General features: G+C 67.4%; 45 protein-coding genes and 1 pseudogene (1 of these 46 running past the window's edge). 28 read left to right on the top strand and 18 right to left on the bottom strand.

The features are described from left to right. The 6 genes from KNN16_RS14390 to KNN16_RS14365 form a co-directional block, all read left to right on the top strand. Positions 1–151, top strand: the 3' end of a protein-coding gene (locus KNN16_RS14390) for a putative cobaltochelatase (protein ID WP_299283429.1). It extends 1,892 nt beyond the left edge of the window; 151 of the gene's 2,043 nt are visible here — the last part of the coding sequence; its start codon lies beyond the left edge, outside the window; the stop codon is at positions 149–151. Between the two features lie 59 nt (positions 152–210). Then, entirely contained in the window at positions 211–579 is a 369-nt protein-coding gene (locus KNN16_RS14385) for a YfhO family protein (RefSeq protein WP_303897775.1), read from the top strand. Positions 580–592: 13 nt separating this feature from the next. Beyond that, positions 593–2,848 (top strand): hypothetical protein, encoded by a 2,256-nt coding sequence (locus KNN16_RS14380; protein WP_303897774.1) that lies wholly within the window; start codon positions 593–595, stop codon positions 2,846–2,848. 34 nt (positions 2,849–2,882) lie between these two features. Beyond that, on the top strand, positions 2,883–5,090 hold the full coding sequence (locus KNN16_RS14375) for a glycosyltransferase family 39 protein (protein WP_303897773.1): 2,208 nt from the start codon (positions 2,883–2,885) through the stop codon (positions 5,088–5,090). Between the two features lie 237 nt (positions 5,091–5,327). Beyond that, complete coding sequence (metG, locus tag KNN16_RS14370; RefSeq protein ID WP_299283423.1) at positions 5,328–7,100, top strand: methionine--tRNA ligase; 1,773 nt, start codon at positions 5,328–5,330, stop codon at positions 7,098–7,100. A gap of 65 nt (positions 7,101–7,165) precedes the next feature. Then, entirely contained in the window at positions 7,166–7,666 is a 501-nt protein-coding gene (locus KNN16_RS14365) for a phosphoribosyltransferase (protein ID WP_088569787.1), read from the top strand. On the opposite strand, the gene KNN16_RS14360 is transcribed toward KNN16_RS14365, so the two are convergent. The 7 genes from KNN16_RS14360 to KNN16_RS14330 all read right to left on the bottom strand — a co-directional run bounded on the left by KNN16_RS14360 (position 7,663) and on the right by KNN16_RS14330 (position 10,881). Beyond that, a complete protein-coding gene (locus tag KNN16_RS14360; protein WP_273090779.1) occupies positions 7,663–8,478 on the bottom strand; it encodes an RNA methyltransferase in 816 nt (271 codons plus the stop codon). The two genes, KNN16_RS14365 and KNN16_RS14360, sit on opposite strands and share 4 nt — an antisense overlap. A gap of 88 nt (positions 8,479–8,566) precedes the next feature. Then, on the bottom strand, positions 8,567–8,929 hold the full coding sequence (gene rplT, locus KNN16_RS14355; protein ID WP_299283415.1) for a 50S ribosomal protein L20: 363 nt from the start codon (positions 8,927–8,929) through the stop codon (positions 8,567–8,569). A 44-nt stretch (positions 8,930–8,973) separates the two neighbouring features. Beyond that, the gene (locus KNN16_RS14350; protein WP_299283413.1) at positions 8,974–9,186 is read right to left on the bottom strand and encodes a 50S ribosomal protein L35; all 213 of its coding nucleotides are present in this window, start codon (positions 9,184–9,186) and stop codon (positions 8,974–8,976) included. Then, positions 9,164–9,799 (bottom strand): translation initiation factor IF-3, encoded by a 636-nt coding sequence (gene infC, locus KNN16_RS14345; protein ID WP_314185206.1) that lies wholly within the window; start codon positions 9,797–9,799, stop codon positions 9,164–9,166. The genes KNN16_RS14350 and infC overlap by 23 nt, the downstream gene beginning before the upstream one ends. 38 nt (positions 9,800–9,837) lie before the next feature. Further along, positions 9,838–10,062: a DUF2007 domain-containing protein gene (locus KNN16_RS14340; protein WP_303897770.1), complete on the bottom strand. Its 225-nt coding sequence runs from the start codon at positions 10,060–10,062 to the stop codon at positions 9,838–9,840. A 10-nt stretch (positions 10,063–10,072) separates the two neighbouring features. Further along, entirely contained in the window at positions 10,073–10,453 is a 381-nt protein-coding gene (locus KNN16_RS14335; protein ID WP_299283409.1) for a YtxH domain-containing protein, read from the bottom strand. A 38-nt stretch (positions 10,454–10,491) separates the two neighbouring features. Next, positions 10,492–10,881: a hypothetical protein gene (locus KNN16_RS14330; protein ID WP_303897768.1), complete on the bottom strand. Its 390-nt coding sequence runs from the start codon at positions 10,879–10,881 to the stop codon at positions 10,492–10,494. A 606-nt stretch (positions 10,882–11,487) separates the two neighbouring features. Here KNN16_RS14330 and rpoC point away from each other — a divergent pair. The 6 genes and pseudogenes from rpoC to KNN16_RS14305 all read left to right on the top strand — a co-directional run bounded on the left by rpoC (position 11,488) and on the right by KNN16_RS14305 (position 25,668). Continuing rightward, complete coding sequence (rpoC, locus tag KNN16_RS14325; protein ID WP_303897767.1) at positions 11,488–15,756, top strand: DNA-directed RNA polymerase subunit beta'; 4,269 nt, start codon at positions 11,488–11,490, stop codon at positions 15,754–15,756. A 110-nt stretch (positions 15,757–15,866) separates the two neighbouring features. Then, positions 15,867–18,746: a helicase C-terminal domain-containing protein gene (locus tag KNN16_RS14320; protein ID WP_369685863.1), complete on the top strand. Its 2,880-nt coding sequence runs from the start codon at positions 15,867–15,869 to the stop codon at positions 18,744–18,746. A 220-nt stretch (positions 18,747–18,966) separates the two neighbouring features. Beyond that, a complete protein-coding gene (locus KNN16_RS14315) occupies positions 18,967–20,154 on the top strand; it encodes an ABC transporter permease (RefSeq protein WP_273090796.1) in 1,188 nt (395 codons plus the stop codon). 30 nt (positions 20,155–20,184) lie between these two features. Further along, positions 20,185–21,183, top strand: a pseudogene (locus KNN16_RS15220) (ABC transporter permease); the annotation flags it as partial. A gap of 111 nt (positions 21,184–21,294) precedes the next feature. Beyond that, positions 21,295–22,869 carry an ABC transporter ATP-binding protein gene (locus KNN16_RS15215; RefSeq protein ID WP_366972122.1) on the top strand — a complete coding sequence of 525 codons (1,575 nt, stop codon included), beginning with the start codon at positions 21,295–21,297 and terminating at the stop codon, positions 22,867–22,869. Positions 22,870–22,911: 42 nt separating this feature from the next. Further along, positions 22,912–25,668: a nucleotide sugar dehydrogenase gene (locus KNN16_RS14305; RefSeq protein WP_303897766.1), complete on the top strand. Its 2,757-nt coding sequence runs from the start codon at positions 22,912–22,914 to the stop codon at positions 25,666–25,668. Between the two features lie 92 nt (positions 25,669–25,760). Here the strand turns inward: KNN16_RS14305 and KNN16_RS14300 are convergent, their stop codons facing one another. The 8 genes from KNN16_RS14300 to KNN16_RS14265 all read right to left on the bottom strand — a co-directional run bounded on the left by KNN16_RS14300 (position 25,761) and on the right by KNN16_RS14265 (position 34,127). After that, entirely contained in the window at positions 25,761–26,357 is a 597-nt protein-coding gene (locus KNN16_RS14300) for a polysaccharide deacetylase family protein (RefSeq protein WP_303897765.1), read from the bottom strand. Positions 26,358–26,714: 357 nt separating this feature from the next. After that, positions 26,715–28,529, bottom strand: coding sequence for a heme o synthase (locus tag KNN16_RS14295; protein WP_303897764.1), 1,815 nt, complete (start codon positions 28,527–28,529; stop codon positions 26,715–26,717). Between the two features lie 354 nt (positions 28,530–28,883). Beyond that, positions 28,884–29,879: a glycosyltransferase gene (locus tag KNN16_RS14290; RefSeq protein ID WP_303897763.1), complete on the bottom strand. Its 996-nt coding sequence runs from the start codon at positions 29,877–29,879 to the stop codon at positions 28,884–28,886. Between the two features lie 25 nt (positions 29,880–29,904). Beyond that, entirely contained in the window at positions 29,905–30,972 is a 1,068-nt protein-coding gene (plsX, locus tag KNN16_RS14285; protein WP_303897762.1) for a phosphate acyltransferase PlsX, read from the bottom strand. Positions 30,973–30,990: 18 nt separating this feature from the next. Continuing rightward, the gene (meaB, locus tag KNN16_RS14280; RefSeq protein ID WP_299284066.1) at positions 30,991–31,989 is read right to left on the bottom strand and encodes a methylmalonyl Co-A mutase-associated GTPase MeaB; all 999 of its coding nucleotides are present in this window, start codon (positions 31,987–31,989) and stop codon (positions 30,991–30,993) included. Between the two features lie 18 nt (positions 31,990–32,007). Next, positions 32,008–32,445, bottom strand: coding sequence for a cobalamin B12-binding domain-containing protein (locus KNN16_RS14275; protein WP_088569808.1), 438 nt, complete (start codon positions 32,443–32,445; stop codon positions 32,008–32,010). A 69-nt stretch (positions 32,446–32,514) separates the two neighbouring features. Further along, on the bottom strand, positions 32,515–33,252 hold the full coding sequence (locus tag KNN16_RS14270) for a sortase (protein ID WP_303897761.1): 738 nt from the start codon (positions 33,250–33,252) through the stop codon (positions 32,515–32,517). Between the two features lie 32 nt (positions 33,253–33,284). Continuing rightward, positions 33,285–34,127, bottom strand: a complete 843-nt coding sequence (locus KNN16_RS14265; protein WP_303897760.1) for a hypothetical protein — start codon at positions 34,125–34,127, stop codon at positions 33,285–33,287. Positions 34,128–34,676: 549 nt separating this feature from the next. Between KNN16_RS14265 and tpx the strand changes: the two genes are divergently transcribed. The 16 genes from tpx to KNN16_RS14185 all read left to right on the top strand — a co-directional run bounded on the left by tpx (position 34,677) and on the right by KNN16_RS14185 (position 55,068). Next, a complete protein-coding gene (gene tpx, locus KNN16_RS14260; RefSeq protein ID WP_299284058.1) occupies positions 34,677–35,213 on the top strand; it encodes a thiol peroxidase in 537 nt (178 codons plus the stop codon). Between the two features lie 165 nt (positions 35,214–35,378). Continuing rightward, positions 35,379–38,285 (top strand): excinuclease ABC subunit UvrA, encoded by a 2,907-nt coding sequence (gene uvrA / locus KNN16_RS14255; protein WP_303897759.1) that lies wholly within the window; start codon positions 35,379–35,381, stop codon positions 38,283–38,285. 541 nt (positions 38,286–38,826) lie between these two features. Next, on the top strand, positions 38,827–40,584 hold the full coding sequence (ilvB, locus tag KNN16_RS14250) for a biosynthetic-type acetolactate synthase large subunit (RefSeq protein WP_322794715.1): 1,758 nt from the start codon (positions 38,827–38,829) through the stop codon (positions 40,582–40,584). A 29-nt stretch (positions 40,585–40,613) separates the two neighbouring features. Continuing rightward, a complete protein-coding gene (ilvN, locus tag KNN16_RS14245; RefSeq protein WP_299284054.1) occupies positions 40,614–41,129 on the top strand; it encodes an acetolactate synthase small subunit in 516 nt (171 codons plus the stop codon). A gap of 41 nt (positions 41,130–41,170) precedes the next feature. Then, positions 41,171–42,181 (top strand): ketol-acid reductoisomerase, encoded by a 1,011-nt coding sequence (ilvC, locus tag KNN16_RS14240; RefSeq protein WP_299284053.1) that lies wholly within the window; start codon positions 41,171–41,173, stop codon positions 42,179–42,181. Positions 42,182–42,191: 10 nt separating this feature from the next. Further along, on the top strand, positions 42,192–43,775 hold the full coding sequence (locus tag KNN16_RS14235; RefSeq protein WP_303897758.1) for a 2-isopropylmalate synthase: 1,584 nt from the start codon (positions 42,192–42,194) through the stop codon (positions 43,773–43,775). 43 nt (positions 43,776–43,818) lie between these two features. Then, the gene (gene leuC / locus KNN16_RS14230; RefSeq protein WP_303897757.1) at positions 43,819–45,099 is read left to right on the top strand and encodes a 3-isopropylmalate dehydratase large subunit; all 1,281 of its coding nucleotides are present in this window, start codon (positions 43,819–43,821) and stop codon (positions 45,097–45,099) included. Positions 45,100–45,180: 81 nt separating this feature from the next. Next, entirely contained in the window at positions 45,181–45,339 is a 159-nt protein-coding gene (locus tag KNN16_RS14225; protein WP_299284050.1) for a hypothetical protein, read from the top strand. A 2-nt stretch (positions 45,340–45,341) separates the two neighbouring features. Next, positions 45,342–45,851: a 3-isopropylmalate dehydratase small subunit gene (locus KNN16_RS14220; RefSeq protein ID WP_273087626.1), complete on the top strand. Its 510-nt coding sequence runs from the start codon at positions 45,342–45,344 to the stop codon at positions 45,849–45,851. Positions 45,852–46,024: 173 nt separating this feature from the next. Then, on the top strand, positions 46,025–47,596 hold the full coding sequence (cimA, locus tag KNN16_RS14215) for a citramalate synthase (RefSeq protein WP_303897756.1): 1,572 nt from the start codon (positions 46,025–46,027) through the stop codon (positions 47,594–47,596). 31 nt (positions 47,597–47,627) lie between these two features. Then, positions 47,628–48,713 carry a 3-isopropylmalate dehydrogenase gene (gene leuB, locus KNN16_RS14210; RefSeq protein WP_303897755.1) on the top strand — a complete coding sequence of 362 codons (1,086 nt, stop codon included), beginning with the start codon at positions 47,628–47,630 and terminating at the stop codon, positions 48,711–48,713. 102 nt (positions 48,714–48,815) lie between these two features. After that, positions 48,816–50,501 carry a dihydroxy-acid dehydratase gene (ilvD, locus tag KNN16_RS14205; protein ID WP_303897754.1) on the top strand — a complete coding sequence of 562 codons (1,686 nt, stop codon included), beginning with the start codon at positions 48,816–48,818 and terminating at the stop codon, positions 50,499–50,501. A gap of 112 nt (positions 50,502–50,613) precedes the next feature. Further along, complete coding sequence (gene asd, locus KNN16_RS14200) at positions 50,614–51,669, top strand: aspartate-semialdehyde dehydrogenase (protein WP_303897753.1); 1,056 nt, start codon at positions 50,614–50,616, stop codon at positions 51,667–51,669. Between the two features lie 220 nt (positions 51,670–51,889). Further along, complete coding sequence (locus KNN16_RS14195) at positions 51,890–53,107, top strand: acyl-CoA dehydrogenase family protein (protein WP_303897752.1); 1,218 nt, start codon at positions 51,890–51,892, stop codon at positions 53,105–53,107. Between the two features lie 119 nt (positions 53,108–53,226). Then, positions 53,227–54,021: an electron transfer flavoprotein subunit beta/FixA family protein gene (locus tag KNN16_RS14190; RefSeq protein ID WP_299287395.1), complete on the top strand. Its 795-nt coding sequence runs from the start codon at positions 53,227–53,229 to the stop codon at positions 54,019–54,021. A gap of 57 nt (positions 54,022–54,078) precedes the next feature. Continuing rightward, positions 54,079–55,068: an electron transfer flavoprotein subunit alpha/FixB family protein gene (locus KNN16_RS14185; RefSeq protein ID WP_303897751.1), complete on the top strand. Its 990-nt coding sequence runs from the start codon at positions 54,079–54,081 to the stop codon at positions 55,066–55,068. A gap of 71 nt (positions 55,069–55,139) precedes the next feature. Here the strand turns inward: KNN16_RS14185 and KNN16_RS14180 are convergent, their stop codons facing one another. Genes KNN16_RS14180 through KNN16_RS14170 form a run of 3 tightly spaced genes read right to left on the bottom strand, consistent with a single transcriptional unit; the run spans position 55,140 to position 57,519 of the window. Beyond that, on the bottom strand, positions 55,140–56,849 hold the full coding sequence (locus KNN16_RS14180) for a hypothetical protein (protein WP_303897750.1): 1,710 nt from the start codon (positions 56,847–56,849) through the stop codon (positions 55,140–55,142). 42 nt (positions 56,850–56,891) lie between these two features. After that, positions 56,892–57,311: a PIN domain-containing protein gene (locus tag KNN16_RS14175; protein ID WP_303897749.1), complete on the bottom strand. Its 420-nt coding sequence runs from the start codon at positions 57,309–57,311 to the stop codon at positions 56,892–56,894. Between the two features lie 4 nt (positions 57,312–57,315). Then, positions 57,316–57,519 (bottom strand): DUF2281 domain-containing protein, encoded by a 204-nt coding sequence (locus tag KNN16_RS14170; protein WP_303897747.1) that lies wholly within the window; start codon positions 57,517–57,519, stop codon positions 57,316–57,318. Positions 57,520–57,671 lie beyond the last annotated feature (152 nt).

Raw genomic sequence — 57,671 nt, 5'->3', positions numbered from 1 at the left:
GATCCCGTGTGTGGTCATCAACATGGAGCACGCGGCCTTCGATCAGGGCCTCGCCCAGGCCCTGGCCGATCACCTGGGCGCCCCCTGCTACACCCTCCACGAGCTGAAAGCCGAATCCCTCTACTCCACGGTCCGGTCGGCGCTGGGGTAGAACAACATATTGTTATGCACCCGGGTGGTGCACACGGTTCCCCGGCGGAGGAGGCGGTGGTGCTGGGCCCCGCCGAGCCGCTGAGCGCCCCGGACACGGGGGAGCCGGACGAGGTCCAGCTCCTCCACCGGACCGCCACCGAGGTCCGCTATCGGGCGCGCCTGAGCCGCCCGGGGTTACTCATCACCCGCGATCCGTGGTATCCCGGATGGACGGTGACGGTCAACGGCCGCCCTGCCCCGTTGCGGCGCGCGGACGGCGTGCTGATGGCCGTGTATCTGCCCGCGGGGGAGAGCGAGATAGCCTTTCGGTTCCGGCCGACCTCGTTCTACATCGGAGCATGGATCAGCGGCCTCACCGTATTCTTCCTGTGGCCGCTCACCCTCTGGAGGATGAGGCGTCGCGCCACCCCTCCAACGCAGCCCTGAGGAGTTCCTTCGGATGCGGCACACCCCCATCGGGATGATCCACGTCCTCCTCCTCGTCGCCTGGGCCCTGGACCTGGCCCTCTGGCGGCCTGTCCCGGCCCACAACGATGAGGCCTACGTCCTCTGGGCCATTCGCACCCATGACTTCCCCGGCCTCATCGCCACCGGGCTACGCCTGGACGGCCAGCCTCCCCTTTACCCCGTTCTCCTCTGGGGGATCCAGCAGCTCCCCTCCCTCCGCTCCGTTCCCATGCTTTACCTCACCGGTCTCCTCCTCGCCTTCCCCTTCTATCCGGTGATGTTCCGGCTGGCCTGTTCGCTCGGGGGGAAACGAGCCGGGATGTTGCTCCTGGCCCTCCTGGCTTTCAACCCCTTCCTGGCCGGCCTGATGATGTTCCTGCGCGCTTACCCCCTCACGCTGATGCTGAGCGCCCTGACCCTCTGGCTTGCCGCGAAAGCCGACCGCCGTCCAACCCTTGCCCGCGGGCTGGCGTGGGGGCTGGCAGGCCTCGCCCTGCTTTTCACGTTCTACTACGGGGTCTTCCTGATCGCCGCCGCTTTCATCTGGCTCCTGCGACGGCCCGGAGCGGGTCGACGCGGGCAGGCGGCCTGGCCCGGTGTGATCTTGCCCGGGCTGGCCGGCGCGCTATGGGCTTACTTCGCCCTGGCCCCTGCCCTCGCCATCGTGATCCGCCATCAAGGGAACCCCGGCATCCATCCCAGCCCGCTGGAGATGATGGAAAACCTCTGGCTCACCCTTTGGAGCGGATGGGCAGCGGACATCCGCTTCGCCATCGCGGCCGGCAGCGCAATGCTCCTCATCCTGGCTTGGGCGCTGATCTTCGCAATCCGCCGCGGGCTCCCCGCTTTGGGTTTCCCGCTCCTGACGGGAAGCCTCTCGCTGGCCGGCTTCCTTCTGGTCGGCTGGCGCTACAACTTCTTCGCCGCGCGCTACGCAGCGATGGCCCTGCCCCCGCTCCTTCTGGCCCTCGCCCTGATCCTGGCCCGCTCCCCTCGCCGGGTCCGGGCCCTCGCCGTCGGATGCGCCGGGCTGCTCGGGCTGATCGGCCTCTCCCGGACCATCCTCGCCTACACCGCTCTGCCCGAAAACAATCCCTGGTATGCGGAGGTCGTGACGGCGCTCCTCGAACGGGTCGCTCCGGGGGAGGTCGTGGTGGTCCAGGCCCCCTGGCACTACCAAGCCTTGCTGATGCACGCGCCCGACGGCCCCTGGCGTCTCTTCGATCTCAACGAGGAAGCCCGCTGGCGGGAGGCCCTCCGTGACCGTCCGGTCGTCTGGCTCCTCGGCGTCCCGGCCTATCGTGGGAACTGGGAGGTCCTCGAGCGGGCCTTGGCCGGCTGGATCCGAACAGTGGAGAAAGAATGGCCCGCGCCGGCGGACGCCGCCCTCGTGCGCTACGTCCCTCCGCCGGAGGCCCCTTCGTGGCAGCCTCTCTCCGTCTCCTTCGAGGGCGGGCTGGTCCTCGAGGCGGCGGCCCTGGATCTCCAGGGCCCGCCGGGGATCCTGCGGGTAGGCCTGCAGCTACACGCCACCGCCCCTATCTCGCAGCCCTACACCCTGTTTGTCCACCTGCTGGATCCCGCCGGCCGGTGGATCACCGGCAGCGACGCAGAGCCGCCCATCCCTACCCCGGCGATGCAGCCGGGAGCTTCCGTCACCTTCTGGCGTGCCCTCCAGGTCCCCACCTGGCTGCCGGCAGGGGTTTATCCGGTGACCGCCGGAGCCTATCCGACGGGGTCTAACGGATGGCCCCGCCTGCGCACCCAGACCGGCGAGGACGTGGTCCGGCTGGGAACTGTGTCCCTCGTCCCCCGCCCGACCTGGCTCGACAGCCAGGACGGACAGCGGTGCGGGGATCTGATCCTGAAGCGCTTTGCGGGGATGCGCCGGACGTCCTATCGGCAAGAGGGACCGGATATCTTCCCGGAGCCAGGCCGGCCGGATCGCCTCTGGGTTCAGGCGGCCTGGCAGGTGGAAGCCGCGGGGACGGGGCTGCCGGAGGTGATCGTGGAGACCGACAGAGGCGTTCAGCAACTGGCGTGGCAGACGCCCTCAGCCGTTGACATCCGGTATGCTGCGGGTGAGACCGTTGCCGGAGTCTGGGAGGGAGAGATCCCGCCGGATCTTCGCACGCGCCGGCTGATCGTGCGGTGCCCCGGCGGCGAGGCCCAGATCCCCGCCTTCACCCTGTCCCGCCAGCGCTGGCGCTGGAACTACAGCTGGATCCTCTGGAATCGAATGCCATAATTACAAAGGCTCATCCTATGGAGGGAACGGTTTTATGAGCATGCGCTGGGGAGTGCTGGCAACCATACCGCTGACATTCTGGGTTACGCTGGCCTTGATGCCTCCCGAGCTCGCTCAGATCGATGAGAAGCATGTGCTCTGGCAGGCTTCCTCTTATGGAGCGATCGAGATCGCCCGCAATCTGATGCGGGACAGCCATCCCCCACTTTATTACTGGCTGGTCCATTTATGGTGGGAGATCGGCGGCTTTGATCGCCCCTATGCCTATCGGGTGCTTTCTATTCTGCTGGGTCTGACGGCCCTTCCCTTAGCTTTCCAACTTGGCAAACAAACAGCGGGACCTCGCATCGGAATGTGGACAGTTATCCTGATCGCCTTAAACCCGTTTTATATTTTCCAGCTTTTCTTAATCCGGATGTATGGAGGCGTCATCGCCCTGGGCGCTGCATCAACATGGGTGTGGCTGCTTCTGCTACGACGTCCATCTACTCGACGATGGCTGGCCTGGATGATCCTTCAGGGGATTCTGCTTTTCACCCACTATTACAGCGTTCTATTGCTTCTCTGTCAGATCGTGATCCTTGGACTCTATCGTCCTCGGGGTTGGCAGATTGGGCTGATGATCTCTACGCTGTTGTGGGGCGCCTTCGGGCTCTGGCTCCTTCAGGCTTATGCGGGGAGCATGGAAAACACGGTGCGCAACCTTTCGGCGATTCCGGTGCGACCTCGGCCCTGGGAGGTCCTTGAGCACTTCTGGGCCAGCTGGCTAACTGGACCTCTGAGCGATGGACACTTCGCCCGAGCAGCGGGGCTGGCCACCGCGCTGGGAGCCCTTGCCGTGTGGATATGTAAAGGGCTTCGGAAACGGACCCCTCTCCCCGTCCAATGGCAACTGATCGGGATGGTTTCGTGGTTGCCCCTGGCAATGGGAGCCGGAATCGCATTGCGATGGCCCTTCTTCGGTGCAAGATACTTCGCGATGGTCCTTATCCCTTTCCTCGTATGGGTCATCACCCCTATTGCGCTTCGAGCGCGGTGGTTTGTCATAACCTTCCTCGTGCCGGGCCTGATCAGTTTGCCTGCAATGCCCCTTATCCAGAGCTTCCCGGATGCCGGGGATACGAAAGAGATTGCAGCCATGCAAATCCTTGGGGACGAGGACCCCATTCTGATCCAGGCCTGGTGGCATTCTCTTTGGCCAGAGTATCCAAGATTCCGCTCTTACGACTGGAATGATCCCCGTCAGCGTGCCATCGTCCTTTCACAACACCCATCCTTCTGGTTCATCGGGGTAACCCTCTACCGAGGTAATTGGGAGGGGTGGGTCACCGATCTCCAGCGGACTCACACTGTTGACTTTTACACGGAGATCGATCACTTCGTCCCCGAGCGTCGAGCGACCGTCATTCACTTCACCCGAAAAGCCCAGCCTGTCCGTTGGGATCCATTCCCTGTCAGATGGGAAAACGGATTACAGCTCCAAGCGATCGGCCGGATCGATGAAAGCGCCAAACCCGGTCATCCGCTCCGCATCGCCCTTCGCATGAGCACAGATCGTCCCCTCACGAGCCGATGGACGCTCTTTCTGCACCTGGTGGATGAGCATGGCCAGCTTTGGTCAAATTGGGATGCAGAGCCGGAGCCGGGAGTTCAGCACTGGGCTCCCGGTCAAACCATTGAAGTGCATCGCAGCCTGTTGATCCCTCTTTACACACCTCCCGGCAGGTATCGTCTTCAGATTGGCTGGTATCCGACCGGAGCTCCCGGATTTCCCAGGCTTCCTCTGGAGGGAGGCGCCAGCAATTCTCTGATCATCGGAGAGATAGAGGTCCACCCGCGCGTTGATCCCGCGCGTGTCGGGAGCCTCTCTGCCGGCCCCGTGGAAGTAGAACCCCCTGTAGCCCGCATGGTCCAAGGTATCGATGGGTGGCGGCTGGAAGTTCAGATGCGCTGGCGCATTCGGAGCTATGCCCGCATCTCAGGATGGCAAGTGATGCTACGCACTCCTGATGGATCCACACCTCTGCAACGCGCATATCGGATTCCAGATGCCACAGTGGTAACGCCGGGCTGGCTTACAGAGATCTGGATCAGTCCCCCGCTTTCGGGCACCCGACCTGCTTTGAGCGTTTTAGAGATTCTCTACGAAGGCCATCGCATTATAGAGCGCCCTGTATGGATTTTCCCGGCTGACACGGGCTGGGTTTATGGATGGGTGTTCCTGAATCGCTTTCCACGCTGAGTTGTTAGAACGTCGAGATCCCGTTAAAATTTAGGGAAAGACCAGAAGGGGTCTGACATGCATTCGCACGAAGAGGGGCGGATGATGAGGAGAGACCCCTCGCGGTCGGGGGCCTGAGGCCCCCCCGACTGCCGGGTGGGTTTCGCCCGCCGACCGCCGGCCTCGGCCGGCGGTTTTTGTTTCAGGGTTCTGGAACGAGAGACGCCAAGACCCTTCACGCGATCCGGAGGTGCTCCGATGACGGAGAAGGTGCTGGTGTGCGTGGCCTGGCCCTACGCCAACGGCCCCCTGCATCTCGGACATATCGCCGGTGCCTACCTGCCGGCGGATATCTTCGCCCGCTACCACCGCCTGAAAGGAAACCAGGTCCTCATGGTCTCCGGTTCGGATTCCCATGGGACCCCCATCACCGTCCAGGCGGATCGGGAGGGGGTCTCCCCCCGGGAGCTGTTCGAGCGCTACCATCGGATCTTCCTGGAGACCTGGCAGAAATACGGCATCTCCTTCGATCTTTTCACCCACACCGACACCGAGAACCATCACCGGGTCTCCCAGGACATGTTCCTGCGCCTGCTGGAGAACGGCTATTTGTTCCGACAGACCCAGCGCCAGTTCTACTCGGAGGTCTCCCGCCGCTTCCTCCCCGATCGCTACATCGAGGGCACGTGCCCGGTCTGCGGCTACGAGCGGGCCCGGGGGGACCAGTGCGAGCGATGCGGGACGTTGCTGGAGGCCACCCAGCTCATCCACCCCCGCAGCCGGATCGACGGCAGCACCCCGGTGCTGCGGGAGACGGAGCATTACTTCCTCAACCTGCCGGCCTTCACCGAGCCGCTCCTGAACTACCTCCGGGACAAAGGCTACTGGCGCCCCAACGTCCTCACCTTCACCCTGAACTACATCCGCCAGGGCCTCCAGCCCCGTCCCATCACCCGCGACCTGGACTGGGGCATCCCGGTCCCCCTGGAGGGGTTCGAGGGGAAGGTCCTCTACGTCTGGTTCGAGGCCGTCATCGGCTACCTCTCCGCCACCATCGAGTGGGCCGCCCTGCAGGGCCGCCCTGAGGCCTGGAAGGACTGGTGGTATGATCCGGCGGCGAAGATCGTCTATTTCATCGGAAAGGACAACATCCCCTTCCACACCATCATCTGGCCAGCCCAGCTGATCGGCACCGGCCGCCTCTATGAGGAGGACCCGTCCCGGCGCTTCACCCTCCCCTATGACGTCCCGGCCAACGAGTTCCTCAACCTGGAAGGGGACAAGTTCTCCACCAGCCGCAACTGGGCCGTGTGGGCCCTGGACGCCGCATCCCGCTACGCCGTGGATGCCCTGCGGTATTACCTGACGGCGATCATGCCGGAAACCCAGGATTCGGAGTTCCGGTGGATTGATTTCATCCGCCACAACAATGAAGAGCTCCTCTCCATTTGGGGCAACCTGGTCCACCGGGTGCTCACCTTCGCCGCGCGCCATTTCGACGGCGAGGTGCCCATGCCCGGCCGGATGGAGCCGCGCGACGCGGAGGTCCTGGCCCGGGTGGACGTCTCCTTCGAGACCGTGGGGCGCCTGATCGAGGGCTGTCGCTTCCGACAGGCCCTGGAGACGGTGATGGGACTGGCCGCCGAGGTGAACCGCTACCTGAACGAGCGGGAGCCCTGGAAGGAGATCCGCGAGGATCGAACCCGGGCGGCCACCACCATCTATGTGGCCATGCGGGCCATCGACAGCTTGAAGATCATGTTTGCGCCTTTCCTTCCCTTCTCCAGCCAGCGCGTCCATGAGATGCTCGGCTACGAGGGAGACCTGGTGGGGCGGCTGGCGGTGCGCTCGGTGGCCGAGCGGACCCGGGAGCACCTCGTCCTCACATACGAGGCCGACCCGCGGATCCGCTGGGAGCCCAGCCGGCTGACACCCGGCCAGCGCCTGAGGGAGATCCGCCCGCTGTTCGAGAAGATCGATGAGGGACGCGCCGAGGAGGAACGGGCTCGCCTGGGCCAGCCGGCGGCATAGGCTCCCTCGCTCGCCGGTTCCAGTCGGGCGCGCCCCCATTCAACCTTAAGGGCAGGAGCGAATCGATGCGACGGGAGATCCTCTCATGGGGAGATGTCGAAGCGCTGATCGACCACCTGCTGCCCCAGCTGCGGGGGCCCTTCGACGCCCTGCTCATGATCACCCGGGGCGGCATCGTCCCCGGAGGGATGATCGCCGAGGCCCTGGACATCAAATACATCCTGACCGCGGCGGTCCGCTTCCCGGAGGCCCAGGACCTGAGTCGGGTCAAGTTGTTCACCTGGCCGACCTTCCTGCAGTTCCCGGAGGATGAGCTGCTGCGAGGCCGGCGGGTGCTCATCGTGGACGATGTGTGGGCCAGCGGCCGCACCATCAACACCGTCCGCAGCCGCGTGGAGGCCGCCGGAGGATATCCGGAGACCGCTGTGCTGCATTACAAGCCCCGGGAGTCCCTCTTCCGCCACGGGCCAACGTATTACGCGGCCGTGACCGATGCCTACATCATTTATCCCTGGGAGCTGCGCCGCGGCACCGAGGGGGTCCGTCCGATGGAGCCTCTCGGTTAGCCCCCTTCGGATCCGGCCGCGCGCCCCCACCCGCGCTGGCGAGCCACCTCGTAGAGCAGGAGCGCCGCGGCCACCGCCACGTTCAGGGACTCCATCCCCCGGGCCATGGGGATGCGCACGGTGCGATGGGGAAGGCTCCGGACCTGCGGGCCGGGGCCGGCGGCCTCGCCGCCCAGGACCAGGGTCACGGGCTCCCGCCAGTCCACCTCCCAGTAGGTGCGCTCCCCCTCCGGGGTGGCCAGCCAGAGGGCCGTGCCCTCGACCTGCTGGGGGAGCTCTGGCCACGAGATCCGACGCACCGGCAGGACGAAGTGGGCTCCCGCTCCCGCCCGCACCGCCTTCGGATGCCACGGGTCTGCTGTCCCCGGGGGGATGAGCACTCCCTCCGCCCCGGCGGCCGCGGCGCTTCGCAATACCGCGCCGACGTTGCCCGGCTCCTGAACCCGATCCAGCAACAGGAGGAAGGTCGGAGCGGCCGGCCACGGCAGCTCCGGGATGGGGGCCACTGCGATCAGGCCCTGGGGGGTCTCGGCGTCCGTGCACATCCGGAGGATGGCCGGGGTGACCTCATAACAGGGGACCCCTGCTGCCTGCAGACGGGCAAGGGTCTCCTGAGCCCGGGGGGTGGGCTCAGCGTAGAAGGCGAACGCCAGACGATAGTCCGGGCGCCGAAGGGCGAAGCGAAGGGCCTCGTCGATCAGACGCGGGCTTTCCAGGACCATCTGGCGGTAAGCCTGGCGGGCCTTCCGCTGTTCCAGAAGCGCCCGCACCCGCTTCACCTTCTCGTTGGCGGGGCTGGTGATCCGAAGCATCCTCGCCGCCCTCGGGCATCTCCTCCGGAAAAACCGATGCCGGCACCCTCTCGGCGCCGGCATCGAAGGAGGCGAGGCCGAAACCCGTTCAGGCGAGGCCCAGGGCCTGACGGGCCGTCTCCACCAGGCGGGCAAAGGCCGCCGCGTCCCGCACCGCCAGATCCGCCAGGACCTTGCGATTGAGCGAGATCCCAGCCGCCCGCAGGCCGGCGATGAACCGGCTGTAAGAGAGCCCGTTCTGGCGGGCGGCAGCGTTGATGCGCATGATCCAGAGCCGACGGAAATCCCGCTTGCGCTCCCGCCGATGCTTGTAGGCGTAAGCCAGGGACTTGATCATCGCCTCATGGGCCCGCCGGTAATGCCGGCTGCGGGATCCCCGCTGGCCCTCCACCATCTTGAGCACTTTCTTGTGGCGACGACGGTTGGTGACGCTGCTCTTAACCCGGGTCATTCGAACTCCCCCCTGATCCGATCAAAAGATGTCCGCATCGCCCTTCAATCTTTCCGATCCAGATAGGGTGCCAGCCGCTTCACCGTCTTGTAGACGAAGGGCTCGGTCACCGTGAGCATCTCATCGTAGAGCCGCTTGGTGCGCTTGGCGCGCTTGCGGCGCAAGTGGCTGCGGCCGATCTTGGCCCGCACCAGCTTGCCGCTCCCGGTATAACGCAGCCGCTTAGCGGTCGCCTTATGGGTTCGAATCTTGGGCACCTTCCATCACCTCCGGGCTGGATTCGGTCTTCCGCTCCGCCGGCTGGCTCCCCTTCCGACGCAGGGGGGCCAGCACCATCACCATGCTCTGGCCCTCCATGTTCGGGGGGATCTCCACCACCCCCACGTCGGCCACCTGCTCGGCGAAACGCTGCAACATATCCGTGGCCAACTGCAGGTGCGTCATCTCCCGCCCGCGCATCCGAACCTGGACCTTCACCTTGTTGCCGTCGGTGAGGAAGCGACGGGCGTCCCGCACCTTGAACCCCACGTGATGGGGATCGGTGGTCGGCCGCAGGCGGATCTCCTTGACCACAATCTGCTTGAGGGCCTTGCGCGCCTCCCGTTCCTTCTTGGCCTGCTCATACATGAACTTGCCGTAGTCCATGATCCGGCAGACCGGGGGATCCGCCTGGGGGGCCACCTCCACCAGGTCCAGGCCGTGCTGGCGGGCCAGGGCCAGGGCCTCCACCAGGGGAACCACGCCGATCTGCTTTCCATCCGGGCCGATCAACCGGACCTGACGGGCCCGGATGGCCTCATTCACGCGATACTTTCGGGCGGAAATATGCGCCTCCTTCCCCGGAACAGGATGCCGGGAAGATGATAACATGGGGCCGCCCGGACGTCAACCGGGGCCGAACCCGGGCCTCATCCTTCGAAGCCTTCCGGTTCCGACAGCACCCGACGGGCCGCCTCCGCCCACGCCGGCGGCACCTGCACCTCCACCGGGCTGAGGACGGGAGCGATCACCGCGTGGAGGGCTTCATACCGCAGCCGCGCCGGGATCCCTTCTCCCTGAAGCCGGGTCTGGATCATTTGGGCTTCGATCAGGCTCCCGGCCTCATAGACGACGACCCACTCGGCCTCCGTCAACCGGCCCTCCTCAGGCCGAAGGGCCTTCCGTGGGGGATCCCCCGGCGGGGGCGGAAGGGGCGCCCCGGGCCTGGGCGAGCATCTGCTCCATCTGCGCCCGGCTCTCCTCCAGCCACTTCCGCATCTCCTCCGCTCGCCGGCGGGCCTCCGCAGCGGCCTCCTCAGCCCGGCGCCGGGCCTCCAGGAGGGCCGCTTCAATCTGGGAGCGGGTCTGGCTCGCCATCTCCTCCGCCTGGCTCTTCAGCTCGATCCCCCGCTCCTGCAGCAGCCGCCGGGTCTCCTCACCCGAGCGGGGGGCGAACAGCAAGGCCACCACCGCTCCGACCAGGGCCCCCGTCAGAAATCCAGCAAGGAACGCGCCGAACTCCCCACCGCTCTCCCGCGCTGCCATGATAGACCTCCTCGTTCATCAGGATGGGCACCCCTGCGTCAGGAGGCCCGGCCTCGCAACAGACGGACGAAGGTCCTCAGCGCATAGGCAACCCCGGCCGCCATGCTGGCGGCCTCGATGGCCGGCCGGGCCAGACGCCGGCTCAGGAAGGCGCTGGTGCCGTGCACCGTGTTCACAGTCTCCTGTGCGCGGCCCAGGATCGGCCGGACCTCCTCCTGCAGCCAGTCGACCAGACGGATCAGGCGGTAGATCAGGAACGTCGTCACCGCAGCGAGCAACGTCAATTGCATCGCCAAGGCGATGATCAAGATGTCCCGGAGGACGGCGGCGGCCGCCGGATGGGTGTAAAGGAAAACGAGAACGGCTCCCATCGCGCTGGCGACCGCCAGGCCGATCAGGATCCAGAACCAGCGGGGCATCACACGCATGGGTTCCCCACGCCCCAGGATGATCTCGGGAAGGAGCCTGCCGCCCCTCCACCCGGACTCCCACCCGGCTTCATTATACCTGATCCACGCAGGAATCCGCTTGAATGAACAGGCCTCCGACCCACCCGAACCCGGCAAGGTCGGTGGGGAGGCCCCCGGCTCCATCGGGCATGCAGCGGGGGCGCCGGATTTGACAAAATGCGGGCCCCTGCGTATAGTTAGGTTTAGCCTCATGAAGACCCGATCTCTCCATCCCAACCGTTCACGAGAACCGCGGCCCTGGCCCCGGAAGGTCAGGGTGGGTTCTCTTGTTGTCTTTTACAGAACATGGGCGGAAGCGGACGGCGGGAGAAGGTGAGCGCGGTGCGCCTCTTTCCCGAATCCTGCCCGACATGAATCCGGACTTCCCGTCCACGGGAGCAGACGCCGGGGTCCAGAGCGGACCATCCCCATTCGAGTCGATCTTCGCTTGCGGAGCGCGCCAACGACGGGGTGCTTTTGCCTGCGCCCGGGCAAGGGCTGGATGGTCCGGGCTGCTCGGGTGGCTCCAGAGGCAGAAAGCTTCCTGGGGATCCCTGATCGATCGGAATCGTCCGTGATGCCGTGATGAAGGAGGCACCTGTGGAGGCCAAGGAGTTTCGTGCGCTACGGATCTCGCTGGCCTCGCCGGAACAGATCCTGTCGTGGTCTTACGGCGAGGTGACCAAGCCGGAGACCATCAACTACCGCCGGCTGCGCCCCGAGAAAGACGGGCTGTTCTGCGAGGTCATCTTCGGCCCGACCCGGGATTATCAGTGCTATTGCGGGAAATACAAGGGCCCCCGTTACAAAGGCATCGTCTGTGAAAAGTGCGGGGTCGAAGTCACCCGCGCCTCCGTGCGCCGGGAGCGCATGGGCCATATCACCCTGGCCGCCCCGGTCGCCCATATCTGGTATACCCGTCGAGTTCCCTCCTACCTGGGGTTGCTGCTGGATATCTCCCGCCGCAACCTGGATCGGGTTCTCTACTTCGCCCAGTATGTGATCACCTCGGTGGATGAGGAAGCGCGGCAGCGCGCCCTCAAGCGGCTGGAAGAGGAGTTCGAGCGGGAGCGTCGCGCCATCGAGGCCAAATACCAGAAGGAGATCGAGACCCTTCTGGCCAAGGTCCAGAAGCTGGAAGAGAAGGAGCGCCAGAAGCTGGCGGACCGGGAGGCCCGCATCGAGGAGAAGTGGGACGCGGAGGTTGAGGCGTTGATGCGGGAGGCGCAGCGCACCCAGGCCCGCCTGGAGGAGCGGCTGGGGAAGACCATCCGCGTCCCCATCGTCTTCGAGCCCACCGGCGAGGTGATCGCCGACGCCGGGGAGACGGTGGGCCGGGAGCATCTCTCCGCCCTGAAGCGCATCCTGGAGGAACAGCTGAACCGGATCAAGGAGAGGGAAGCGGCGGAGCGCTCCCGTGCCCTGGCCCGGACGGAGGAAACCCTGAAGGCGCTGCGGGAGGCGGCGGAGGAGAAGATCGCCGCCCTCAAGGATCAGGCCGCCCGGGAGATCGAGGCGCTGCGCCAGCGCATCCAGGCGGACCGGGACGAGCTGGTGAGCCTGGCCCCCCTGCAGTTCCTGGGCGAGAACAAGTATCGCGAGCTGAAGAGCAAATGGGGTCAGGTCTTCAAGGCGGAGATGGGGGCGGAGGCCTTCCTGGAGATCCTCCAGCGCCTGGACCTCGAACAGATGGCCAAGGAGCTGTGGCAGGAGATCCGCCAGGCCAAGTCCAAGCAGCGCCGCAAGAAGGCTATCAAGCGCCTCCAGATCGTCCGCGCCTTCCTCCGCAGCGGCAACCGACCCGAATGGATGATCCTGCGGGTCCTGCCGGTGCTCCCGCCGGACCTTCGGCCCATGGTCCAGCTGGACGGCGGGCGCTTCGCGACCTCGGACCTGAACGATCTCTACCGGCGGGTGATCAATCGAAACAACCGGCTGAAGCGCCTGCTGGAGCTGGGGGCGCCGGACGTGATCATCCGCAACGAGAAGCGCATGCTCCAGGAGGCCGTGGACGCCCTCATCGATAACTCCCAGCGGGGTAAGGCCATGTCCCGTCGCGGGCGCCGGGAGCTCAAGTCCCTCAGCGACATGCTGCGGGGGAAGAAGGGGCGCTTCCGCCGCAACCTGTTGGGCAAGCGGGTGGACTACTCCGGGCGCTCGGTGATCGTGGTGGGGCCGCAGTTGAAGCTCCACCAGTGCGGCCTTCCCAAGACCATGGCCCTTGAGCTCTATAAGCCCTTCGTCATCGCCCGGCTGATCCAGTATAACTACGCCACCAACATCAAGGGGGCCAAGCGGCTGATCGAGCGCCAGCGGCCCGAGGTCTGGGAGGTGCTGGAGGAGGTCATCAAGGAGCGGCCCGTGCTGCTCAACCGCGCCCCTACCCTCCACCGCCTGGGCATCCAGGCCTTCGAGCCCGTGCTGGTGGAGGGCAAGGCCATCCAGATCCACCCCCTGGTCTGCGCCGCCTTCAACGCCGACTTCGATGGGGACCAGATGGCCGTCCACGTCCCCCTCTCCGAGAAGGCCGTCTGGGAGGCCCGAAACCTGATGCTCTCCAGCAAGAACCTCCTGCTGCCGGCCAACGGTGAGCCGGTGGTCGGGCCCACCAAGGACATGGTGCTGGGTTGCTACTACCTGACGATGAGCCCGCCCAACGGGGCCGCCGGCCCGACCCGCGTCTTCGCCAGCCTGGAGGAGGTGGAGCTGGTCTACCAGCTGGGGAAGATCTCCCTGCACACCCCCATTCGGGTCTACACCCGGACGGTGTATGACGAGAACGGGCAGCGCTATCCGGATGGCCAGCCCCGCCCGCGGCTGATCGAGACCACCGTCGGCCGGGTCCTCTTCAACCTGGCCCTGCCCGAGGCGCTGCGCTTCGTGAACGAGACGATGGACAAGGGCCGGCTGAAGGATCTGGTGGCCCAGTGCTTCCAGTGGCTGGGGCCGGAGGCCACGGTGGAGATGGTGGATCGGCTGAAGGACATCGGCTTCCAGTATGCCACCCGCTCGGGCGTCACCATCGCCGTGGCCGACCTGGAGATCCCGCCCACCAAGCGGGAGGTGCTGGCCCGCTACGAGGCCCTGGTGGCCGAGGTGGAGCGCCAGTATCGGCGCGGCCTCCTCACGGATGAGGAGCGCTACAACCGCGTCGTCGACCTCTGGCAGCGGGCCACCAATGAGATCGCCGAGGCCGTCAAGCAGGTCATGAGCCCGGACAACAACGTGACCATCATGGCCGTCTCCGGCGCCACCAAGGGTGGCTTCCAGCCGGTCGCCCAGCTGGCCGGCATGCGCGGCCTGATGGCGGACCCGGCGGGGCGGATCATCGAGCTGCCCATCCGTTCGAACTTCCGCGAGGGCCTCACCACCATCGAGTATTTCATCTCCACCCACGGCGCCCGCAAGGGCCTGGCGGACACCGCCCTGCGCACGGCCGACGCGGGCTACCTCACCCGGCGCCTGGTGGATGTGGCCCAGGACGTCATCGTCAACGCCTACGACTGCGGCACCCGCGCCGGCATCTGGATCCGGGCGAGCGACGACGTAGGCGGGCAGACCCTCAAGGAGCGGATCTTCGGCCGCGTCCTGGCCGCCCCCGTCTTTGATCCGAAGACCGGAGCCCTCATCGCCGACACCGGCACCCTCCTCGACGAGGTGCTCTCCGAGCGCATCGAGAAGGCGGGGGTGCAGGAGGTCTACGTCCGCTCGCCGATGACCTGCCAGCTCCGCTACGGGATCTGCGCCCTCTGCTACGGGCGCGACCTGGGCACGGGCCGGTTGGTGGAGGTGGGCACCGCCGTGGGGATCATCGCCGCCCAGTCCATCGGCGAGCCGGGGACGCAGCTCACCCTGCGGACCTTCCACACCGGCGGCGTGGCCGGCGTGGCCGACATCACCCAGGGCCTGCCGCGGGTCGAGGAGCTGTTCGAGGCCCGCAAGCACCCCAAGGGCGAGGGCCTGATGGCCGACATCGACGGCGTGGTCCATATCTACCGCACCGAGGAGGGGCTGCGGCGGATCCGCCTGGTGAAGAGCGAGCTCCGCGAGGACGTCTACGAGATCCCCGGCAACTGGTCCATCAAGGTGGAGGATGGCCAGACCATCAGCGAGGGCCAGGTGCTGGCCAGCCGGGGCGACCAGCAGATCGTCGCCCAGCACGGCGGCCGGGTGGTCTACCGGAAGGGCGAGCCCCTCAAGGTGGTCTATGAGGTCCGGGAGGAACGGGAATACGATGTGCCGGCCACGGCGCGCCTCCTGGTGGAGGAGGGCCAGAAGGTGAAGGCCGGCGACGCCCTCACCGAGGGGCCCAAGAATCCGCATCGCATCCTCAACCTGCTCGGGCGGGAGGCCGTGCAGCTCTACCTGCTCAGCGAGATCCAGAAGGTCTACCGCTCCCAGGGCGTGAACATCAACGACAAACACTTCGAGATCATCATCCGCAAGATGCTGAGCAAGGTCCAGATCATCAACCCGGGCGACACGGACTTCCTGCCCGGCGACCTGGTGGACCGCCTGATCCTCCAGGACATCAACGCGCGCCTGGTCGCGGAGGGCAAGCGCCCGGCCACCGCCCGTCAGGTCCTGCTGGGCATCACCAAGGCCGCCCTGGCCACGGACTCCTTCCTCTCGGCGGCCTCCTTCCAGCACACCATCCGGGTGCTGGCCGGGACGGCCCTGGAGGGCAAGATCGACGAGCTGCGCGGCCTGAAGGAGAATGTGATCATCGGGCGCCTGATCCCCGCCGGGACCGGCTTCAAGTATTACGCCGAGAAGCGCGGGATGGAGGACATGTCCCGCGGCGGCACCGGCCCCACCCTGGCCGAGGCGGTCACCACCGCCATCGACCTGTGATGAGCGTGGAAATCCATACCACGGGGGGCAGGCGTTCCGGCCTGCCCCCCGTGTTGTTCCGCCGGAGGGGATGATCCCTGCGTCATGCATTCTGCGAGAGGCCGACAGGGATGCGCTCCGTTTTCGTGGCCCTCGATCTGGAAACCACCGGCCTGGATCCGGAGACCGACGCCATCATCGAGATCGGCGTGGTGAAGTTCCGGGGGGAGACGGTCCTGGACGAATGGGGAACGCTGGTCCGCCCTGAGCGCCCCATCCCGCCCGCCGTTGTGGAGCTCACCGGCATCCGTCCGGAGGAGGCCGAGCAGGCGCCGCCGTTGCGGGCCCTGCTCCCTCGCCTCCGGGCGCTGGTGGGGGACGCCGTCCTGGTGGGGCATTCCATCGATCAGGACCTGGCCTTTCTGCGCCGCTACGGTCTCTTCCGGGAGAACGAAGCCCTGGACACCTATGAGCTGGCGGCCATCCTGGTCCCTTACGCCGGTGGCCACAGCCTCTCCACCCTGGCCCGCGACCTGGGGATCCCGGTGGAGGTGGTGCACCGGGCCCTGGAGGACGCCCGGCTGACCCACCGGCTGTTCCAGGCGTTGTTCGAGCGGGCTTGCCAGCTCCCCGAGCCCATCCTGGAGGAGATCGTCCGGCACGCGGCCCGCTTCCCATGGCCCCCGCGCCGCTTCTTCGAGGAAGCCCTGCGGGCCGTGCAGCGGGGCCGGTTCGCGGACCAGAGCATCGGGGCCCAGCTGCGGGCGAAGGGCCGGGCCACCGCCGAGGCCTATCTGGCCCCGCCCCCCGTGCGGGCCCGCCCCCTCCGCCCCCGCCGCGAGCCTCAGCCGCTGGATGAGGAGGCGTTGGCCCGGCTGCTGGAGCCGGGAGGCGCCCTCTCCCGTATCTTCCCGGACTATGAACACCGTCCCCAGCAGGTCGAGATGCTCCGGGCCGTGGCCGCCTCCTTCAATGAGGGAACCCACCGGATGATCGAGGCGGGGACCGGGGTGGGCAAGAGCCTGGCCTATCTGATCCCCGCCGCCGTCTGGGCCCTGCACAACGGCGAGCGAGTGGTGATCTCCACTTACACGATCCCCCTCCAGGAGCAACTGCTTCAGAAGGACATCCCCGTCCTCCAGCGCCTGATCTCGGAGTCCGGGATGGCGGATGGATCGGCCCTGCGGGTGGCGCTCCTCAAGGGGCGGGCCCATTATCTCTGCCCGGCGCGGCTGATGCAGCTGCGGCACGCCGGGCCCTCCAGCATCGACGAGCTGCGCATGCTGGTCAAGATCCTGGTGTGGCTGCCCACCACCCGCACCGGCGATGGGGACGAGCTGTATCTGCCCACACCCGCGGAGCGCGCACTGTGGGCCCGTCTCTCCGCCGACAACGAGGCCTGCACGGCCGAGGTCTGCGCCGCCTGGGGCGAGGGAGGCTGCTTCCTCCACCGCGCCCGCAAGGCCGCCGAGGCCGCCCACCTGATCATCGTCAACCATGCCCTCCTCTTCGCCGATGTGACGACCCAGAACATGGTGCTCCCGGAGCACCGCCACCTGATCATCGATGAGGCCCACCACCTGGAGGAAGCGGCCACCCGGCAGCTTACGGTGGAGATCGATCGCTTCGGGCTGCTGCGTCTGCTCCAGGAAGCCGGCGGGGCTCGGGATCACCGGACCGGGGGGCTGGCCGGCGCGCTGACCACCTTGAGCCGGGGCCTGCCCCCTGCCCTCCGCGGCCCCCTGACCGGCCTGACGCGCCGGTTGAGCGAGGCCGTAGAGGCTGCCCGCACCGGCGTGGACGTCCTGATGGACGCCCTCGTTGCCTTCCTGGAGGCCGCTGCGCCGGGGCGGGGGGAACACGCCCGCAAGGTCCTCCTCCAGGGGGCCGAGCGCCAGCGCCCGGCCTGGGCTGCGGTGGAGCAGGCATGGGATCTGCTCTCAGCCCGGTGGCGGACCGTCCAGGAGACGCTGGCCGCCATCCGCACGGCGCTGACGGAGCTGCTGGAGCACGGCTTCGCCGAGGTGGAGGAGCCGCTGGGCCTGGCCCAGGTTTTAAGCCATGACTTCGAAAGGGCCCGTCAGGTCCTGGAGGCGGCCATCCGCAATCCCTCCCCGGACACCGTTTACTGGCTGGAAGGCCATGGGGAAGAGGGGAGCTGGCCTCATGTCCGTCTGCACGCGGCCCCCCTGGAAGTGGGCCCGCTGGTGCGGCGGCACCTGCTGGGGTCCCGGCGCTGCGTGATCATGACCTCGGCCACCCTGCAGACGGTGGATCGGGAACGCCAGGCTCCTTCCTTTGCGTTTCTGAAAGAGCGGTTGGGGGCCTGGGAGATGGAGGAGCTGGCCCTGGATTCCCCCTTTGATTACCGGCGGAACGCCCTGGTGTATCTGGTGACGGACATCCCGGAGCCGGGGCAGGCAGGCTACCAGCGGGCGGTGGAGCAGGCGGTGCTGGAGGCGGCCCGGGCCATCGGCGGACGCACCATGGTGCTCTTCACGGCTTACGCGCCCCTGCGGCGGGCCGCCCGGGCCCTCGCCGATCCCCTCGCCCGGCTCGGCATCTCCGTCTACGAGCAGGGGGACGGAAGCTCCCGGCGCCAGCTGGTGGAACGCTTCCGTTCGGCGGAGCGGGCGGTGCTGCTGGGGACCCGCAGCCTGTGGGAGGGGGTGGATATCCCCGGGGAAGCCCTCTCATGTCTGATCATCGCCAAGCTGCCCTTCGAGGTTCCCGACGAGCCGATCTTCGCCGCCCGGAGCGCCCGCTACCGCGATCCGTTCCTGGATTACGCGGTGCCGGAGGCGGTGCTGCGGTTCCGCCAGGGCTTCGGGCGCCTGATCCGCCGCCGTTCCGACCGGGGGGTGGTGGTGATCCTGGATCGGCGGGTGCTGACCCGCACGTATGGAGCCTGGTTCCTGACCGCCCTTCCCCCGTGCACCCTCCATCGAGGTCCTCTGTCCGACATCGGTTCGGTGCTGAAGGACTGGTTGATGGGCGCTGCGGCGAAGTGAGAAGTTCGGATGCCTCCGAACCGATCCCGTTTGCCGGGCGAAAGGCTCCCCACGTAAAATTCAAACCACATCGGATCGGGGAGGGCGGTTGCCGTTCGGCATCCGGCCCTTGAAAGCGATCAGACGTCTCATCCGCTGAGATGTCCCACGAATGATGGATGGAACATCTCAGCGTAGCGAGACCTGAACCCGGGGTAGCGGACGGGCAAGGAGGTGGGATGTGGAGCGGAGCCTTCGCGGGCTGGCGCGGACGTGGGGCGGGCGCCTGGATGAGCTCACCCGGGCGCTTCGGCAATCCGTTCAGAGCGGCGCTCTCTGGGTCCCCATCCTGGCGGTCCTGACTGCGATGGGGATCGGCGGGGTAGTGGTCTTCATCGCCACCGGCAAGCCTCAGCTGGCCCTCCTGGCTTATCAGGGGCTGTGGGAAGGGGCCTTCGGCTCCCCCAAGGCGTTGAGCGAAACCCTGGTGCAGATGACCCCCTACGTGTTCGCCGGGCTGGGCATCGCCCTGGCCTTCCACGGAGGATTGTTCAACATCGGGGCGGAAGGCCAGCTGGCCCTGGGGGCCATCGTCGCGGCGTGGATCGGCTACGCCCTTCCCCCTCTGGTGGGCGGGACCATCCCGGCTCTCCTGCATCTGCCGCTGGCCATCCTGGGTGGGGCGCTGGCCGGCGCCCTGTGGGCCGCCATCCCGGGCTGGCTGAAGGCCCGCACCGGCGGGCACGAGGTCATCAACACGATCATGATGAACTACATCGCCCTGCTGATGGCCAGCTATCTCCTGAACGGCCCCATGCGGGATCCCAGCCCGACCAATGTGGTGGCCCGCACCCCTCGCATCGCGGAGACCGCCCGTCTCCCCCGGCTGTTCGCCGATCCGGATCTCCGGTTGCACGCCGGGTTCCTGATCGCCCTGGGGATGGCCCTGCTGGTGGCCTGGCTGCTCTGGCGGACCACCCTGGGCTTCGAGATCCGGACGGTCGGCCTGAACCCTCACGCGGCCCGCTATGCGGGCATCCCCATCGTCCGGATCACCGTGCTCACGATGGCCATGAGCGGCTTCCTGGCCGGGATGGCGGGCGCGGTGCAGGTGACGGGGCTGAATTACCGGCACGAGCTGAGCTTCAACCTGGGCTACGGCTTCGACGCCATCGCCATCGCCCTGCTGGGGAAGGTTCACCCCCTGGGGGTGGTGCTGGCCGCCTTCCTCTTCGGAGCCCTGCGCAACGGGGCCAGCCGCATGCAGTTCCTCACCCAGGTCCCGGTGGATCTGATCTCGGTGATCCAGGCCCTGATCCTGATGTTCGTGGCCGCCGAGGCGATCGTGCGCACGCTGTATCGGCCGCTGTTCCGGGGCGCGGCGGAGGAGGAGCGGATGGTGCTCACCCGAGGATGGGGAGAGCTGTGAAGAGGATGACCTCAAGATATCCCACGAACGATGCGTGGGGCACCTGAGGGGATCCGATCGGGGAGCGAAGAGGGGATGGACGCGCGACGGTTCGGCTTCATCATCGGGGTGATCGCCCTGATCTTCGGGGCGGCAGTGGCCCTGGGATACGGACGGTATCCCGCGGCGGTGATCCTCGTCAGCATGCTGGCCACCACCATCCGGGTCTCTACCCCTTTGGTGCTGGGAGCCCTCTCCGGGATCTTCTGCGAGCGCAGCGGGGTGGTCAACATCGCCATCGAGGGGATGATGCTCACCGCGGCCTTCACCGGCTTCACAGCTTCCCTTTACATCTACGATGCCGGCGCGCCCGGCATGGTGGCGCTGCTCCTGGGCGTGCTGGTGGCCATCCTGAGCGGGGCGCTCCTGGGCCTGCTCCATGCCGTCCTCTCGATCACGTATAAGACCGATCAGATCATCAGCGGGACGGTGATCAACATCCTGGCGGTGGGGATCACCGGTTACCTGAACCGCCAGCTGTTCTTCGGCGGTCAGATGCCCCATTCCCCCGGCGTGCTCCCCCGTATCTCCCTCCCGGTGCTCTCGGAGCTCCCCCTGGTGGGGAGCATCTTCAGCCAGCAACCCATCACCTGGCTGGCCCCCCTCCTGGTCCTGGCGGTCCACATCCTGCTTTTCCATACTGTCTGGGGGCTGCGCACCCGGGCGGTGGGGGAGCATCCCCGGGGGGCGGACACCCTGGGCATCGATGTGATCCGCATGCGCTATATCAATGTGATTCTGGGTGGGGCGATGGCCGGGCTGGCGGGGGCCTACTTCACCCTGGAGTCGGTGCCGGCCTTCGAGCCGTTGATGACCAACGGCCGGGGCTTCATCTCCCTGGCGGCGATGATCTTCGGGAACTGGACCCCCTTCGGGGCGTGGGCGGCCACGCTGCTGTTCGGGGCGGCCCAGGCCCTGCAGGCCAACGCCCAGCAGTTCGAGTTCCCCGCTCCCTCCCAGTTCGTGGGGATGGTGCCCTACGTGATGACCATGCTGGTGCTCACCGGCATCGTCGGCCGCACCATCCCGCCGGCGGCGGACGGACAGCCCTATGAGCGCGAGGCGCTGCCGCCTCGCCGTCGGACTCAGCGCCCGGCGGCCCTGCCCTTCTCCGCCGATGGGGAGATCCTTCAGGCGGTAGGGATCGTCAAGCGGTTCCCCGGGGTGGTGGCCAACGACCACGTGAACTTCTCCCTGCGCCGGGGCGAGATCCACGCCATCCTGGGGGAGAACGGGGCCGGCAAGACCACCCTGATGAACATCCTCTACGGCCTGTATCATCCGGACGAAGGCGAGATCTACGTGAAGGGGCAGCCGGTGGAGCTGCGCCGGCCGAACGACGCCATCCGCCTGGGGATCGGGATGGTCCACCAGCACTTCATGCTGGTGCCGGTGTTCACCGTGGCCGAGAACATCATCCTGGGCCAGGAGATCCGCCGCGGCCCCTTCCTGGACCTGCGCCGGGCGGTTCAGGAGGTGCGGGAGCTCTCCCGCCGCTACGGCCTGGAGGTGGACCCGGAGGCCCTGGTGAAGGACCTGCCGGTGGGCGTCCAGCAACGGGTGGAGATCCTCAAGGCCCTTTACCGCAACGCCGACATCCTGATCCTGGACGAGCCCACGGCGGTGCTGACGCCCCAGGAGACCGAGGAGCTGTTCCGGGTCATGCGCCACCTGCAGCGGCAGGGGGTCTCCATCATCTTCATCACCCACAAACTGAAAGAAGTGCTGGCGGTGGCGGACCGCATCACTGTGCTCCGGAACGGGCGGGTGGTGGGCGTGCTGACGCCGGAGGAGGCGGACGAGGCCCATCTGGCCGCGATGATGGTCGGGCGCGAGGTGATGCTGACGGTGGAGAAAGCCCCCGCGCGGCCCGGGGAGGAGGTCCTGCGGGTGGAGGATCTGCGGGTGCGGGACGACCGGGGGGCGCTGGCGGTGGATGGGGTGAGCTTTTCCGTGCGCGCCGGCGAGATCCTGGGGATCGCGGGGGTGCAGGGGAACGGACAGACCGAGCTGATCGAGGCTCTGGTGGGGTTGCGCCCCGTCGCCGGCGGTCGGGTGTTCCTGCTTGGGGAGGAGGTGACCGGCCGTCCGCCCCGGGCCCTGATCGACCGCGGGATGGCACACATCCCGGAGGATCGGCAGAAGCACGGCCTGGTGCTGCCTTACTCCGTCGCGGACAACCTGGTTCTGAACGCTTATGACCGCCCGCCCTTCGCCCGGGGCCTCCAGCGGCAACCCCAGGCGATCCTGGAGCACGCTCGCCGTCTCATCGCCCTCTATGACATTCGAACCCCGAGCCCCTACACGCCTGCCCGCAACCTCTCCGGCGGCAACCAGCAGAAGGTGATCGCTGCCCGGGAGCTGTCCCGGCCCATCCGGCTGCTGGTGGCCAACCAGCCCACCCGGGGGCTCGACGTGGGGGCCACCGAATACATCCATCGCAAGATCGTGGAGATGCGGGATCAGGGGGTGGCCGTGCTCCTGGTCTCCACGGAGCTGGACGAGATCTTCTCCCTATCCGATCGGATCGCGGTGATGTATCGGGGGCGCATCGTGGCCGTCCTGGAGGCGGCGGAGGCCACGCTGCAGCAGGTGGGCCTGCTGATGGCCGGGGTGCTCCCGGCCCCCGCGCGGACGGACGGGGAACGCCCCGCCGCCCGAACCCTCGCCGGATGAGCGAGGGCGCGCATCGATGTTCGATCCCGGCAGGAGGCGGAGATGAAGCGGATCTGCGTGATCGGAGCCGGCTACGTGGGATTGACCACCGCGGCTTGCCTGGCGGACCTGGGCAATCGGGTGGCGTGCGTGGATATCAATGAAGAAAAGATCGCCATGCTGCAGGAAGGCCGGCTCCCCATCTTCGAGCCGGGGCTTGAGGAGATCGTCCGCCGCAATATGAAGGCGGGCCGCCTTTCCTTCACGACCTCATATGAGGAAGGCATTAACGGCCTGCCTGCGGAGTTCGTCTTCATCGCCGTGGGGACTCCTGAAGGAGTGGACGGGGAGGCGGATCTCCGGTATGTGCGCATGGCCGCGGAGCGCATCGGGGAGGTGATGGACCATCCCCTCATCATCGTCAACAAGAGCACGGTGCCGGTGGGGACCGGAGATTGGGTGGCGGACATCGTGCGCAGCCGCCAGCGCCGGCCCATTCCCTTCTGGGTGGTCTCCAACCCCGAGTTCCTGCGGGAGGGATCGGCGGTTTACGACTTCATGAACCCCGATCGCATCGTCCTGGGCTCGCTGGATCGGGAGGCGGCGGAGAAGGTGGCCCAGCTGTATCTGCCCCTGCGCAGCACCATCATGATCACCGATCTGCGCACGGCGGAGATGATCAAATACGCCTCCAACGCCTTCCTGGCCACCAAGATCTCCTTCATCAATGAGATCGCCAACATCTGCGAGGCCCTGGGGGCCGATGTGAAGGAGGTGGCGGCCGGCATGGGCTACGACAAGCGCATCGGCCGCGCCTTCCTGGACGCGGGGGTAGGGTGGGGTGGGTCGTGTTTCCACGGTGATACCATCGTTTATGCCATGACTACACAAGGACTCCACGTTACTTCTATACGAGATCTGTTCTACTCCTGGGGAGGGCCCCATGCGATCGTGGTGTATCCCGAGCAGCTCTGGACACTGACTTTCGATCCAGAACAAGCTCAAATTGTTCCAACGCGCGTTCAAGCGCTCACCCGCCGGCCTTACCAAGGGCAGATGGTGGAGATCTATGCCCGCATGGGCCGGCGGATTGTACTTACTGCCGATCATCCGGTGATCCGATATCGTGAAGCCGAAGGGATCTTTGAAGTTGTTCCCGCGGCGCAAGTGCAACCTGGGGATCGCATTCCCTTGCCCTTGGTTTATGATTGGACTCTTCCGATCGACGAATCAGAGGAGATGGATCTCCTAACAGCCCTTATCGATGCGCCCATCGCCCCTCAGGTCAAGGTCCGCGCCCTGGGCGGAAAGTTTTCCGAACAATACGATTTTATAAAGAAAATAATATCCAGCAAGGATTATCGTCTTTTATACGAAATTTATCGGAAAAATTATATGCCATTGCGATTGTTTGCTCGAATTAACCAGTATATAAGCACCCCAGCAACTCAGATTGATTGTTTTACAAATCGCGGGCGATCCTCCACAACCTGTCCTGGGGCATTCCGGCTGGATGAAAATTTTGCCCGGCTTATCGGATATTATCTCGCAGAGGGATGGATTTCCCTGGAGCCTGGAAGGTATAACTCGACTCGAGAACGGATAGGGTTCAGTTTTGGAATTCACGAGAGCGATCTGATTCAAGATCTTCATAATCTGCTCGATTATTACCGAATTCGATACAAATCGTCAAGGCAGGAAGGTGCTTTGGTTACTTTGATCTCATCTCGTATTTTGGCATATTTGATCCGAGATGTTCTTCAGTGCGGAACAAATTCTTACACCAAATCAATACCTCCTCAGGCTTTTGGGTGGTCTCGTTTGTTGCGAATTGCCCTGCTTCGCGGACTATTTAGCGGAGATGGTAGCATCACGTTGTTAAATCAAAAACGACATGTTAACTTCGAGTTTGCAACAGTTAGCCCTAAACTTGCCTACGGTGTGCTTCTAATGCTTCAATCCTTGGGGATTGTGGCCTCAGTCGCAGAGAAGATGATGAACAAGTCCAAGGTAAAGGCATATGTGATTCGCGTGAACGGGTTCGATCAAATCGTCCGGATTCGGGACATGCTCAGCACCTCTCAATGGCAAGAGGCCGAGGCCATCCTGGCCGGATATCAGCGTCGAATCGCCCCATTAGGATACCGAAATCATGAAGGATTTGCGACAGTTGAGGTCGTTTCTGTGCAAAAATATGAGACTAATGATTCTGTTTTTAGCATGGAAACTGAACATGGAACGCTGATTGCTGGGCCCGGTATTTGGATCCATAACTGTTTCCCCAAGGACGTCAAGGCCCTCATTCACATGGCGGTTGTCCACGGGTGTCATCCGCAGCTGTTGCAGGCGGTGGTGGAGATCAACCGGGATCAGCGGCGGCGAGTGGTGTGGAAGCTGAAGGAGATCCTGGAGGATCTGCGGGGCATGGTGATCGGGCTGCTGGGGCTGGCCTTCAAGCCGAACACCGATGACATCCGGGAGGCCCCGGCCCTGGAGATCGCGGGGCTGCTCCTCCAGGAGGGGGCTGTCGTGCGGGCCTATGATCCGGTCGCCATGCCCAACGCCGCGCGGGTCCTGCCCCAGGTGATCATGTGCGCGGATCCTTATGAGCTGGCTGCGGGCGCCGACGCCCTGGTGGTGGTGACGGACTGGAACGAGTTCAAGCATCTGGATCTCCCACGCATCAAGCAGCTCATGCGGCGGCCGGTGATCATCGACGGCCGCAACATCTACGAGCCGGAGATGATGCGCGAGCTGGGCTTCATTTACCGGGGGATCGGTCGGGGTTATAACGCGACGCATGGTAAAGAGATCGGATAGAGCCTTCCAGCCGCGATCCGCGTCCTCCCGGCCGGGCAGAGCGCCACGCCGCCGCAGGACTGCTATGGATCGCAGAGGATCTCCACGCCTAATTATGGGGAATCCGGTGGGAACATCTCGCTCAACGTGACCAGCCGGAAGCGGGCCGCCAGCTCCGGCAGCGCCCGGCGGACTCCCTCCACGTTCGACGTGCTGATGTGCAGCAGGACGATCTCCCCACCCCGCACCCGCTCCCGCAGGAAGGCTGCCACCCGCTCCGGATCCCGGATCCCCACCCGCTCCAGCGATCGATAGACATCCAGGGTCCAGAGGGCCACCCGCATCCCTCGCCCTCGCACGGCCTCCAGGATCTCCGGGTCGGCCTCCACCGTAAAACCCGCCATCCCGGGCGGACGAAACCAGCGGGTGGGATACGGCCCGCCCAGGGCCTCCTCCACCGCCCGCTGCCAGCCGTCGATCTCGGCGTCGATCACCCTCCGATCCGGACGCGGGGTCAGCATCCGGTGATGCAGCGTGTGGTTGCCCAGCTCGTGCCCTCCCGCCACCAGGCGCCGGGCCAGCTCCGGATGAGCCCGGAACACCCGGCCCACACAGAAGAAAGTGGCCCGAGCGCCCACCGCCTCCAGATCCTGAAGAAGCGGCTCCACCAGATCCGGAAGGAAGCAATCATCGAAGGTCAAAGCCACCATCGGGGCGGATCCCCGGCAGACCACGCCGGGCGTCGCACAGGGGGGCGGCCCTCTCCGCCGGCGGGGTCTGGGCGCCTCTTTTCGGGCTTCCCGAAGGGACCGACGCAGGGCCTGAGGATCCTCATCCGAGGGGGATCCGCGGGGAGGCGGGGCTGGCTCCGGCCAGCGGGCCCCGAGGAGGAGCAGCAGAAGCAGAACGCTCTTCCGGAAGATCGCAGGGGATCTCTCAGGAGAACGCAGAGGCCGCGCGGCTGCGGGACCTCCTCGCACGTCCATGGCCGGATCCCTCCCCATCGCCGGATGCCATCATGATCACACGGGACCCGAGCGCTCTCCAAAATCTCCCGGAGCCCCGGTTCACAGCCGAACCAGACGGTCCACAGCCATCATCACGAAGAACATGAAAAGATAGGCGTTGGAAGCGTGATAAAGCCGGCGGGCATGGGCCTTGGAGGGATCCCGCCAAAGGCGAAGGGCCAGCCCCAACAGCCAAGCGTTCAACAGGAGGGACCCGGCCAGATACAGCCGACCCATGGCCCCCATCAGGAAAGGCGCGAGGCCGAGAGCCGCCAGGATCCCCGTGTAGATCAGCGCCTGGAGGGCCGCCGGGCGGGCGCCGGTGACCACCGGCAGCATCGGGATCCCCGCCTCCCGGTAATCCCGCTCGGTGAGAATGGCGAAGGCCCAGGTATGGGGCGGCGTCCAGAAGAAGATCAACGCGAAAAGGAAAAGGGCCATGGGATCCACGCGGCCGGTGATCGCGGCCCAGCCCACCAGCGGCGCGAACCCTCCCGCCGCCCCGCCGATCACGATGTTCTGGGGGCTCCAGCGCTTGAGGATCATCGTGTAGATCCCCACATACCAGATCCAGCCGGCCAGGGCCAGCCCCGCCGCCGTGGCGTTGACGAAGGTCCACAACAGGAGCAACCCAAGGGCAGAGAAAAGCAAGGCCACCACCGCAGCCTCCCGCCGGCCGATGCGCCCGGCCGGGATCGGGCGCCGGGCGGTGCGGTGCATCCGCTGGTCCAGGTCCGCATCCCACACATTGTTCATGGCGTTGGCCCCACCGGAGACCAGGAACCCTCCCAGCAGGGTGTAGATGAAGGTGAGGATGGGGGGCAATCCGCTCTGGGCGATCAGCATCGCCCCGGCCGTGGTCACCAGCAGCAGGGCCACGATCCCCGGCTTGGTGAGGGTGAAATAAGGCTCCCAGAGGTGACGCAACCGCACCGCCTCCTGAAGGGCCGGCTCGGCCCACTGGGCCTCCCCCAGCGCCCACACCCAGGCGATGACGACCGCCGCCCAAATCGCTGTCGCCAGCCCGAGGTGCAGCGTGTTCAGCAGAGCGGGGAACCCCATCCACAGGTTGATGGCCCCCAGTCCGATCTGAATCAGATAGAGCACGCAGGCCGCGATCATCCAGCGGAAGATCCCGCGGGGGATCCCGGGCCAGGCAGCCAGGCGGACCGCAAGCCATATCAGCGCGACCCCCACGCCCAGGGCGACCAGCCGGTGGAGCATGTGGACCCGGCCGAGCAGATCCCCGGGCCAGATCGTCCAGCCTTCACAGAAGGGCCAGGAGGAACACGCCCAGGAGGCACCGCTCCCCGTCACCGTGGCCCCCACCAGCGTCAGGGCAAACAACGCCAGTCCGACCATCCCAATGGCGCGCACCGCTGCGGCCGCAGGCTGGATCGCCGCGAGATCGCGATGGGGAGGACGCGCCGCCCAGGGGGCGAAGGCGCGAGTGGCGGCCACGAGGGTGAGGGCGAGGATGCTGAGGGCCATGGCCAGGTGCACGGCCACGATGGTGGGGGGAAGCTCCAGGATCACCGTCAGCCCGCCCAGAAGGGCCTGACCGAAAACCAGCCCCAGGGCCCAGAAGAGAGGCCGATACAGGGCCGGCTGGCGCTCCCGCCGCCAGGCGAGGAGCGCGGAGAGGAAAAGCAGCGGCGTGGCGCTGGCGGCCAGCAACCGGTGGATCCACTCCAACCACGCGGCGAGGTCCTCCATCGGGGGGAAGAGCCGGCCGTGGCACAGCGGCCAGTCCGGGCAACCGAGGCCGGATCCTGTGCTGCGCACCAGGGCGCCCCAAGCCGTCAGCAAGCCGATGACCAGGGCCGTGAGGACCAGCAGCCCGCGCAAGCCCTTGCCGCTTTTCCCGTTCGCCATCCGAGGCCTCCGCACACATCCGGCCGGCGTGGGCCGGGATCTGTTCGGATGTTGAGGACAATGCTCATCCTCAATGGTAGCCGGAGACCTACCGCCCCCCCAAATCCGCGCATCCTGGATTATGAACCCTGGGCTCCACTTTCACGGGATGCGAGAAGGAACATGTCGCTCCTGGTGGGAGGGGCTTTCACCCCGAACCCCAGTCTTTGATGACGTAAGGGTCGCGGCGGAAGCCGCTCCTACAAAAAGGTGCCGAAATGAATTTCGGCTTACGCAGGAGGGGTTTCGCCCGAACCCCGGTCTTCGATGACGCAAGCGTTCGCGGCGGAAGCCGCTCCTACCGACAAGGGAGGATCACCGGGAAAGGCCGGTGGAGCCCCGGAGGCGGCGGAGGCCGCGTCGGTGACGCCAGCGCCACCAGACCCCCACCGGATACCCGCACATCTTCGCGATGTCCCCCCAGACCCGGATCAGCGGCACCCACCCCAGCATCCGGATCCGATCCTCCCAAGGGTAGCCCTCCCAGAGCCGGAAAAGCCTCCGGTAGGGGGTTCGCAGATACAGCGCGCCCCCGAGGAGATACCCCAGGGCGAACAATGGATGCACCCCCAGGCTGAGCCCGGCCAGCAACGGGACCAGACCCAGATAGGTGCCGTAGCGGATGGCATGGCGCAGCCGCCACAGGTCCGCCTTCCCATCCCCCCGCGCATATCGGTAATACTGCAAAAAGAAGGCCCGCAGGGTCGGCCGGGGGCGGAAATAAACCACCGCCTCGGGGACGAAGGCGAAGGGACCGAAGCGCTCATAGAGGGCGAAGTCGAAGATCAGATCCTCGCAGTAATCCAGCCACTCGGGGTAGCCGCCCACCGCCTCCCAGGCGGACTTCCGGAAGGCCACGGAACGGCTGGAGGGCCAGAACCGCTCGGGCCGGATGTCCCGCAGCTCGGGCAGCACCGTGGCCGCCATGGCCACCTCAAAAGGCGTTCGGGGATCCGGCAGGAAGAAGCCAGCCGCGACCATGGTCTCCGGCCGCTCCCGGAAGGGGCGGAGCAGGTGACGCAGCCAGTCCGGATGCAGGCGCACCCCGGCATCGGTCACGGCGATGATCTCCCCCCGGGCAGCGGCAATCGCCCGGTTGCGCCCCTGGGCGATGTTGGCCCCCGGGGCCTCGATCACCCGCAGGGGCAGCCGCCGCTCCGCCCGCAGGCGCTCCAGAGTTCCATCCGTGGACCCTCCATCGGCGATGACCACCTCGTCGGGCGGATGGGATTGCGCCGCCAGGGAATCCAGGAGCTCCTGGATGGAAGCGACCTCGTTTTTGACCGTGGCGATCACGGAGACCACCGCCATGGACGACAACCCCACGGCCTTTCGTTCAGCGGACGGCTGCTTCCAGCGAGGCGGAAGCCTGGAGGGCGGTGAGGCCTTCCCGGATGGCGGCCAGCATCCGGCCGCGCACAGCCCGGACGGCAGCGTGAATCGCGTTTTTGACGGCTTTGGCGTCGGAGCGACCGTGCCCGATCACCACCACCCCATCCACGCCCAGGAGGGGCGCCCCGCCATACTCCCGGTAATCCAGGCGGCGGAGGATCGCCCGAAGGCTGGGGAGCAACAGCAGCAGGCCGGGGGCGGCCAGAAGCAACCCCGGCAACGCCATCGCCAGCCCCGCGCGGTCCAGGGCGCCGTCGGTCAGCTGGGCCTTGAGGAAACGAACCAGGAAGGTGACGAACCCCTCCGTGTGTTTGACCACGACGTTACCGGTGAAGCCGTCCGTCACCACCACATCGGCCGCTCCCCGGGGGATGTCCTTCCCCTCGACGTTGCCGATGAAGTTCAGCCCGCTGGCCTCCAGACGGCGGTAGGCTTCCCGGACCAGGATGGAGCCCTTGCCCGGCTCCTCCCCGTTGGAGAGGATCCCCAACCGGGGGCGGGGCCACCCCAGCACCCGCTCGGCGTAGACCACGCCCATCATGGCGAACTGCACCAGGTGCTCCGGCTTCGGATCGGTGTTCGCGCCGATGTCGAGCAGCAAGCAGTGCCCCCGGAGGGTGGGATACAGGGTGGCCAGCGCCGGCCGGTCGATGCCGGGGATCCGTCCCAGGTGGAAGAGGGCCGCCGCCATCACCGCCCCCGTGTTCCCCATCGAGACGAAGGCGTCCGCCTCCCCGGCGCGCACCAGCCGCATCCCCACCACCATGGAGGAGTCCCGTTTCGCTTTCACGGCGATGGTGTGTTCATGCATCTCCACAACCTGGGAGGCGTGGACGATGGAGAGCGGGAGGCCAGCCGCATGGCGGCCCAGCGTCGCCCGGAGGCGGTCCTCCGGGCCGACCAGGAGGATGTGGAGATCCGGGATCTCCCGCAGCGCCCGCAGGGCGCCTTCCACCGGGACGCGGGGGGCGTGATCGCCCCCCATGGCATCCAGCGCGATCCGCACGGTCATGGTTGGAGGCCACCTCCCTTATCCCAGGCCTTCCAGAAGTTGCTCCACAGCGGTGGAGAAATCGATCTCCCGGCGCATGAGCTGATCCACCAGCCCATCCAGGCGGGCGCGGCCCACCCGCTGGGCGATGCGAGCCCATAACCGTTCGCGGACTCGGGCGGCCAGCTCCTCCGCCACCCGCCGCCGGCGTCGGGCCTCCCCTTCCCCGCTCTGCTCCAGATACGTCCGATGGCGCTCGATCGCCTCCACCAGCTCGGGGATCCCCTGGCCGGAGAGGGCAACGGTCTGCAGGATCGGAGGGGTCCAGCCCTCCGTGGCCGGCTCCACCCGCTGGATGGCCATCGTCTGTCCGTGGTGACGGATGACAGCGGGCTGGCCCAGGGAGAGCATCGAGCGCAGGATATGCAGGGTGGCGGCCGCGCCTTCCCGATCCGCCTTGTTGACCACCAGGATGTCCGCGATCTCCAGGATGCCCGCTTTGATCGCCTGGATGTCATCCCCCAGGCCGGGAGCCTGCACCACGATCACCGTGTCAGCCGCGCGGGCGATGTCCACTTCCACCTGGCCTGCCCCTACCGTCTCCACCAGGATCCGCTGAAAGCCCACGGCGTCCAGGGCCCGGAGGACCTCCTGGGTCGCCCGGGCCAGCCCGCCCAGGCTGCCCCGGGTGGCCATGCTCCGGATGAAAACCCCCGGATCCATCGCCACATCCTGCATCCGGATGCGGTCCCCGAGCAGGGCGCCGCCGGTAAAGGGGCTGGTGGGGTCCACGGCGATGATCCCCACCGTCTCTCCCCGTTCCCGATAGGCCCGGGCCAGGGCGTTCACCAGCGTGCTCTTCCCGGAGCCAGGGGGGCCGGTGATCCCGATCACATAGGCGTTCCCGGTGTAAGGGAAAAGATGGGCGCTCAGCCGGGCCGCCGCCTCCCCGCCTTCCTCCAGCAGGGAGAGCATCCGCGCCAGCGCCCGGCGGTCCCCCGCCCGGGCGCGTTCGAAGAGAGCGATCGGATCTCCCATGGAAGGCTTCGCTCCTGCTCAGGGTGCCACCGGCTCTCCGGCCGCCTTCAGATCCTCTGGCCGGATGCCGAAGTGATCGCAGATGAACCGCACGATGGCCTCGGTGCTGGTCCCCGGCCCGAATACCTCGTGGATGCCGGCGGCCTTGAGGGCCGGCACATCTTCCTCCGGGATGATGCCCCCGGCGATGACCAGCACATCGTCCAGGCCGCGCTTGCGGAGCTCTTCCACCACACGGGGGAGCAACGTCATATGGGCGCCGGAGAGGATCGAGAGGCCGACCACATCCACGTCCTCCTGCAGGGCGGCCTCGGCGATCATCTCGGGGGTCTGGCGCAACCCGGTGTAAATGACCTCGAACCCTGCGTCCCGGAGGGCCCGGGCGACCACCTTGGCCCCCCGATCATGCCCGTCCAGCCCCGGCTTGGCGATCAACACGCGGATCTTGCGTCCCATGGTCCGCCTCGCCCGATGGGATGGATCCCCGTTTCCATTGTAACGCAAGGGGGAGCCGGGAGTTCACCGCTACGGGGCAAGCCAGACCCCGTGGGGCCCGGAGGAGGGGAGAGGATGGGCGATGAGGATCAGGCGGTGGGAGTTGCTCCACGGCGGCCAGCAGGTGACGAGGGTCAGCCGCTCCTCGGCCGTCGCCTGGATCCAGCGGGCGTTGGACTCCCGGACCGCGAGCGGCTGGTCCCGCTCCGGGAGGATGCGGCGTTCGATGATCTCATATTCTCGCGCGCCGCCGACCGCATCGATCCGGATGCGCGCCCCGAGGGGAAGATCGACCAGATGGCGGAAGACCGCGCCGGCGATATTGTGGTGCCCGTTGAGCACCAGGTTCCCGATCTCCCCGACCCGGGCCGAGGTCGGGATCCAGCCGGCCGCCGGCGCGTCGGGGGCGAGCCATTCCCGGTAGCGGCGCCCCGCTATAAGGACGATCCGCGACGGCGCAACCCGCACGGGCGCGTCCAGGCCGATGGCGGGGACCGTGATCCGCAAGGGAACTCCACGGGCCGGCGTCTCCGGAGGCGAAAACGTCGGTGCTTGTGGCCACGCTGTCCACCAGGACAAGGACATCGGGGATGGAGCGGGCCCGACCTCCGACGCCGGCACGCCGGCAAGCGGTGCGGATCCCTCCTGGCTCGCCTTCGCCATCCCCGGCAGCACCCCCGAGCAACACGGATCCCGGATGGAGCCGGGCAACGGCCCGAGGATCAGCGTCAGCGCCAGGGCCCATGCTCCCCACTCCCGGCCGGGCATCCGGCATCCTCCCCGGTGGCCGGATGAAGCGCCTATCGCCGGGCCCACGAGCGGGAGCGCAACCCAAGGATCAGGAGGCCGCCGGCGATCCCCAGGACGATGGCCGTCGGAACCGAGCGGGAAGACTCCCCGGATCCCCCGGTGGGTCCCAGCAGCTCCCCATCCAGCGGCTCCGTGGGGCGCGGGGTGGGGGAAAGCGGCATGGGCAAGGGAGGGACGGCCGTGGCGGGAACCGGGGCGGTGGGCGTCGGGGTTCCGATGGAGGGCATCGGAGGCGTCGGTGTGGGCGGGGCGGGTGTCGATGTGGGCGTTCCGGTGGGAGGCGCCATGGGCGTTGCGGTGGCCGTGGGCGTGGGGGAGGGAGCGGGTTGCCCGGCGAGGCAGAAGATATCCCATGGGTGGCCGGGACCGATCACTCCCAGGAGGTTCGTTCCGGCCCGGGCGTCGGCTTCGGTGGGGTAGACCTCCAGGGCCAGATCCACGTGCATCTCGAAGAACCCGGCGGGCCAGGCTTCCCAGGCCGGGTAGATCACCTGCAGCGTATAGTCTCCGCCCTGAAGGACCTCCCAGCGCTGGGCCATCTGGCGGCCCCCGCCGTTGGGGATCACGAAGTCCAGCTGCACGAAGCCGCGGAGCCAGCGGCTGCCCACGTTGCTCACAGCGATCGTATCGAAATCCGAGCCGTTCGGGCAGAGGGCATGGGTTTGGGGGACCGCCAGAGCGATGTCGCGGATCTCGGGATTGCCGTCATGGTCCGCCCGGGCCTGCAAGGCTCCCCCGCCCAGGGCGAGAAACGCAAGCAAGAGCGAGAGGATCCCGCGCGCCGGCCCTCGGAAGCCCCAGAGCGCCCGAGCCCATCGGTGTGGATGACCCATAGATTCCCTCCAGGTTCGCAATCAAAGGATCGGCTGAGGATGGCCCTACCGGTCAGGCGCCTGGCTTCTCCCCCATAGCGCCGAGAGATCTCCAGGTCAGGATCGGCTCCCGGAGCATCCCCTGCCCTCGGAGACGACGATCCTCAGGCCGAAAATGCGGATCGGTAAGCGGAGAAGAGGGCACGATTTAACTCATGCTAAAACGAATATGTTAGGAGAAAGTTAAAATTCTGTCGGAAAAACAAGAATCGATGATGCATCTAACAGCTGAAGCGCGGGATGCTCGGGGCAAGTCCTATGTTTGGGTGGATCATCGGCGCGACGCCGATGCACCTTGGGCTTGCAGATCTAAGCCGGAGCGCAACGTCTGGAGGGCGAACAGGACATTCCGTCGACATGGAAGGCTTCCTGCGCCTCCTGTAAGAGTGGACCGCCTTCGCCGCACGAATTAGAATGAGCCTTGCGATCCGAAACCCGGGGATCCCGTGACGGGTTCCGGACCCATCCGGGAGCGCCCGGGTCCATCCTGAACCCTCCAGGAGGTGGTGGATGACGGTGGAGCGCTTCGGGGCGGTGACTTTCCGCGGCAAGCCCTTGACGGTGATCGGGGAGCCCCTCCGGGTGGGCGACGTCGCCCCCGATGTGGAGCTGGTGGCCCCCGATCTGAGCCCCTTCCGCATCCGCAGCACCGATGGCAAGATCCGCATCCTCAGCGTGGTGCCCTCCCTGGACACCGGGGTGTGCGACGCCCAGACGCGCCGCTTCGATCAGGAGGTGGCCCGCTTCGGGGACGAGGTGGTCCTCATCACGGTCAGCGCGGATCTCCCCTTCGCCCAGCGCCGCTGGGCCGCCGAGGCCAACGCCCAGCACGTCCTCCTGGCCTCCGATCATCGGGAGATGGCCTTCGGCCAGGCCTACGGGACCTGGGTCAAGGAGCTCCGCCTGGAGCAGCGCGCGGTCTTCGTCCTGGACCGCGACGGGACGATCCGCTACGTTGAGTATGTCCCCGAGATCGCCCAGCACCCCAACTACGACGCCGCCCTCGAGGCGGTCCGCGCGCTGCTGGGCCAGCCGGAGCCCCGCTGAGAGGAAGGCCTGCGCCTTCGGGGACCCCGGGCCCCTACCCTCCAGGGGGGACGCGCCGGCGCGTCCCCCCTTTTCCGTTCCACGGTCCCATGGGAGATTGAAGGGACCGGAAGGGCGTGCTATGCTGAGAAATCGGCTCCAGATCTAAGGAAGCGATGGACGGCGATGGCGAAGGGGAAGATCATCGTTCGGGGCGCCCGAGAGCACAACCTCAAGAACATCACCGTGGAGATCCCGCGGGAGAAGCTCGTCGTCATCACCGGCCTCTCCGGCTCCGGCAAATCCAGCCTGGCCTTCGACACCCTCTACGCCGAGGGCCAGCGACGCTACGTGGAGTCCCTCTCCGCCTACGCCCGCCAGTTCCTGGGGCTGATGGAGAAGCCGGATGTGGACCAGATCGAGGGGCTCTCCCCGGCCATCTCCATCGACCAGCGGGGGGCCTCCCACAACCCCCGCTCCACCGTGGGAACGGTGACGGAGGTCTACGACTATCTCCGCCTGCTCTTCGCCCGCGCCGGGATCCCCCACTGCCCCCGCTGCGGCCGGGAGGTCCAGAAGCAGAGCCCCGAGCAGATCGTCGAGGCCATCCTCTCCCTCCCCGAGGGCTCCCGCATCATGATCCTGGGCCCCGTGGTGCGGGGCCGCAAGGGCCATCACGGTCCCGTCTTCGAAGAGCTCCGCCGCATGGGTTTTGTCCGCGCCCGCGTGGATGGAGCCATCCGGGATCTGGACGAGCCCATCGAGCTGGATCGCTACAAGATCCATCACATCGAGGCGGTGGTGGACCGCCTGGTCGTGCGCCGGGACGGGGCGGATCGCTCCCGCCTGCAGGATTCGGTGGAGACCGCCCTGCGGCTGGGGGACGGCCTGGTGATCGTGCACAACGCCTCGGCGGAGCCGCCGGAGGATCTGCTGTTCAGCGAGCACTTCGCCTGCCCCTACTGCAGCATCAGCCTGCCCGAGCTGGAGCCCCGCCTGTTCTCCTTCAACAGCCCCAAGGGCGCCTGCCCGACCTGCGAGGGCCTGGGGGTGCAGCTGGAGCTGGACCCCGACTTGCTGATCCCGAACAAGGACCTCTCCCTGGCCGAGGGGGCTATCATAGCCTGGGGCGGGGCGGAGGAAGGCGGCTACTACTGGCAGCTGCTGGAGGCCGCATGCCGGGCCTTCGGCATCCCCACCGACATCCCGGTGCGCGCCCTCTCCCCCGAGCAGCTGCATCTGCTCCTCTACGGGGCCGGGGAGGACGTGCGGATCCCCGTTCGCTACCAGGCCCGGGATGGAAGCTGGCGGGTCTACGAGGCGCCCTTCGAGGGAGTGATCCCCAACCTGCGCCGCCGCTACGAGGAGAGCACGTCGGACTACTTCCGGGCGCGGGTGGAGGGATGGATGAGCGAGCGGCCGTGCCCGGCGTGCGGCGGGGCGCGGCTGCGGCCGGAGGCCCTGGCGGTGACGGTGGCCGGTAAAAACATCTACGAGGTCACCCGCATGTCGGTGGCCGAGGCCATGCGCTGGGTCGAAGCCCTGCGAGGGGAGGACGGGCAACCGCCCCTGCTCTCCGAACGGCAGCGGGCCATCGTCGCCCAGGTCCTGCAGGAGCTACACAACCGGCTGCGCTTCATGGTGGACGTGGGCCTGGACTACCTGACCCTGGACCGGCCGACGGCCACCCTGTCGGGAGGAGAAGCCCAGCGCATCCGCCTGGCCACGCAGATCGGCAGCCAGCTCACCGGCGTGCTGTATGTCCTGGACGAGCCGAGCATCGGCCTGCATCCGCGGGACAACGAGCGGCTGATCCGGACCCTGAAGCGGCTGCGGGATCTGGGGAACACGGTGCTGGTGGTGGAGCACGACGAGGCGATGATCCGGGCCGCCGACTGGGTGATCGACCTGGGCCCGGGGGCGGGGGAGCACGGGGGCTACGTGGTGGCCGAGGGTCCGGTGGAGGCCATCATGCGCAACCGCCGCTCCCTCACCGGAGCCTACCTGGCCGGACGGCTGACCATCCCGGTCCCGGCCCGCCGGCGTCCCGGGAACGGGCGCTTCCTGGTCGTCCGGGGGGCTCGGGAGCACAACCTCAAGAACATCGACGTCCGCTTCCCCCTGGGCTGCTTCATCTGCGTGACGGGGGTCTCGGGCTCGGGCAAGAGCACCCTGGTGGTGGAGATCCTCTACAAGCGCCTGGCCCAGATCCTCCACGGGGCCCGCGAGCCGGCGGGCGCCCACGAGGCCATCGAGGGGGTTGAATTCGTCGACAAGGTCATCCACATCGATCAATCCCCTATCGGTCGGACGCCCCGTTCGAACCCGGCCACTTACACCGGGGTTTTCACGGATATCCGGGACCTTTTCGCCAGCCTGCCCGAGAGCAAGCTGCGCGGGTATGGGCCGGGCCGCTTCTCCTTTAACGTGAAGGGCGGCCGCTGCGAGGCGTGCGAAGGCCAGGGCCAGATCCAGATCGAGATGCAGTTCCTCCCGGACGTCTTCGTGACCTGTGAGGTCTGCAAGGGGGCCCGCTTCAATAAGGAGACGCTCCAGGTCCGTTACAAGGGGAAGAGCATCGCGGACGTGCTGAACATGACCGTCGATGAGGCCTATGAGTTCTTCGAGGCCTTCCCGGCCATCCAGCGCAAGCTCCAGACGCTGCGGGACGTGGGGCTGGGCTATATCCGGCTGGGCCAGCCGGCGCCGACCCTCTCGGGGGGCGAGGCCCAGCGGGTGAAGCTGGCCAAGGAGCTCTCCCGTCGCCCCTCCGGGCACACCCTCTACATCCTGGACGAGCCCACGGTGGGGCTGCACGCCGCCGATGTGCACCGGCTCATCGAGGTGCTCCAGCGCTTCGTCGACCAGGGACACACCGTCATCGTCATCGAGCATCACCTGGATGTCATCAAGGTGGCGGACTGGATCATCGACCTGGGCCCGGAGGGCGGCGAGGGAGGAGGCTACATTGTGGCCGAGGGGACACCGGAGGATGTGGCCCGTGTGGAGGCTTCTTACACCGGCCAGTTCCTGCGCCGCATTCTGCGCGGGAACGCCGCTTCCCCCAACGGGCGGCGTCGGCGGAAGCGCTGACCCGCGCGGAGGGAGCGACGATTTCGAGTCACGCTGAATCAAGGTCAAGCCTTGCCAAGGTGAATTCCGATTCGATGCAGGAGTCGCAGGCCATCGTGGGCGCGGCGCGGGACGCCTTCTATGTCCTCCTCTTCCCCACCGTCCCCACCCAGGTCAGAACCTCCGGCCTGGGTGTGTCCCAAAATCGTAGGACAACTGCTTGCAGTTGTCCTACAAGGCGGCCAGGCCCGACAAAATCGGGACACACCCCCGGCCTCAGGGGGACTTGACAGAATGCGGGATCTGTGCTATAAAAAGCGGCAAATCCCGGATCGGTGGAGCCGGTCGCGCATGGCCTTCAGTTCGGTGGTTCTCTCCCTTATCGTCATCGTCCTTATCCTTCGGGGCCTCCTTCGCCTCGGAGGGGCGAACCCCGTTTGGGAGGGAACCACCCTCAGGTAGCCCGGAGCATCTTCTACATCTGCACCGACCGGTCGGAGGGGGCTTCCCAAACGGGAGGCCCCCTCCCGTTTTATCTCCCAGCCTGCGAAAGGAGGTCGCGATGGCCGCGCCAGCGATGATCCAGACGCAAGCCCCTCCACGCACCGCCCGCCGGGAGCGTCGCCGGATGAAGACGGCCTGGGCGGTGATGGAAGCCCTGCGCCGGGAAGGCGTCGAGGTGATCTTCGGGGTCCCCGGCGGCGCCTCCCTGCCCCTGTACGACGCGCTCTATGACAATCCCCAGATCCGCCACGTCCTGGTCCGCCACGAGCAGTGCGCCGTTCACATGGCCGAGGGCTACGCCCGGGCCACCGGCAAACCCGGGGTGTGCTTCACCACCTCCGGCCCCGGCGCCACCAACCTGGTCACCGGCCTCACCGACGCCATGATGGACTCCACCCCGGTGGTGGCCATCACCGGCCAGGTCCCCACGTTCTTCATGGGCGGGGACGCCTTCCAGGAGGCCGATGTGATCGGCCTCACCATGTCCATCACCAAGCACAACTGGCTGGTGAAAAAGCCCGCCCAGGCCCTGGAGGCCATCCACGCCGCCTTCCGGCTGGCGACCGAGGGCCGCCCCGGCCCGACCCTGGTGGACCTCCCCCGCGACGTCCTGCTCACCGAGGCGGAGTTCGTCTTCGAAGATCCGGAGGCCTTCCGGCCCGCCCGCTCCCATCGCCCGTTCCCGGACGAGGCGTTGCTGCGCCAGGCGGCCGATATGATCGCGCAGTCCCAGCGGCCGATCCTCTACGTGGGAGGAGGAGCCATCCATTCGGGCGCTGCCCCTGAGATCCGCGCGCTGGCCGAGAAGGCGCGCATCCCGGTGACCACCACCCTGATGGGCCTGGGCGCCTTCCCGGAGGATCACCCTTATTCCCTGAAGATGCTGGGGATGCACGGCACGGCCTACGCCAACTTCGCCATCAACTTCTCCGACCTGATCATCGCCGTCGGCGCCCGCTTCGACGATCGGGTGACGGGGAAGCTCTCGGCCTTCGCCCCCCACGCCAGGGTGATCCACATCGACATCGACCCGGCGGAGATCAACAAGAACCGCAAGGCCGACCTTGCCCTGATCGGGGATGCCAAGCAGGTGCTCCGCGCCCTGCTCCCCTTCGTTCGCCCGCCGGACACCGAGGCCTGGTGGCGTCAGATCCAGGACTGGAAGGCTCGCTACCCGCTGCGCTACCGGCAGGGCGACGACGTCATCAAGCCTCAGTTCGCCATCCAGATGATCTACGAGCTGACCCGGGAGCACCGGCCCATCGTCACCCTGGACGTGGGCCAGCACCAGATGTGGGCGGCCCAGTTCTTCAACTGGACAGAGCCCCGCACCTGCATCACCTCGGGAGGCCTGGGGACCATGGGCTTCAGCCTGCCGGCGGCCGTGGGGGCTCAATTCGGCCGCCCTGATCGGCTGGTGATCAACATCAACGGCGACGGCTCCTTCCAGATGACCTTCCAGGCGCTGATCACGGCGGTGGAGTGGCGCCTGCCCATCAAAGTCTTCATCATCAACAACCAGTATCTGGGCATGGTCCGACAGTGGCAGGAGCTGTTCTACAACCGGCGTTACTCCGCTGTCCACCTGGCCAACCCGGACTTCGCCCGGCTGGCCGAGGCCGTGGGCGCGGCGGGGATCCGCGTGGAGCGGCCGGATCAGGTGGAGCCCGCCATCCGCCAGGCCCTGGCGGTCACGGATCGGCCGGTCGTGGTGGACATCCGGGTGGATCCCGAGGAGAACTGCTTCCCCATGATCCCTTCGGGCATGACCGTGTTCGATATGATGATCGAGCCCGGCGTGAAGGCGGTGCCATAAGCGATCCTTGGCGGCGAAAGGAGGCGGGGATGCCCCACTGGCTGGCGGTGACGGTTGAGAACTCCGTGGAGAGCCTGAACCGGGTCTTCCATCTGCTGCGCCGGCGTCACCTGCCGGTGAGCGACATCTCGGTGTGCCGCACCGAGGACCCGGAGACGTTGCGCCTGCTGATCCCCGTGGACCCTGACCGGGTGGACCCTCAGCGGGTGAGCGCCAACCTGGAGAAGCTGCTTTGCGTCCGGGCGATCGAGGATTGGGGGGAACGCCCCATCGTCGTCCGCGACATGGCCCTGGTCAAGGTGCGGGCCCCCACGGAGACCTGGGTGGAGATCGCCCAGCTCGCCGAGTTCTACCGGGCCCGCATCGTGGACGTCGGCCCCGAGACCCTCATCGTGGAGGTCACCGGATCGACGGAGAAAGTGGATTCCTGCATCGCCCGCCTCCAGCGGTTCGGTGTGGTCGAGGTGATCCGAGCCGGCCCGATGGCGATGGTCCGGGGCCAGGCGGAGGCCGCACCCGCCGCTCGCATGGCGGAAGCGGCTTGATGTCTCAGGATCCCTGATCCCGATTCAGGAGGAGGCGTTCCATGGCGCGGATCTATTACGATGCGGATGCCGATCTGAGCCGGCTGCATGGCAAGCGGATCGCGATCCTCGGCTACGGCAGCCAGGGCCACGCCCACGCCCAGAACCTGCGGGACAGCGGCTGCGATGTCTGTGTGGGCCTCTACCGGGGCAGCAAATCCTGGGAGAAGGCCCAGGCGGACGGCTTCCCGGTTTATGAGGTCCCGGAGGCGGTGCGTCGGTCGGACGTCATCATGATGCTGGTGCCGGACCCCGCCCAGCCGGCCCTCTACCGGGAGGCGGTGGCGCCGCACCTGGCTCCGGGCAAGACGTTGATGTTCGCCCATGGCTTCAACATCCGCTTCGGCCAGATCGTCCCCCCGCCCGACGTGGACGTGAGCATGGTGGCCCCGAAATCCCCCGGCCACCGCATGCGGGAGGTCTTCCGGGAGGGCGGCGGCGTGCCGGCCCTGGTGGCGGTGCACCAGGACGCAACGGGCCAGGCGCTGGCCAACGCCCTGGCCTACGCCAAGGGCCTCGGATGCACCCGGGCGGGGGTGCTCGAAACCACCTTCGCTGAAGAAACGGAGACGGACCTCTTCGGGGAGCAGGTCGTGCTGTGCGGCGGGGTCAGCCACCTGATCAAAGCGGCCTTTGAGACCCTGATCGAAGCCGGTTATCAGCCGGAGATCGCCTACTTCGAGTGCCTGCACGAGCTCAAGCTGATCGTAGACCTCATGTATCAGGGCGGCCTTTCGTATATGCGTTACTCGGTGAGCGACACCGCGGAATATGGGGACTACCGAAGCGGTCCCCGCGTGATCGATGACCACGTGCGGGCCACCATGAAGCAGATCCTGGAGGAGATCCGCAGCGGGGCCTTCGCCGAGGAGTGGATCGAGGAGAACGCCAAAGGCCGCCCCTGGTTCAACGCCAAGCGGGAGGAAGAGCGCAAGCATCCCATCGAGGAAGTGGGCCGTCAATTGCGGGCGATGATGCCCTGGCTCAACCCCAAGGAAGTCCCGGCCGGATAAGGAGGGGCCTATGGAGCCGGATGTCGTTCGGATCTTCGACACCACCCTGCGGGATGGGGAGCAATCCCCCGGCGCCACCCTCACGGTGGAGGAGAAGCTGGAGATCGCCCGCCAGCTGGTTCGCCTGGGGGTGGACATCATCGAGGCCGGCTTCCCCATCGCCTCGCCGGGGGACTTCGAGGCGGTGCGCCGCATCGCTCGGGAGATCGGGCCGCTGGGGAAGGACCGCCCCAACGGCCCGCCGGTGATCGCCGGGCTGGCCCGCGCCAACAAAGAAGACATCGACGCCTGCTGGGAGGCGGTGCGGGAGGCCCCCCGCCCTCGCATCCACGTCTTCCTGGCCACCTCCGACATCCACCTGCAATACAAGCTCCGCATGACCCGGGAGGAATGCCTGGCCCGGATCCGCGAGATGGTCGCTTACGCCCGCCGCTTCTGTGAGGACGTGGAGTTCTCCCCGGAGGATGCCGGGCGCACCGACCGCGATTTCCTGATGCAGGCCCTGACGGCGGCGGTGGAGGCGGGGGCCACCACCCTGAACATCCCCGACACGGTCGGCTACACCACCCCCGAGGAGTTCGGGAGCCTCTTCGCCGAGATCCGCCGGCGGGTCCCCGGGGTGGAGCGGGTGATCCTTTCCGCCCACTGCCACAACGACCTGGGCCTGGCCACGGCCAACACCCTGGCCGCCATCCGCAACGGCGCCCGCCAGGTGGAGGTCACCGTCAACGGCATCGGCGAGCGGGCCGGCAACACAGCCCTGGAAGAGGTGGTCATGGCCCTGCACACCCGGCGCGACCTCTTCGGGGTGCGCACCTATATCGACACCACTCAGATCTACCGCACCAGCCGCCTGGTGAGCGCCCTCACCGGCATCCCCGTCCAGCCCAACAAGGCCATCGTGGGGGCCAACGCCTTCGCCCACGAGGCCGGCATCCACCAGGACGGGATGCTCAAGAACCCGCTGACCTACGAGATCATGCGGCCCGAGACCGTGGGTGTTCCGGAGTCCCGGCTGGTCCTGGGCAAGCACTCCGGCCGGCACGCCTTCCGGGTCCGCCTGGAGCAGATGGGCTATCACCTCTCCCCCGAGGCCTTCGAGGAGGCCTTCCGCCGCTTCAAGGCCCTCTGCGACCGCAAGAAATACGTCACGGACTTCGACCTGGAAGCGCTGATGGCGGATTTCACCCAGAGCAGCGGCCAGACCTGGCGGCTGGACACGCTACAGGTGATGTGCGGCACGCCGGCCATCGCCACCGCTACCGTGCGCCTGATCGGGCCCGACGGCGAGGTCCGCCTGGGCACGGGGACGGGGAACGGGCCGGTGGATGCGGCCTACCGGGCCATCGAGGCGGCCCTGGGGGTGCAGGCCCGGTTGCTGGAGTTCAACGTCCACGCGGTGACCCCCGGGCGCGACGCCATGGGCCGGGTGTTCGTGCAGGCCGAGGATCCTCAGAGCGGGGAGCTGGCCGGGGGCTTCGGGGCGGACACGGATATCGTGGTGGCGGCGGCCAAGGCCTACCTCAACGCCCTGCTTCGGCTGGCGCGCGCCCCCCAGGGCGCCCGCGTGGAGCTCTCCGTCCCTGTGCCCTGAGAGCCTCAACGATCTTCACACTTCCACAAACGGAGGGGTCACGATGGGCATGACCATGGCCGAGAAGATCATCGCCGCCCACGCCGGGGTGGACCGCGTGGAGCCTGGGGAGCTGGTGGAGGTGCGGGTGGACTTCGTGATGGCCAACGACATCACGGCGGCCCTGGCCATCCGGGAGTTCGAGAAGCTGGAGGTCGAGGGGGTCTTCGACCGGGAGCGGGTGGCCTTCGTGGCCGATCACTTCGTGCCTCCCCCGAACATCAAGGCGGCCGAGCAGTGTCAGGCGGTGCGCACCTGGGCCCGCCGGAAGGGGATCCTCTATTTCGAAGGAGGGCGGGACGGAGGCATCGAGCACATCGTGCTCCCGGAGCAGGGCCTGGTGCTGCCCGGCGAGATCATCATCGGGGCGGACTCCCACACCTGCACCTACGGAGCCCTGGGCGCCTTCGCCACCGGGGTAGGCTCCACCGACGCCGCCGTCGCCATGGCGACGGGGCGGCTGTGGCTGAAGGTTCCTCCCACCATGAAGCTGTTCTACCACGGGACCCTGCGCCCGTGGGTGACGGCCAAGGACCTCATCCTCCACACCATCGGCCGCATCGGGGTGGATGGGGCGCTTTATATGGCGATGTATTTCACCGGCCCCGTCATTTCGCAGCTCAGCATGGATGCCCGCTTCACCATCACCAACATGGCCATCGAGGCCGGGGCGAAGACGGGGCTGATGGACGTCGACGAGAAGACCCTGGAGTTCGTGCGACCGCGGGCCCGGCGTCCCTTCACGGTTTACCGGGATGACCCGGACGCCCGCTACGAAGCGGAGCTGGATTTCAACGTCAGCGATTGGGAGCCGGCGGTGGCCGTGCCCCATCTGCCCTCCAACGTGCGGCCGGTGGGCGAGCTCTCCCATATCCGCATCGATCAGGTGTTCATCGGCTCCTGCACCAACGGCCGTATCGAGGACCTGCGCCTGGCGGCCCGCATCCTCCAGGGCCAGCGGGTGCATCCCGAGGTCCGCTGCATCATCATCCCGGGCAGCGGGGCCGTCTACCGCCAGGCCCTGGCGGAGGGCCTGATCGACATCTTCGTGGAGGCCGGGGCGGTGGTCGGGCTGCCCTCCTGCGGCCCCTGCATGGGGGGCTACTCGGGCGTGCTGGGGCCCGGGGAGCGCTGCGTCTCGACCACCAACCGCAACTTCGTCGGCCGCATGGGGCATCCGACCAGCGAGGTGTATCTGGCCAACCCGGCTGTGGCTGCCGCCAGCGCCATCCTGGGGCGCATCGCCAGCCCGGAGGAAGTGCCCGCGATGGCCGTGGCGGCATAAGGCAGCGCCGAAGCCGCCGGATGGGCAGAGCCGGAGAGGCCTCGGGAGGATCGAACGGAAACCGGCTGAGGAGGAGAAACCATGGAGGACCGCCGCTGGGCTTGGGAGGACGTCCTGGAGGAGGTCATCGCCTCGTGGGAGGCCGCCCACGAGGACGATGGGAAACGCGTCCACGAAGCGGATTGGGTCGTGGACTGCATGATGGGCTGCTACAACTTCACCGAGCCGGAGGAGGACTGACGATGCGTTTCCAGGGGCGCGCCTGGGTGTTCGGCGACAACATCGACACGGACGTGATCATCCCCGGGCGGTATCTCAACACGACGGACCCGCAGGAGCTGGCCGCCCACTGCATGGAGGGCGTGGATCCGGAGTTCCCCCGCAAGGTGCAGCCGGGCGACATCGTGGTGGCGGGGCGGAACTTCGGCAGCGGCTCCTCCCGGGAGCACGCCCCCCTCAGCCTGAAGGCGGCCGGGGTCTCCTGCGTCGTCGCCAAATCCTTCGCCCGCATCTTCTTCCGCAACGCCATCAACATCGGGCTGCCGGTGCTGGAATGTCCGGAGGCCGTCGAGGCGATCCAGCCCGGGGATGAACTGGAGGTCCGCCTGGACACCGGGGAGATCCTCCACCGGCGGACCGGGCAGGTCTTCCGGGCCAAGCCCTATCCGCCGTTCATGCTCGAGCTGATCCGCGCCGGAGGGCTCATCCCCTACACGAAGGCGCGGCTCCGCCAGGGATCCGTTGTGGCCTGAATCCACCCGATGGAGGAAAGCGATGGGGCGTCGAGAAAGGAGGTGGACCCGGGTTGCCCCGGGCCGGGAGCTCGTTCGTCGGTTCCTGGCCGGGGCCACCCGCGCCATCGCCGCCGCTTTCGGCCGGCCGATGATCTTCGCATGGCATCCCATACCGGTCGAGGAGGTGTGCGATGGAACGCGTCTGGCTTTACGATACCACGTTGCGCGACGGCAGCCAGCGGGAAGGGATCTCCTTCACCGTTGAGGACAAGCTGCGCATCACCGAGAAGCTGGACCAGCTCGGCATCCACTACATCGAAGGAGGATGGCCGGGCTCCAACCCCAAGGACGCGGAATACTTCCGCCGGGTGCGGCGGATGAGCCTCCGCCACGCCCGCATCGCCGCCTTCGGCATGACCCGGCGGCCGGGGCGCCGGGCCGAGGATGATGAGAACCTGCGGGCGCTGCTGGAGGCGGAGACGCCGGCCGTCACCGTGGTGGGCAAGTCCTGGGACCTCCACGTCCACCGGGTGCTGGAGACCACGCTGGAGGAGAACCTGGTCATGATCCGGGAGAGCGTGGCCCTCCTCAAGGCCCATGGGCGGGAGGTGATCTACGACGCCGAGCATTTCTTCGACGGCTGGAAGCGCAACCCGGACTATGCCCTGGCCACCCTCCGGGCCGCTCAGGAAGGCGGAGCCGACTGGATCGTCCTGTGCGACACCAACGGGGGCTCGATGCCATGGGAGATCGAGGAAGGGGTGGAGGCCGCGAAGCGAGCGGTCTCCGTCCCCCTGGGGATCCACACCCATAACGACTGCGAGCTGGCGGTGGCCAACTCCCTGGCCGCCGTCCGCCGGGGTGTCCGGCAGGTACAGGGGACGATCAACGGCTACGGGGAGCGGGTGGGCAACGCCAACCTGATCTCCATCATCGCCAACCTGAAGCTCAAGATGGGGATCGATTGCGTGACGGACGAACAGCTGGCCCGCCTGACGGAGGTCTCCCGCTTCGTGGCCGAGGTGGCCAACCTCCCCCACGATTCCCACCAGCCTTATGTGGGGGCCAGCGCCTTCGCCCACAAGGGCGGCATCCACGTGGCCGCCATCCTGAAGGCTGAGGAAAGCTACCAGCACATCGATCCCGCCCGCGTGGGCAACGTCAAGCGCGTGCTGATCTCGGAGCTCTCGGGGCGCGGCAACATCGTCGCCAAGGCGATGGAGTTCGGGTTGCGCCTCGACCCGGACGACCCTGCGGTGCAGGCGGTGGTGCGCCGGATCAAGGAGCTGGAGAACGAAGGGTTCTATTTCGAGGACGCCGAGGCCTCGGTGATCCTGATGCTCCGGCGCGCCCGCCCCGACTACGTCCCGCCCTTCCAGGTGCTGGATTACGTGGTGATGGTGGAGCGACGGGAGGGCCGCCTGCCGGTGGCCGAGGCCGCCGTCAAAGTCCGACTGGACGGGGAGATCGTGCACACCGCCGCGGAGGGCAACGGGCCGGTGAACGCCCTGGACGCGGCGCTGCGCAAGGCCCTCCTCCCCCGCTACCTGGCCCTCTCCCGGGTGCACCTGACCAACTATCGGGTGCACATCCTCAACGGCGACGCCGGGACGGCGGCCCGGGTGCGGGTGTGGATCGAGAGCACCGACGGCCAGCGGGTCTGGCGCACCGTCGGGGCCTCCACCAACATCCTGGAGGCCAGCCGCCTCGCCCTGGAGGACAGCCTGGAGTTCGGGATCGATCCCACGGTGGATCATCGCTGAAATTCGAAACCCCTGCCCGGGAAGGAAAACGATGGGACGCTTCGTGATCGCTGTGCTGCCCGGAGATGGGATCGGACCGGAGGTGACCGCGGAGGCCGTTCGGGTCCTGGAGGCGGTGGGACGCCGGTTCGGCCACGCCTTCGAGTTCCACGAGGCCCTCATCGGGGGAGCAGCCATCGACGCCACCGGATCGCCGCTCCCTCCCGAGACCCTGGAGCGTTGTCGCCGCTCGGATGCGATCCTGCTGGGGGCGGTGGGCGGGCCCAAATGGGACGACCCCACCGCTCCCGTCCGTCCGGAGCAGGGGTTGCTGGGCCTGCGCAAAGCCTTCGACCTCTTCGCCAACCTGCGCCCCGTGCGGGTCTTCCCCGCCCTGGTGGGCGCGACGCCGCTCAAGGAGCGGGTGGTGCGGGGCGTGGACCTCCTGTTCGTCCGCGAGCTCACCGGCGGCCTCTACTTCGGACCCCGTCAGGAGGCCGGTCCCGAGGGCGAGGAGGCCTACGACACGATGCGCTACACCCGATGGGAGATCGAGCGGGTGGTGCGGCTGGCCGCCCGGCTGGCCCGGGGCCGCCGAAAGCAGCTCACCTCGGTGGACAAGGCCAACGTGCTGGCCGCCTCCCGCCTCTGGCGCCGGGTGACCGAAGAGGTGGTCCGCCGGGAGTTCCCGGACCTCGCCCTGGAGCACGTGCTGGTGGACGCCTTCGCCATGCATCTCATCCGGCGTCCGGCGGCCTTCGATGTGGTGGTGACGGAGAACATGTTCGGGGACATCCTCACCGACGAGGCGTCGGTGCTGGCGGGGTCTATGGGGATGCTCCCCTCCGCCTCGCTGGGGGAGAGCCCGCCGGGGCTCTTCGAGCCGGTGCACGGCTCAGCCCCCGACATCGCCGGGCGCAACCTGGCCAACCCCATCGGGGCGATCCTGAGCGCGGCGCTCATGCTGCGCTACGCCTTCGGCCTGGAGGCGGAAGCCCGGGCCGTGGAGCAGGCCGTGGAGGCCGTCCTCGAGGCCGGCTACCGCACCCGGGACATCGCCGATGGGGAGACCTGCATCGTGGGAACCCGGGAGATGGGGGAGGCCATCGCGCAGCGCATCCTTCACTGCGCCTCATAGCCCCAGGATGGGCGCCGCTGAAGTATCCTTGAGTCCGTTGAAGGCCACAGGGCTTCCCTTCAGATCCATAGAAAATGGAACATGAACGGAGGAGGCACAGCCATGAGCATCTCCGGGAACGGGCGCAAACACCGCAGCGCGCGGGTGACGGAGGGCGTGGAACGAGCCCCCCACCGAGCGATGTTCCGGGCGGTGGGCCTCCGGGATGAGGATCTCCGCCGGCCCTTCATCGGCGTGGCGAACACCTGGTTCGAGGCCCAGCCCTGCAACCACCACCTCCAACGCCTGGCCGAGCTCGTCAAACAGGGGATCCGCGACGCCGGGGGCACCCCCATTGAGTTCAACGCCGTCCCGGCCAACGACGCCATCGGCATGGGCCACGAGGGGATGAAGGCCTCCCTGGTCAGCCGGGAGCTGATCGCCGATTCCATCGAGCTGGCCGCGGTGGCTTACCAGCTGGACGCCCTGGTGACCATCGGGGGCTGCGACAAGACCCAGCCGGCCTGCGTGATGGCGATGGCCCGCCTGAACCTGCCCTCCATCTACCTTTACGGAGGAAGCGTCCCCCCCGGGAGCTGGCGCGGACGGGCGGTGACCATCCAGGACGTCTTTGAGGCGGTGGGGGCGGTCTCCCGCGGGCGGATGACCGTGGAGGAGCTGCGGGAGCTGGAGGAGGTCGCCGTGCCCACCTACGGCGCCTGCGGGGGGATGTTCACCGCCAACACCATGGCCTCCGCCTTCGAGGCCATGGGGCTGACGCTCCCCAACGCCGCCGCCCCCGTGGCCCCCAGCCGGGCCCGGGAGGAGCTGGCTTACGAGACCGGACGGGCCATCGTCCGCATCCTGGAGGCTGGGATCCGGCCCCGTGACATCATGACCCGGGAGGCTTTCGAGAACGCCATCGCCGTGGCGGCCGCCATGGGCGGCTCCACCAACCTCATCCTTCACCTTCTGGCCATCGCCTACGAAGCCGGCGTCCCCCTCACCCTGGACGACTTCGAGCGCGTCAGCGAGCGGACGCCCCACCTGGCGGACCTGAAGCCGGTGGGCCGATATGTGATGGCGGACATCGACCGCATCGGCGGCGTGCCGGTGGTGATGAAGGCCCTCCTGGACGCCGGGCTCCTGCACGGCGACTGCCGCACCGTCACCGGGGAGACCATCGCGGAGCGCCTGGCCGGCGTGACCTTCCCGGAGAATCAGGATGTGGTCCGCCCGGTGAGCCAGCCCCTCCATCCCACCGGCGGCTACGTGATCCTGCGGGGGAACCTCGCCCCGGAGGGCGGGGTGTTGAAGATCACGGGGACCACGAAACGCTACCATCGAGGGCCCGCTCGGGTCTTCGACCGGGAGGAGGACGCCTTCCAGGCGGTCAACAGCGGGCAGATCCGACCGGGGGATGTGGTGGTGGTGCGCTATGAAGGGCCGAAGGGCGGGCCCGGGATGCGGGAGATGCTGGTGGTGACCGCCGCCCTGGTGGGCCAGGGCTTGAAGGACGAGGTGGCCCTGCTGACGGATGGCCGCTTCTCCGGAGCCACCCACGGCCTCATGATCGGCCACATCTCCCCGGAGGCCGCCGTCGGCGGACCCCTGGCCCTGTTGCAGGATGGGGATATCGTCGTGATCGACGTAGATCGCCGGACCGTGGACGTGGAACTCTCCGAAGAGGAGCTGGCCCGGCGCCGGGCGGCCTGGACCCCGCCGCCGCCGAAGTATCCCCACGGCCTCTTCGCCAAATACGCCCGGCTGGTCTCCTCAGCCGCTCAGGGCGCGGTGTGCATCCCATAGTCGCATTTCCTCAATCTAAAAAAGTAGTGAGCGCGTGGGGGATCCAAAAACGGGGTCGGGTGGAGAGCAGCCCGGCCCTGCTTTCTCGATCTGAACAAGGGAGTGCGAACCGATGAGCCGCCAGCCTTCGTTCCGTGTTGCCGTCCTGGGGGCCACCGGGATGGTGGGCCAGTGGCTGATCCATCTGCTGGATCGCCACCCGTGGTTCCGGGTGGTGGCCCTCACCGGGTCCGATCGATCGGTGGGGCGGCCCTACGGCGAGGCGTGCCGCTGGCTGCTCGGCGCGCCGATGCCCGACTGGGCGGCCCGCATGCCCGTCCTCCCCACAGAGCCGGGCTTCGAGGCGGATCTGGTGATCTCCGCCCTCCCCTCGGAGATCGCCCGGGAGGCCGAACCCCGTTTCGCCGCCGCCGGCTACCTGGTGGCGAGCAACGCCTCCGCCTACCGCATGGCCCCGGATGTCCCCCTGTTGATGCCCGATGTGAACTTCGACCATCTCGCCCTGCTCGCCCGCCAGCGAGACGAGCGGGGCTGGACCGGCGCCCTCCTCACCAACCCGAACTGCACCACCACCGCGGCCGTCCTCCCCCTGAAGGCCCTGATGCCCTACGGCGTCCGGCGGGTCCATCTGGTCAGCCTCCAGGCCCTCTCCGGCGCCGGCTACCCCGGGGTCTCCGCGATGGAGATCGTCGACAACATCCTCCCGCATATCCCCGGGGAGGAGGAGAAGCTCGAAACGGAGCCCCGCAAGCTCCTGGGCCGGCTGACGGACGGGACGGTGGAGGAGGCCCCCATCCGCCTCAGCGCCCAGACCAACCGCGTCCCGACCCTGGATGGCCATCTGGTCTGCCTCTCGGTGGAGCTGGAGGAGCGGATCTCGCCGGAGCAGGCGATGGCGGCCATGGCCGCCTACCGTCCGCCGGAGGAGGTCGCCGATCTCCCCACCGCGGTCCCGATGCCCATCGTGGTGCGACGGGAGCCGGACCGGCCGCAACCGCGCCTGGATCGGATGGCGGGCGGGGGGATGAGCGTGGTCGTGGGCCGGGTGCAGCCCTGCCCCGTCTTCACCCTCAAGTTCGTCGCCCTGACCCACAACACCATCCGGGGGGCGGCCGGCGCCGCCCTCTTCAACGCCGAAGCCCTCCTGCGCTGGCTCGGGCGGGTGTAGCCCGGGGCCTCGAACCGACCGGCGTCCCGGAAACCTCAACCCAACCGGCGGATCTCTTGGCGCTCCGCAACGGATGGTTCCTCGTTCCGCCGCCCGGGTGGAACACCGGACCGCGGGAGGTCAATTTCCTCCGCGCGCTCCCTCTCCGTAACGTATAATGTCCGCGGAGCGGCTTTCCCGAGCCGCGGGAACCTTCAAGTGCGCTTCGGGAGGAAACCCCATGGACTTCCGTCTGAGCGATGAGCACCGGATGGTCCAGCAGATGGTCCGCGAGTTCGCCGAGCGGGAGGTCCGCCCCGTCATCAAGGAACATGACCGCGCCCAGAAGCCCATCCCCTGGCTCTTCGAACGCATGGCCGCCCTGGGGCTGCTGGGGATCTGCATCCCCGTGAAATACGGCGGCGCAGGCATGGACTACATCTCCCTGGGGTTGGCTTGCGAGGAGCTGGAGCGCATCGACAGCTCCCTGCGCGTGGTGATGTCCGTCCACGTGGCCCTGAACTCCCTCTCCCTCTTGCAGTGGGGAACGGAGGAGCAGAAGCAACGCTATCTGGTCCCCCAGGCGAAGGGGGAGAAGATCGCCGCCTACGCCCTGACGGAGCCCGGCGCCGGCTCGGACGCGGCGGCCATCCGCACCACCGCAAAACGCCAGGGGGATGTCTACATCCTGAACGGGGAGAAGACCTGGATCAGCCTGGCCGACCTGGCCGATCACTTCCTGGTGATCGCCAAGACCGACCCGGAGAAGGGCCACCGCGGCATGTCGGCCTTCATCGTGGAGCGCTCCTTCCCCGGGGTGAAGACCGGGACGATCCACGGCAAGCTGGGGGTGCGGGCCGGGAACACCGGGTGGATCGTCTTCGAGAACACGCCGGTGCCCGTGGAGAACCGCCTGGGGGAGGAGGGGGAGGGCTTCTACATCGCCATGGCGGCCCTGGACAACGGGCGCTACACCGTGGCGGCGGGGGCCACCGGCCTGATCCGGGCCTGCCTGGAGGCCTCGGTGAAATACGCCAACGAGCGGATGACCTTCGGCCGGCGCATCGGGGAGCACCAGCTGGTCCAGGAGATGATCGCGAAGATGGCCGCCAACTACGAGATCGCCCGCCTCCTTTACCTGCGGGCGGGCTGGATGAAGAACATGGGCCTGCGGAACACCCGGGAGACCAGCCTGGCCAAATGGTTCGCCACCGAGGCCGCCGTCCAGGCCGCCCTGGACGCCATCCAGATCCACGGGGCTTACGGCTACAGCGACGAATACGATGTGGAGCGCTACCTGCGCAACGCCAAGGGGGAGGTGATCTACGAGGGCACCAGCCAGATCCACACTATCCTGCAGGCGGAATACGCCCTGGGCTACCGAAAGGACCGTCCGCTGCGCTGCGAACTGCCCGCCTACGACCCCGAGGTCTGGCGTGCGGAGCCGGCGGTGGCCTGAACACGCTCTGAACACATCCATGCCATGTTCTCCCGGGGCGCTGTGGGTTCGAGCGCCTCAGGCCCTGAGAAGCGAAGCGGGGAAGGCTCTCTCATCCTCCGGCGCACAGGAGGGCTTCCATGCACATTGTGGTCCCGATCAAGCAAACCCCGGATACCACCGCGACCCTCACGGTGGATGCGTCCGGGCGTATCTCGTGGGGGGATGCGCCGCTGATTGTGAACCCCTGGGACGAGTTCGCCATTGAGGAGTCCCTGCGGTTGAAGGAGAAGTTCGGCGGCAAGGTCACCGTGATCACCATGGGGCCGGAATCCGCCAAGGAGGCCCTCAAGCAAGCGGTGGCCATGGGATGTGATGAAGCCATCCTCCTTCACGATCCCGCCTTCGAGGGTTCGGATGCGGTGGTCACGGCCACCATCCTGGCTGCCGCCATCCGCAAGCTGGGAGCGGTGGACCTGGTCTTCATGGGCAAGGAGAGCGTGGACGGGAACTCCGCCCAGGTCCCGCCCGCCCTCGCCCGCCGCCTCGGCTGGCCGCTGCTGGCCTACGTGGGGAAGATCCGCGAGATCGATCCCGCCGGGCGGACCATCGTGGTGGAGCGGATCCTGGAGGAGGGCCGCCAGGTGGTGCGGGCGCCCCTCCCGGCCGTCCTCAGCGCGATGCAGATGAACGAACCCCGCTATCCTTCCTTTATGGGCATCCGCAAGGCCGCCCGGATGCAGATCCCGGTCTGGACGGCCGCGGATCTGGGGCTGACGCCGGAACAGGTCGGCGCGGCCGCCTCCGCCGCCCGCTGGCCCTCCGTTTTCGCGCCCCCCAAGCAGGAGATCCAGTGTGAGTTCATCCAGGGCGAGTCCCCCGAGGAGATCGCCCGGATCCTGGTGGATCGCCTGCTCGCGGAGAAGGTGCTGTAAGGGAACAGGCGCTGTGGCAGGTCACGCTTCCGGAACGAACCCGCTGGGAGGATCCGCATGAGCGGCATCTGGGTCTGGCTGGAGCAGTTCCAGGGGAAGATCCCCTCGGTGGCCTGGGAGGCCCTCGGGGTCGCCCGGCGCCTGGCGGACGCGCAGGGGACGGCGGTGACCGCCGTGTTGATGGGGGACGGGATCGCCGCCCTGGCGGAGGAAGCCATCGCCATGGGCGCGGATGAAGTGCGGGTGATGGAGCACGTCGCCCTGGCGGACTTCCGCCTGGAGCCTTATCTCGCCGCCCTCGTCCCCCACATCCGGGAAGGGGCTCCCCAGGCGGTCTTGCTCCCCTCCACCGCCCGGGGGCGAGAACTGGCGGGAGGGCTGGCCGCGGAGCTGGGCACCGCCGCCCTGGTGGATGTGATCGAGGTCTCGGTGGAAGACCAGCGGATCACAGCGGTCCGCCCGATCTATGAGGGCAAGCTGTTCGCCCGGACCTACGTCGAGCGCACGCCGGCCATCCTCACGGTTCGGGGACGGGCGTTCCCTCGGCCGGACCCGGATCCGAACCGGAAGGGGGAGATCCGGCCGGTCGCCGTGGCGCTGGACCCCTCCGCTTTCCCCACGCAGGTCCTGGAGTGGATCCAGGAGGCGGAGGGGGAGATCAGCCTGAACGAGGCCCGCATCGTGGTGGGGGGCGGGCGGGGCGTGGGCAGCCCGGAAGGCTTCGAGCCGCTGCGGGAGCTGGCCCGCGCCCTGGGGGCGGCCCTGGGAGCAACCCGCGCGGTGGTGGATGCCGGGTGGATCCCCTATAAGTATCAGGTGGGCCAGACCGGCAAGACCATCAGCCCCGATCTCTACATCGCCTGTGGGATCTCCGGGGCCATCCAGCACCTCTCCGGCCTGCGGGGGGTGAAGGTCATCGTGGCCATCAACAAGGACCCGGAGGCTCCGATCTTCAAGGTCGCCCGTTACGGAGTGGTGGACGATCTGTTCAAGATCGTCCCCGCCCTCACCGCCGAGCTCCGTCGCCGCGGGTTAGCCCGGGGCTGAGCGGTCGATCCATCCCGACTTTCTTCAGACGGGAGACGGACAGCAAAGCGGTCCGTCTCCCGTTTCGTTGTTTATGGCCCTTCCACCAGGAAGAGCGGCAGGCCGCCGACGGCGGCCTCCCCTTGCTTCCGGCGGTCCGGGTTGCACCAGGTGGGCGTGTTGTAGTTGGTGGCGCCCGGCAGCGAGAAGGTGTAAACCCCAGCCACCGGCGTCACCGGGGTGGCCGCCCCGGTCCGGACGTCGTAAACCACGCCCCGAGGGGCCGCCGCGGTCACCGTGATGGTTGCCGGGGTCTCCATCCGGGTCCAGGCCAGCAACACCCGTGCGCCGTCCGGCCGCTGGAAGGCGAACCATTCCACCTGCCCGGTGCACGCCCCCCAGTCGGCCTGACCGTTCGTGGAGCGCCAGCGCCAGAGGGGCTTTGCGTCCCGCAGATGGGTGCTCACCAGCCGGTAAGCGGCTGCGGCCGGTCGCGCTCCGGCATCCGATGGATAACACGGCGCCGGATTGGGATTGCGATACAGGCCGAAGGCGTCGTGCGCCTCCGGCCCGTTTCCGCAGTCATCGTGCAGCATGAAGTGAAAGATCACCCGCGCCCCGCTCCAGATCGCGTAGGCCGCGCTCTGCACCACATACGCCGCTGCCTCCTCCTTCGTCCCCCGGTAGCCGCTGTTCGGATCCCACGTCGGGCCCGGGTAATCGTCCCATACCGGCAGCCCGCTCTCATTGACCCACAGCTCTTTGATGAGGCCGAAGGCCCCGAGGGTCCCCTTCACTTGATTGAGATACCGGAACGTTTGCCAGGCGTAGCTGTAGCTGTGGACCGGCAGGATGTCGAAATACCAGCCGAAGGCGTCCCGTAGCTGGGGATCGGGATCGTTCCGGAGGACCGTGAGGACCTCGCGCAGCCAGTCGGGCTTCTCGAAGATCGCCAGCCCGCCGAACAGGATGCGGGCCTGGGGATCCGCCTGGCGGGCGGCGATGGCGGCCACCCGGAGCAGGCGAGCGTAATCCGCCGCGCTTCCACTCCAGAAGAACGAAAGATCGGGCTCGTTCCAGATCTCCCAGTCACGCACGCCGCGCCCGGCCGGCCATCCGGGCACCTCCCGGCTCGCCGCCCCGCCCGGCCGGTAGCGGGCGACGGCCTGGTAGACAAAGGCGGCCCATCGGTTCTCCGGGTTGATGGTCTTGCCCGGGCCGGGCCGGTCCGTGCCGTCGGTGAAGATGGGAGCGTAGAGGCCGGCCGGGGGGCTCGCCGCGGCAATGGCGATGGGCGCCCCGGGTGTGCGCGCCTCCGAACGGCGCAGGATGGAGCCGCCCACAGGCGGTCGCAGGGGGAGGCCTCCGGTCGCATAAAAGCCCGGGGTGCCGAGGAGGATGAGGGAGACCTCGAAGCCCTGGGCCAGAGCGTCCCGGAGGGCGGTGTCGACGGAAGCCCACCGATAGACGCCCGGCGAGATCTCCACCCCGCTCCAGTAGAGCGGCCAGCGGTCCCACCGGGCGCCCAGTCGCCGGGCGCGATCGAACCGGTCCGGGTCGGCCGGCCACTCCGCTGAGGTGATGAAGACCAGCCCGAAATCCACCCGGGGAGGAGCCTCCGACCCCTGACGGGCGACCAGGGGCAGATACACCCGGAACGTTGTCGGAGGGCTCGCGGGGGGCTCTCCGCCCGGCATCGGAGCCGCCGGGCGGGCAGGGAGTAGGGGCGTCTCCCCTTCCCGGGCGGTCATCCCGAGGGTCAGGAGGATAAGAAGAATCAGGAGCGCACGGCGCGCCGGCATCGCCTTGCCTCTTCGCGGAACAGGAAGCCGACCCCATCGACCTCAGGAGCCGCCCGCGGCGAGGGCGGCCAGGACCTGAGCGGGGGTCCGACGGCCCCGAGGTGTGCGGTCGAAGTCCGCATCGAAACTCACCAGGATAAGCCCATGCTTCTCCGCCGCTACGTATAGATACGCATCATCGAAATCCAGCCGGAAGTCCTCAGTCGCCCGAAGGGCCTCGAGGATCTCGTTCGGCTCCAGACGGATCAGGCGGACGGCACCGTCAAGGAAGAGATCCTGAACGAAAGCGCGCAGCACCTCCAGCCGGTTCAGGCGGATCAGGACGAGGGCGATGGAATGAAAGGCGAAATCGGTGATCGCGAGGCGATCAGAAGGGATTCGAGCCAGGAAGCGCGCGACGTCGGATCCTCTTTCCTGATCCAGAAGCCGCTCCAGCCACACGTTGGTGTCGATCAGATACATCCCTTCAGTCTCCCCGCCACTCCAGCGCCTTCTGTTCGAGATCCAGCGCGGTGAAGCGGTCGCGATAGTCCTTCAACGCCCCTCCCCAATCCTGACGGAGGGTCGGGGCGGGTTCCTGCCTCCGACGCAGCAGGGAACGGATTAAATCCTTCACCTCCTGCCGCAGCTCCGGGGGCAGCTCCCGGATCATCTCCTCCAGGGTCTTCACGGCCGCCTCCCCCTTGAAGGCTCCAGGTCATCATAACCGGAAGGCATCGGCGTGCCAAGGGGGCGCCCGGGGATGCAGGAGGCCGGGCGGCCGGCGGGCTCGAACCCCCGGGTAAAATGAACCCGGAACTCAAAGAGCACCCCGGGATGGCA

This window comes from Thermoflexus hugenholtzii (genome assembly GCF_018771565.1).
Lineage (GTDB): Bacteria > Chloroflexota > Anaerolineae > Thermoflexales > Thermoflexaceae > Thermoflexus > Thermoflexus hugenholtzii_A.
This window is presented reverse-complemented; position numbering and strand designations above follow the sequence as displayed.

Excerpts from the sequence above, each read along its gene's own strand:
- KNN16_RS14380 (WP_303897774.1), top strand. The coding sequence starts at position 593 with ATGCGGCACACCCCCATCGGGATGATCCACGTCCTCCTCCTCGTCGCC.
- KNN16_RS14375 (WP_303897773.1), top strand. The coding sequence starts at position 2,883 with ATGAGCATGCGCTGGGGAGTGCTGGCAACCATACCGCTGACATTCTGG.
- metG (WP_299283423.1), top strand. The coding sequence starts at position 5,328 with ATGACGGAGAAGGTGCTGGTGTGCGTGGCCTGGCCCTACGCCAACGGC.
- KNN16_RS14365 (WP_088569787.1), top strand. The coding sequence starts at position 7,166 with ATGCGACGGGAGATCCTCTCATGGGGAGATGTCGAAGCGCTGATCGAC.
- KNN16_RS14360 (WP_273090779.1), bottom strand. The coding sequence starts at position 8,478 with ATGCTTCGGATCACCAGCCCCGCCAACGAGAAGGTGAAGCGGGTGCGG.
- rplT (WP_299283415.1), bottom strand. The coding sequence starts at position 8,929 with ATGACCCGGGTTAAGAGCAGCGTCACCAACCGTCGTCGCCACAAGAAA.
- infC (WP_314185206.1), bottom strand. The coding sequence starts at position 9,799 with ATGTTATCATCTTCCCGGCATCCTGTTCCGGGGAAGGAGGCGCATATT.
- KNN16_RS14335 (WP_299283409.1), bottom strand. The coding sequence starts at position 10,453 with ATGGCAGCGCGGGAGAGCGGTGGGGAGTTCGGCGCGTTCCTTGCTGGA.
- KNN16_RS14330 (WP_303897768.1), bottom strand. The coding sequence starts at position 10,881 with ATGCGTGTGATGCCCCGCTGGTTCTGGATCCTGATCGGCCTGGCGGTC.
- rpoC (WP_303897767.1), top strand. The coding sequence starts at position 11,488 with ATGAAGGAGGCACCTGTGGAGGCCAAGGAGTTTCGTGCGCTACGGATC.
- KNN16_RS14320 (WP_369685863.1), top strand. The coding sequence starts at position 15,867 with ATGCGCTCCGTTTTCGTGGCCCTCGATCTGGAAACCACCGGCCTGGAT.
- KNN16_RS14305 (WP_303897766.1), top strand. The coding sequence starts at position 22,912 with ATGAAGCGGATCTGCGTGATCGGAGCCGGCTACGTGGGATTGACCACC.
- KNN16_RS14300 (WP_303897765.1), bottom strand. The coding sequence starts at position 26,357 with ATGGTGGCTTTGACCTTCGATGATTGCTTCCTTCCGGATCTGGTGGAG.
- KNN16_RS14295 (WP_303897764.1), bottom strand. The coding sequence starts at position 28,529 with ATGGCGAACGGGAAAAGCGGCAAGGGCTTGCGCGGGCTGCTGGTCCTC.
- KNN16_RS14290 (WP_303897763.1), bottom strand. The coding sequence starts at position 29,879 with ATGGCGGTGGTCTCCGTGATCGCCACGGTCAAAAACGAGGTCGCTTCC.
- plsX (WP_303897762.1), bottom strand. The coding sequence starts at position 30,972 with ATGACCGTGCGGATCGCGCTGGATGCCATGGGGGGCGATCACGCCCCC.
- meaB (WP_299284066.1), bottom strand. The coding sequence starts at position 31,989 with ATGGGAGATCCGATCGCTCTCTTCGAACGCGCCCGGGCGGGGGACCGC.
- KNN16_RS14275 (WP_088569808.1), bottom strand. The coding sequence starts at position 32,445 with ATGGGACGCAAGATCCGCGTGTTGATCGCCAAGCCGGGGCTGGACGGG.
- KNN16_RS14270 (WP_303897761.1), bottom strand. The coding sequence starts at position 33,252 with ATGCCCGGCCGGGAGTGGGGAGCATGGGCCCTGGCGCTGACGCTGATC.
- KNN16_RS14265 (WP_303897760.1), bottom strand. The coding sequence starts at position 34,127 with ATGGGTCATCCACACCGATGGGCTCGGGCGCTCTGGGGCTTCCGAGGG.
- tpx (WP_299284058.1), top strand. The coding sequence starts at position 34,677 with ATGACGGTGGAGCGCTTCGGGGCGGTGACTTTCCGCGGCAAGCCCTTG.
- uvrA (WP_303897759.1), top strand. The coding sequence starts at position 35,379 with ATGGCGAAGGGGAAGATCATCGTTCGGGGCGCCCGAGAGCACAACCTC.
- ilvB (WP_322794715.1), top strand. The coding sequence starts at position 38,827 with ATGGCCGCGCCAGCGATGATCCAGACGCAAGCCCCTCCACGCACCGCC.
- ilvN (WP_299284054.1), top strand. The coding sequence starts at position 40,614 with ATGCCCCACTGGCTGGCGGTGACGGTTGAGAACTCCGTGGAGAGCCTG.
- ilvC (WP_299284053.1), top strand. The coding sequence starts at position 41,171 with ATGGCGCGGATCTATTACGATGCGGATGCCGATCTGAGCCGGCTGCAT.
- KNN16_RS14235 (WP_303897758.1), top strand. The coding sequence starts at position 42,192 with ATGGAGCCGGATGTCGTTCGGATCTTCGACACCACCCTGCGGGATGGG.
- leuC (WP_303897757.1), top strand. The coding sequence starts at position 43,819 with ATGGGCATGACCATGGCCGAGAAGATCATCGCCGCCCACGCCGGGGTG.
- KNN16_RS14225 (WP_299284050.1), top strand. The coding sequence starts at position 45,181 with ATGGAGGACCGCCGCTGGGCTTGGGAGGACGTCCTGGAGGAGGTCATC.
- KNN16_RS14220 (WP_273087626.1), top strand. The coding sequence starts at position 45,342 with ATGCGTTTCCAGGGGCGCGCCTGGGTGTTCGGCGACAACATCGACACG.
- cimA (WP_303897756.1), top strand. The coding sequence starts at position 46,025 with ATGGAACGCGTCTGGCTTTACGATACCACGTTGCGCGACGGCAGCCAG.
- leuB (WP_303897755.1), top strand. The coding sequence starts at position 47,628 with ATGGGACGCTTCGTGATCGCTGTGCTGCCCGGAGATGGGATCGGACCG.
- ilvD (WP_303897754.1), top strand. The coding sequence starts at position 48,816 with ATGAGCATCTCCGGGAACGGGCGCAAACACCGCAGCGCGCGGGTGACG.
- asd (WP_303897753.1), top strand. The coding sequence starts at position 50,614 with ATGAGCCGCCAGCCTTCGTTCCGTGTTGCCGTCCTGGGGGCCACCGGG.
- KNN16_RS14195 (WP_303897752.1), top strand. The coding sequence starts at position 51,890 with ATGGACTTCCGTCTGAGCGATGAGCACCGGATGGTCCAGCAGATGGTC.
- KNN16_RS14190 (WP_299287395.1), top strand. The coding sequence starts at position 53,227 with ATGCACATTGTGGTCCCGATCAAGCAAACCCCGGATACCACCGCGACC.
- KNN16_RS14185 (WP_303897751.1), top strand. The coding sequence starts at position 54,079 with ATGAGCGGCATCTGGGTCTGGCTGGAGCAGTTCCAGGGGAAGATCCCC.
- KNN16_RS14180 (WP_303897750.1), bottom strand. The coding sequence starts at position 56,849 with ATGCCGGCGCGCCGTGCGCTCCTGATTCTTCTTATCCTCCTGACCCTC.
- KNN16_RS14175 (WP_303897749.1), bottom strand. The coding sequence starts at position 57,311 with ATGTATCTGATCGACACCAACGTGTGGCTGGAGCGGCTTCTGGATCAG.